The organism is Mycobacterium sp. (assembly GCF_004298145.1).
In the GTDB taxonomy this organism is placed as follows: Bacteria; Actinomycetota; Actinomycetes; order Mycobacteriales; family Mycobacteriaceae; genus Mycobacterium.
On record NZ_SCRH01000067.1, the window covers coordinates 1 to 46,570 of the forward strand.

Genomic DNA, 46,570 nt, shown 5'->3' on the forward strand with positions numbered 1-46,570 from the left:
CCCGGCCGGGGTGCCCCGGGACGGGGCGCCGCCGGACGCGGGATGGGCCGGTCGACGGGTTGCGCCGACGAGAACGGGTTGTTGCCGACGCGCGGGGCGCGGGGTTTGGGCATCGGGCCGGGCCGCGGGCCCGGCGTCATGCCGGGGTGCGGCGCCTGACCGGGAGCGGGCGGCTTCGGCTGCCCGGGCGCGGGCGCCGACGGACGTGCGGGCGCCGGCCCCGGTCGCGCCGGCGCCTCGGTGGGCGCGGCGCCGGAGGCCTGGGTGGCAGCGGTCGTGGCCGTGCCACCGGGTTGGGCGGGCGTCGCCGTCGCTTCGCCGTTGCCAACGGCCTTGTTGATCGCGTTGTCGAGGGCCGTATCGAGCGACTTGTCGGGGGCCTTGGCCGCAGCCTTGGCCTCCCCTTGCGCGGCCTTCGCGGGGGCCTTCCTCTCGGCAGCGGTCTTGCCGCCTCCGAAGGACTCGCGCAGCCGGCGAGCCACCGGCGCTTCTACCGTCGACGATGCGGATTTGACGAATTCGCCCTGTTCATTCAGCCGGGCGAGGACTTCCTTGCTGGTAACACCGAGTTCCTTAGCCAACTCGTGTACGCGGGCCTTACCTGCCACTACATCTCCTGTCTATGAGGCGACAGTCGTGGGGCCGCGCCTCGGGAATTAGCTGTAACGCATAGGGATGGGCGTCATCGGGACTTCACGGTGTGCTCATGTTCTTTGCTACCTGTTCTGTTGCCGGGCGATCGGGCGCACTGAGAAACTCTATGTGCTCGACCACCGCGGATGTGTCCGGTGAACCGGTGATGCGCAGCGCTTTGGTGAAAGTACGCCGCCGGATCGCCTGTTGCGCGCACTGCGGCACGGGATGCAGCCATGCACCCCGCCCCGGCAGGCTACCGCCTGTGTCGACGATCACGGCGAAATCACCGTTCCCGGTCGGCACAGCCACCACTCGAAGCAGTTCGACGGCCAACTCTCGCTTTCGGCACCCGATACACGTCCGCACGGGTCCACCCATGTGTCGGTGCGCCCTTCTGGGTTTCGGAGGCCGAAGGCTCACGCTGGATCACGGCTAGTCTAGCGTCACCGAATCGATGGTCAGAACCACCCGAGGATGTGCGGCCGCGCCCGGTGTGCCGCTAGCGGTCGTGGGCCATTCCGTGGGTGGCACCGTGTTCGGGCTCGCTCTCCGGATGCCCTCCGGGCCCGGCGGGCGAATCCCCGCGGATGTCGATGCGCCAGCCGGTCAGCCGGGCGGCCAGCCGCGCGTTCTGGCCCTCCTTGCCGATGGCCAGTGACAACTGGAAGTCGGGAACCACCACGCGGGCGGCGCGGGCGGCCTGGTCGATGATCGACACCGAAATCACCTTGGCCGGCGACAACGCGTTGGCGACGAAGCGGGCCGGGTCCTCGTCGTAGTCGATGATGTCGATTTTCTCGCCGGAGAGCTCGCTCATCACGTTGCGGACGCGCTGGCCCATCGGACCGATGCAGGCGCCCTTGGCGTTCAGGCCGGGAAGGTTCGACTTCACCGCGATCTTGGAGCGATGGCCGGCCTCCCGCGCCACGGCCACGATCTCGACGGACTCGTCGGCGATCTCGGGCACCTCCAGGGAGAACAGCTTGCGGACCAGGTTGGGGTGGGTGCGCGACAGCGTGATCAGCGGTTCCCGGGACCCGCGGGTCACCCCGATCACATAGCACCGCACACGGTTGCCGTGTTCGTAGCTTTCCCCGGGAACCTGTTCGGCCGCGGGGATCACGCCCTCGGAGGCCTTCGTCTCGCTGCCCATGCGGACCACCACCAGGCCGCGCGCGTTGGCCCGGCTGTCTCGCTGGATCACGCCCGCGACGATCTCGCCCTCGCGGGTGGAGAACTCGCCGTAGGTGCGCTCATTTTCGGCGTCGCGGAATCGCTGCAGCATCACCTGGCGTGCGGTGGTGGCGGCGATGCGCCCGAAGCCCTCGGGGGTGTCGTCCCATTCGCTGATGACGTTGTCGTCTTCATCGGTCTCCCGGGCGATCACCCGGACGACACCGGTTTTGCGGTCGATCTCGATCCGCGCGTCGTTCTGATGGCCCTGGGTGTGCCGGTAGGCGGTGAGCAGCGCGGACTTGATGGTCTCGAGCAGCTCGTTGACCGAGATACCCCGATCCACCTCGATCGCATGCAGGGCGGCCATGTCGATGTTCATCAGTGCCGCTCCTCTCCCCCGCAGGCGGGGGGTACCCCCACACCGCTCTTTTGCTCTGCGTCGTCGCTGGTGCAGTTCATGTTCCGGTCTCCGTCCTCCGGCCCTGACCCATACCCGCCAGTTCCAGTTCCGCTTGGGTAGGGGGCGAAAACTCCACCTGGACAACAGCTTTGACGACATCACCGACCGAGATCTCGCGTATCGCCCAGTCCCGGCCCGCGCGAACCACCAGCGCGACGGCCTCCTCGTTCGTCTCGCCGACGCGGCCGGTCAGCGTGGATCCATCGGACAGGACAACGTCGACCTTGCGGCCACGGGCGCGACGGAAGTGCTTCGCGCTGGTCAGCGGGCGATCCACGCCCGGTGAGGACACCTCGAGCACGTAGTGGTCCCCGATGCTGTCCAGGCCGTCGAGCAGCGCCGACGCCGAGCGCGAAAGAGTGGCCGCCGTGTCCAGATCGAGGCCGTTGTCACCGTCGGCGATCACCGTGATGCGGGGTGGTCGGGTGCGGGCGTCGATGACCACGTCTTCGATCTCATATCCCGCGCGCGCAAACTCCCCATCGAGTAGCTCGATCACCTGCGTCTGCGACGGTAGCCCGGTGGTCACGGCGAGCTCCTCATCTTGAGTTGTCCGGTCATCTGGCGGATGTCGCCGCCGCGATGGCTTCGCGGGCGGCTTCCGGTGTCCCGGCGAAAGAACGTAAAACTGCCCTCCCGCGAGAACCAGCTATCCACGATACGCCAGGAATCACCGATGGCGGCGTGATCGCGTGCTGGCTTCGTGCCCGCTTTCGCACCGGTGGCAGGATGTGCTTGTGCCTAGCGCAGTTCCGTTCGTCAACAGGCGAGACGTCCTCTCCGGCGGTGCGGCCCTGGCCGCGCTGGGCGTCGTGTCCGCGTGCGGCAAGTCCGCGCCCAAGCCCCCGCCCGTCGAACAACTGCTGGGCCCGTTGGACCAGGCCCGCCACGACAGCACGCTGGCGGGTGCCGCCGCCGCGGCCGTCGGGAACCCTCCGCAGGTCGCCGCCGCGCTGACGGTGGTGGCGAGCCAGCGCGCCGCGCACGCCCGCGCGCTCTCCACGGAGATCTCGCGGGCCGCCGGCAAGCTCACCGCGTCGTCGAGCGAAACGACCAGCCCGAGTCAGGCCGAACCGGCCGGGCCGCCGCCGCCCCCGCCGCCGGTGGCCGACGTGATCGACGCGCTGCGCGCCTCGGCCGACAGTGCGGCTCGCCTGGTGGGCACCGAATCCGGGTACCGTGCGGGGCTGCTCGCGTCGATCGCGGCATCGTGCGCGGCGTCCTACACGGTGGCGCTGGTGCCCGGGGGTCCGTCGATATGACCTCGGGGAAGGACGCCGACAACGCGGCGCTGTCCGACGCGCTGGTCATCGAACACTCGACGATCTACGGCTACGGCATCGTCTCGGCGCTGTCGCCCCCCAGCGTGAACGACATGGTGGTGGAGGCCCTCGAGCAGCACCGCCGACGCCGCGACGACGTCATCGCGATGCTGACCGCCCGCAAGGTCACCGCGCCGGTCGCCGCGGCCGGCTACCAGCTGCCCATGGTGGTCGGCAGCCCGGCGGACGCGGCGCGCCTGGCCGCCCGGATGGAGAACGACGGCGCGGGGGCGTGGCGCGTCGTCGCCGAACACGCCGAGACCGCCGAGGATCGGGCGTTTGCCTCGACGGCGCTGATTCAGAGCGCGGTCATGGCCGCCCGGTGGAACCGCGTGTTGGGTGCCTGGCCCATCACGACGAGCTTCCCGGGCGGCAACGACTAAGTGGCGATCGTGAGCGCGGCCGTGGCGATCGCAAGCGCGGCCGTGGCGATCGCAAACGCGGCATAGCCGGGCGCAGCGGGTCGCCACTGCAGGTCGGAGCCGGGCGAAGCGGGTCGCCACTGCAGGTCGAGCCGGGCGAAGCGGGTCGCCACCATCCGAATCAGCGGTTCAGGGCCGCCGCGATGTCGGTGGCCAGCGACGGTCCGGTCACGAGTTCCCGGGTTTGTCCGCCGAAGCGGTCGCGCAGCTCCACCACGCCGCTCGCCCAGCCGCGTCCCACCACCACGATCCAGGGCACGCCCAGCAGCTCGGCATCCTTGAACTTCACGCCGGGTGAGGCCTGACGGTCGTCGAGCAGCACGTCGACGCCCAACCGGTCCAGGTCGGCGGCCAGGTCGGTGGCCCCGGCGCGGGCCTGGTCGTCTTTGTTGGCGATCACCAGATGGACGTCGAACGGGGCGACGGCCGACGGCCAGCGCAGCCCCAGCTCGTCGTGGTGCTGCTCGGCGATCACGGCCACCATCCGCGACACCCCCAGGCCATAGGAGCCCATGGTCAGGCGCACCGGCTTGCCGTCCTCGCCGAGGACGTCGGCGGTGAACGCGTCGGTGTATTTGCGTCCAAGCTGAAAGATGTGCCCGACCTCGATGCCGCGCGCCGACACCAGCGGGCCCGCGCCGTCCGGTGAGGGATCGCCGTCGCGCACCTCGGCGGCCTCGATGGTGCCGTCGGCGGTGAAATCCCGGCCGGCGACCAGCCCGACGACGTGCCGGCCGGGCTCGTCGGCTCCGGTGATCCAGCCGGTGCCGTCGACCACCCGCGGATCGATCAGATAGCGAACACCGTTGTCCTGCAATGCCTTTGGCCCGATATATCCCTTCACCAGAAAGGGATACCTGGCGAAGTCGGCGTCGTCGAGCATGGCGTATTCGGCCGGCTCCAGCGCCGCGCCCAGCCGTTTGTCGTCGACCTCGCGGTCGCCGGGCAGCCCGATGGCCAGCAGCTCCCAGTCCCCGCCGGGTTGGCGCACCTTGAGCAGGACGTTCTTCAACGTGTCGGCCGCGGTGACGGCGCGGCCCAGGTCCGCGGTATTGGCCCAGCCCACGAGGGTGGCGATGGTCGGGGTGTCGCCGGTGTCGTGGACCACCGCCTCGGGCAGCCCATCGATCGGTTGCGCCTCCGGCCGGGCGGTGACGACGGCCTCGACGTTGGCCGCGTAGCCGGACTCCAGGCACCGCACGAAGGTGTCCTCGCCGGCCGGACTTTCGGCCAGGAACTCCTCGGAGGCGCTGCCGCCCATGGCCCCGGAGACCGCGGACACGATGACGTAGCGCACCTGCAGGCGCGCGAAGATGCGCTGATAGGCCTCCCGGTGCGCGTGATACGCGGCGGCCAGGCCGGCCTCGTCGATGTCGAACGAGTACGAGTCCTTCATCAGGAATTCCCGCACGCGCAGAATTCCGGCCCGCGGCCGCGCTTCGTCACGGTATTTGTTCTGGATTTGGTACAGCAGGACCGGAAAGTCTTTGTAGGAGCTGTATTCGCCCTTGACGGTCAGGGTGAACAGCTCTTCGTGTGTCGGTCCCAACAGGTAGTCGTTGCCGCGGCGGTCCTGCAGCCGAAACACCGAGTCGCCGTATTCGGTCCACCGGTTCGTCGCCTCGTACGGTGCGCGGGGCAGCAGGGCGGGGAACAGGATCTCTTGCCCGCCAATGGCGTTCATCTCGTCGCGGACGATGCGCTCGATGCGGCGCAGCACCCGCAATCCCAGCGGCAGCCAGCTGTACAGCCCGGGCGCGATGGGCCGGATGTAGCCGGCCCGGATCAGAAGTTTGTGGCTGGCGACTTCGGCGTCGGCGGGATCATCGCGCAACGTGCGCAAAAACAGCTGGGACATCCGGGTGATCACAGCGGGCCAGCCTAGCGTGCCCTGGAGGCTGCCATTGACGGGCGCAGCGCCCTACGCGGTGAGCTACAGCTCTCCGGCGTCCATCGCTTCCTTGACCTCTTGCGCGTGCGCAACCTGGTCGGGTGTGTAGCCGATGAACAGCGCCGCACCGCCGACGATGACGGCCACACCGGCCACCCACAGCAGGCCGTAGGTATAGCCGTGGTCGAGCGCCTGCAACTGCGCGTCGTTCATGATTTTCACCGGGCCGGTGGTGCCGCCCAAATACAGTGTCCGCGAAGTGATCACAGCCTGGATGACGGCCAGCACCAGCGGCCCGCCCAGGCTTTGCAGCATCAGCGTGACGGCCGATACGGGGCCGATCTGATCGAAACCTACGCCGGCGATGGCCGACAAGGTCAGGGGAACAACGGCCATGCCGATGCCGATCCCGCCGACCACGATGGGCAGCACCAGGTTGGGGAAGTAGGCGACGCCGCGGTGCATGAACGCCGAGCCATACAGCATCGCCCAGAAAAGAAGGATGCCGCCGCCGATGGTCAATACCCGGGGCGAGAACCGCGACACCAGCTGCGAGGAAACGCCGAGGCCGATTCCCATCGCGATGACGAACGGGATGAAGCCGACGCCGGCGTGCAGCGCGCTGTAACCGAGGATGTCCTGCACGTACAGGCCGATGCACACGGTCAGGCTGAACATGAGCCCACCGGCCAAAAAGATTGCGGTGAAGGTGGCCAACCGGTTGCGGTCCCGGAACAGATCGAACGGCACGACGGGGTTTTCGGCGGTGCGCTCCACGATGACGAAGGCGAGGGCGGCGCCCAGCGCCACCACACCCGAGCCGATGGTGGTGATCGAAACCCAGCCCTTTTCCGGCCCCATCGAGAAGGCGAACACGGCGGCGGTGCACGTCAGGGTGGCCAGCATGGCGCCGGTGGCGTCCAGCTTCATCCGCTCGCGGTTGGTCTCGCGCAGCGCGGTGCGGGCCAGGTACATCATCATCAGGCCGATCGGCACGTTCACCAGGAACGCCAGCCGCCACGACACCTCGGTGAGCGCTCCGCCGACCACGAGGCCCATCACCGAGCCGATCGCCGTCATCGCGGCGAACACCGCCGTCGCGAAGTTACGCGCCGGTCCCTTGGGGAACGTGGTCGCCACCAGAGCCAGGCCGGTCGGCGAGGCGATGGCGGACCCGACGCCCTGCGACAGCCGGGCGATGACCATGGTGGCCTCGTCCCAGGCGACCGCGCACAGCACGGAGGAGATGGTGAACAGCGCGACACCGACGATGAAGGTGCGCTTGCGCCCGATGGTGTCGCCGAGCCGGCCGCCCAGCAGCATCAGCCCGCCGAATGTCAGCACGTAGGCGGTGATCACCCAGCTGCGGCCGGCGTCGGAGAGGCTGAGCTCGTTTTGGATCTTGGGGAGCGCGACGATCGCGACGGTGCTGTCCATCGTCGCAAGCAGCTGCATGCCACCGATGGCGACGACGGCCGCGATGAAGCGCCGCGAAGGCAGCCACGCCGGGTAGTACTTGCTGGTGCGATTCGAGGCGGTCTCCGTCGCGGACTTTGAGGCGGTCTCCGCCGGGGGCGTAGTGCGCACCGGGGCCGGACGATCGGGGCGTGCAGACGTCCAGTTTTGGACAGCGCGCTCTGAGTCGCTGAGAGCCGTCATAAAGGGTTACCTTACAGTAATCTTAAGAACTGTTTAAACCCCGAAGGCCGCCACCGCCCCGATCACGATGATCGCGGGAGGTCGGATACCTTCGGCCCGAATCTTTTCGGGCGTGTCGGCCAGGGTGGCCCGCAAAGTGTGTTGAGCGGCGGTCGTTCCATGCTGAACGACCAGCACGGGTGTATCAGCAGGTCGGCCGCCCTTCAAAAGGGCTTCGGCGAAAAGCTCGATACGTTCGACTGCCATCAGCAAAACAATCGTGCCGGACATTGCAGCCAGCGCGTCCCAATTCACTAACGATTCGGGATGACCGGGCGGGAGATGGCCGCTGACCACCACGAATTCGTGGTTTATCGCCCGATGGGTGACAGGCACACCCGCCAAGGCGGGCACACCTATGGCACTTGTCACACCCGGCACCACCGTGACCGGAATCCCGGCGTCGGCGCACGCGAGCACCTCCTCGTAGCCGCGGGCGAACACGAAGGGGTCCCCGCCTTTGAGGCGAACCACAAAGCTTCCGGCCCTGGCGCGTTCGATCATGGCGTCGTTGATCGCGTCCTGGGCCATCGCCCGCCCGTAGGGGATCTTGGCGGCGTCGATGACTTCCACATGCGGGGGCAGTTCGGCGAGCAGTTCGGGTGGTGCGAGGCGATCGGCGACCACGACGTCGGCCTGGGCGAGCAGCCGGCGGCCCCGCACGGTGATCAGTTCGGGGTCACCGGGGCCGCCGCCGATCAGCGCCACGCTGCCCTTGACGACGTCGGAGCTCACCGGGCCTTCCGGGGTGATGACCCCGGTCTGCAGCGCCTCCCGGATGGCCGAACGGATGGTCGCCGAGCGTCGGTGCTCGCCGCCGGCCAGGACCCCGACGGACAACCCCGCATAGCTGAAAGATGCTGGCGTTACTGCGGTCCCCTCGACGGCGATGTCCGCCCGGACGCAAAAGATTCGGCGGCTTTCGGCCTCGGTGACCACGGCCTCGTTCACTTGGGGGTCGTCGGTGGCCGCGATCGCGTACCAGGCTCCGTCGAGGTCGCCGTCGCGGTATTCGCGCAATGCCAGGGTGATTCCGGTCATCGCCTCGACCGATCTGGTGGCGCTGCGGGAGATGACGTGGACGTCGGCGCCGCTGGCGATGAGCAACGGCAGGCGGCGCTGGGCAACGGTGCCGCCACCGACGACGACGACCTTCTTGCCGGTCAGCCGCAGCCCAGCGAGGTAGGCGCTCTCAGTCACCCGGCAAGCTTAGTGGCGATCGCCAGCGCGGCGGTCACGCCGGGCGCAGCGGGTCGCCACCATGAAGACAGTGGCGATCGCCAGCGCGGCGGTCACGCCGGGCGCAGCGGGTCGCCACCATGAAGACAGTGGCGATCGCCAGCGCGGCGGTCACGCCGGGCACAGCGGGTCGCCACCATGAAGACAGTGGCGATCGCCAGCGCGGCGCTCACACCGGGCGCAGCGGGTCGCGAGCGTAACGGCACTGCGAAGTTGAGCCGGATTTTTCGCAGTGGCGTTACATTCGCGAACTGGCGGGGCGCGCTCGCCGGGCGGCGGCGTGTGCGACGAAGCGCGCCACCGCCTCCGGCGCCGCAGCCGGGTGGGTGTGCAGATACGACGCGTGCACACTGCCGTGCACGACACCGTCGCGCACGGCAGCGCCCGCATGGTCGGCGTCGTGGGCCCGGTACATCCATGCTGGCTGATAGCTGTCGCTGAATGTAACTGCGGTGCGGTGGAATTCGTGACCGACCGCCCGCTGGCCGGCGGTATACAGCGGGGAATCGGCTACGGCGACGGCATCGCGATACGCCAGCGTCAGGTGCGGCGTGAACCGCGCCTGCCCGGCCAGCACGCCGCACATCGGGTGGCCGTCGAGTTCGTCGGCCAGATAGATCAGCCCGGCGCACTCGGCGTGGATGGGGGCCCCGGCGGCGGCCAGCTCCTTGATCTGCCGGCGCACGACGTCGTTGGCGGAGAGCTCCGCGGTGAACTGTTCGGGAAAACCGCCGGGCAACAACACCGCATCGGTGCCGTCGGGCAACGCGTCGCTGAGCGGATCGAATTCGACGACGTCCGCTCCGGCGGCCGCCAGCAGTTCCGGGTGCTCGGCGTAGCCGAAGCTGAAGGCCTTCCCGGCCGCCACGGCGACGGTGGCGCGATCGCCGCACCGCCCGGCGGTCTCCCCCACCGCCGTCGCCGGATCCCACGGCTGCTGGGCGGCCGGACCTCGCGCGACCGCGACCACCGCCCCCAGGTCGACGTGACGAGCGACCAAAGCCGTCATCGCGTCGACCGCCAGCCGGGCCCGGCGCCCGTACTCCACCGCGGTGACCAGTCCCAAATACCTTGTGGGAAGCTCTAATTCATCGGCGCGTGGGATGACGCCCAGCACCGGCACACCAGCCTGCTCGCATGCCTGCCGCAGCACCTGCTCATGCCGCGCCGACCCGACCCGGTTCAGGATCACGCCGGCGACCCGGGTTGCGGTGTCGAACGTCGAAAAGCCGTGCAGCAGCGCGGCGATGCTTTGGCTTTGACCGCGTGCGTCGACGACCAGGACGACGGGCGCACCCAGCAGGCCGGCGACGTGGGCGGTCGATCCCGCCGCGGGGGTGGTGGCGGAAGGCCCGATCCGCCCGTCGAAAAGTCCCATCACCCCTTCGATCACGGCGATGCCCGCGCCGGCGGCGCCGTGCGCGTACAGCGGACCGATGAGACCCTCCCCGACCAGTACCGGATCGAGGTTGCGGCCGGGCCGGCCGGCGGCGAGACCGTGATAGCCGGGATCGATGAAGTCCGGGCCCACCTTGAACGGCGCCACGGTGTGGCCCACCTGCCGCAGGGCGCCGATCAAACCCGTTGCCACCGTGGTCTTTCCGCTGCCGGAGGCGGGCGCGGCGATGACCACAGCGGGAACACTCACCACTCGATACCCTTCTGCCCCTTACGCCCGGCGTCCATCGGGTGCTTGACCTTGGTCATCTCGGTGACCAGGTCGGCCGCATCGACCAACCGCTGCGGGGCGTCGCGTCCGGTGATGACGACGTGCTGGTGGCCGGGCCGCGCCGACAACGCCTCGACCACCTCGTCGACGTCCACCCAGCCCCATTTCAGTGGATAGGTGAACTCGTCCAGCACGTAGAAATCGTGACGCTGGGCGGCCAGCCGGTGCGCGACCTCGGCCCAGCCGTCGGCCGCTGCCGCCGCGTGATCGGTTTCGCTGCCCGCCTTGCGCGTCCAGGACCAACCCGCGCCCATCTTGTGCCACTCGACGGGCGCACCGACCCGGTGCTGCTCGTGCGCTTCAGCGAGCGCGGCGAAAGCCGCCTCCTCGCCCACCTTCCACTTGGCGCTCTTGACGAACTGGAACACCGCGACGGAAAGCCCGGCGTTCCAGGCCCGCAACGCCATTCCAAGGGCCGCCGTTGACTTTCCCTTGCCGGCGCCGGTGTGCACCGCCAGCACGGGTGTGCGACGCCGCGCCCGGGTGGTCAGGCCGTCATCAGGAACTTGAAGTGGAACACCTTGCGGCATAACAGGTTACCTTTCTCAAGCCACGTCGCGCACGGCACGCGTCAATGAATCCGCGTGCAACTGCTCGAGCCGGACGGACGGAGCGCCGAGGTGGCGGGCCAGTTGCTCGGCCAAACCCAGCCGCACATACGATGTTTCGCAGTCCACGACCACCGCGGCGGCACCCTCGGCGACCAACCTGGCCGCCGCGGAGCGGGTGCGGCCCAACGGATCCGGCCCGGCGGTGGCCCGGCCGTCGGTGAGCACCACAACCAGGGAGCGGCGCGCGCGGTCACGCGTCTTCTCCCGGACGATCAGCTCGCGCGCGGCCAGCAGCCCTTCGGCCAGCGGGGTCTTGCCGCCGGTGTCGAACCGGGCCAGTCGCCGGCCGGCGATGTGCGCCGACGAGGTCGGCGGCAACAACAGCCGCGCCTCATGCTGCCGGAAGGTGATCACGGCTACCTTGTCGCGACGCTGATAGGCGTCACGCAGCAGCGACAGTGTGGCGCCGCTGACCGCTGCCATGCGGTCCCGTGCGGCCATCGAACCCGAGGCGTCCACGACGAAGATCACGAGATTGCCTTCGCGTCCCTCGCGCACGGCCCGCCGCACATCGTCGGGCTCGGGCCGCAACGGCCCGGCCCCGGCGCGCTCGGCGGCCGACAGCAGGGTGGCGAACAGGTGCAGCCCGTGCCCGCCGCAGCTGGTGTCGTCCCCGTCGGCGGCGGCGATGACGCTGCCGCTGGCGTTGCGCGCCCGTGATCGCCGCCCGGGTGCGCCTTCCCCGACCCCCGGAACCCGCAGCGCGCGGGTGCGGAAGGTTTTCGACGGCGGCGCGCTGGGCTTCGTCCTCGGCGGCTGCGCCGCGGGACTTTCTCCCGAGTTCTGTTGCGGCGCATCCAGTTCAGTCTCCGCCGATTGACCGCCGCCGGGTGGGTCGGGATCGGGTTCCGGGCCGGAGCCGGCTTGCGCCAAGGCCTCGTCCAGCTGGTCGCGGTCGATCCCCGGATCGTCGAAGGGATCGCGGCGGCGCCGATGCGGCAGCGCCAGCTGGGCGGCCACCCGGATGTCCTGTTCCTCGACGGTGTACGCGCCACGCCAGGCCGCATGCGCGACGGCGGTGCGGGCCACCACCAGATCCGCGCGCATGCCGTCGACGTCGAACGCCGCGCACAGCGCCGCGATGCGCCGTAACTCGTTGTCGGGCAACACCACGTCGTCGACGAGCGTGCGGGCCGCGGAGATACGCCGGGCCAGCTCGGCGTCGGCGGCGGCATGACGCTCGGCGAAGCCGTCCGGGTCGGCCTCATAGGCCATCCGCTGCCGGATGACCTGCACCCGCACGTCCACGTCGCGCGAGGCGTGCACGTCGACGGTGAGACCGAACCGGTCCAGCAGCTGTGGACGTAGTTCACCCTCTTCGGGATTCATCGTGCCGATCAGCACGAACCGGGCCTCATGCGAATGCGAGATGCCGTCGCGTTCGATATGCACCCGCCCCATCGCCGCGGCGTCGAGCAGCACATCGACGAGATGATCGTGCAACAGGTTGACCTCGTCGACGTAGAGCACGCCGCCATGCGCGCGGGCCAACAGGCCCGGTGAAAACGCGTGCTCGCCGTCGCGCAGCACCCGCTGCAGATCCAGTGAACCGATCACCCGGTCTTCGGTTGCCCCGAGCGGCATTTCGACCAGGCCGGAGTCGCTTCCGGTCGCCGCGGACAGCAACGCCGCGAGGCCGCGCACGGCCGTCGACTTGGCGGTGCCCTTCTCGCCGCGGATGAGCGCGCCGCCGATCTCCGGGCGCACGGCGCACAACAGCAGGGCAAGCCGCAGCTGGTCGTGCCCGACGATGGCGCTGAACGGGTAGGGCCTCACGGCTTCGCCGCCAGACCCGAGCCGGGACGCACCATGGGCACGTGCGGGACGCCGTCGTCGAGGAAATCGTCGCCGTCGCACACAAATCCGTGCTGGGCGTACATCTCTGCCAAATAGGTCTGCGCGTTGATCCGGCATGGGTAGTCACCCACCTCGGCCAGGGCCGCGCGCAGCAGCCGGGTGGTGTGGCCTTGTCCGCGAGCGCTGCGTTTGGTGCACAGTCGCCCGATCCGGAAAGCCTTCTCGCCTCCCGCATGCTCCTCCATCAACCGCAGCGTACAGATCACCTCGCCCTCGCCGGTTTCCAACCAGAAGTGCCGGGTTTCGGCGAGGAGGTCACGCCCGTCCAGTTCCGGATATGGGATCGCCTGTTCGACGACGAACACCTCCACCCGCAGCTTGAGCAGCTCGTAAAGCGTCTGGGCGTCAAGGTCTTTGGCCCAGATACGTCGCAGTGCTTCCGTCAAGTGCGCCGCTCCTCCTCATCGCTCCGCTCTGCATCGTCATCGCCGCGTGTCAAGTGCGCCGCTCCTCCTCATCGCTCCGCTCTGCATCGTCATCGCCGCGTGTCACGCCCAACCCCAGCACCCTCGTTCCCCACGAAAACACTTCGTCGTAGAGTGCCGGCTCATCCGACAGCGTCGCCCCGAGCGAGGGAACCATCTCTTTGAGCGCGGGCTGCCAGGACTGAAAACGGTTCGCAAAGCACCGTTCCAACACCTCGAGCATGATCGGCACCGCGGTCGACGCTCCCGGCGAGCCGCCCAGCAGTCCCGCGATGCTTCCGTCGGCAGCACCCACGATGGTGGTGTCGAAGTCGAGCACCCCACCTTTGCGCTTGTCGCGCCGGATCACCTGCACTCGCTGGCCGGCCACCGTCAGCTCCCAGTCCGAACCCGCTGCGGTGGGCGCGAATTCGCGCAGCATGCGCAGCCGGTTCGGTTCGGAGAGCCGCAGCTGGCCGAGCAGGTATCCGACGAGCGCCAGCTGGGTGGCGCCGACACCGAGCAGTGAGGCCAGGTTGTGCGGCTTCACCGAGCGGGGCAGGTCGGTGAAGTGCCCGTGTTTCAAGAACTTCGGTGACCAGCCGGCGTAAGGACCGAATACCAGCCACGGCTTGCCGTTGACGTAGCGCAGGTCCAGATGCAGCGCCCCGAGGGGCGGCGCCCCGGGCGCGGGGGCCCCATACACCTTGGCCCGGTGCGCGGTGGTGAGCGCCGGGTTGTCGGCGCGCAGGAACCGCCCGCCGATCGGGAATCCCGCGAAGCCCTTGACCTCGTTGATGCCGGACCTCTGCAGCAGCGGCAGTGCGTCACCACCGGCCCCGACGAAGACGAACTTGGCTTGACACCAGCGCTTTTCGCCGGTACGGCGGTTACGGATCAGCAGCGTCCAGCCGCCGTCGGACATGCGGGTCAGGTTGCGGACCTCGTGGCCGAGCAAAGCCGTCGCGCCGCCCCGCAGGCAATACCCGATCAGCTGTCGCGACAGCGCACCGAAGTCGACGTCGGTGCCGTGGGCGGCCCAGTTGAGCGCGGTCGGCGCGGAGAAGTCGCGGTTGGCGGCCATGAACGGTAACCGGCGGGCGAACTCTTGCGCGTCCTCGATCAGTTCGATGCCGGCGAACAGCGGGTTGGCGGCCAGCGCCCGCTGTCGTCGCCGTAGATAGTCGACGCGCTGCGCCCCGCGCACGAAGCTCGCGTGCGGGATCGGGGTCAGGAAGCGTCGATCGGTCAGGATGCCGTTCTCGACGGCATAGGCCCAAAATTGGCGGGTCACCTGAAACTGCTCGTTGATGCGCACCGCTTTGCTGATGTCGATCGAGCCGTCGGTGCGCTGCGGGGTGTAGTTGAGCTCGCACAGCGCCGAATGCCCGGTGCCGGCGTTGTTCCAGGGGTCGCTGCTTTCGGCGGCTACGGCGTCGAGACGCTCGACGAAGGTCATCGACCAATCCGGCTGCAGCCGGTGCAGCAACGCGCCCAGCGTCGCGCTCATGATGCCCGCGCCCACCAGCACGACGTCCGTGCGCGTGGTTGTGGCTAGCGATGACACCGGCTTGTAGGTCCTTCCCTCGACTGGGCCGATCCCAGGTTATCCCGAGGCGAAGTGGGCGCGAACGACGCGCGGCTCCCCGTGCCCAGCAAAAGCTCTAAGCTTGCTGCGTGACTGGCTGGGTGCCCGATGTCCTACCCGGATATTGGCAGCGCACCATCGCGCTCGGCTCCGATCCCGCCGGTGAGGGCGACATCGTCGCGACCCTGATCCGGCGCGGGCCGGAACCGGGACAGGCCGGCGGCCAGGCAGGCCCGGCCGGGCGGGCGGTGCTGGCGGTCCACGGCTACACCGACTACTTCTTCCACACCGAACTGGCCGACCACTTCGCCACCCGCGGCTTCACCTTCTACGCGCTGGACCTGCACAAGTGCGGCCGGTCGCGGTGCGACGGCCAGACACCGCACTTCATCACCGACCTCGCCAACTACGACACCGAACTCGAGCACGCGCTGGGCGCTGTGCGCGCGCAGGCCCGCGAGGTGCTGGTGTACGGGCATTCCGCCGGTGGACTCATCGTGTCGTTGTGGCTGGATCGGTTGCGCCGCCGCAACCCGGCCGCGCACGCAGGCATTGGCGGCCTGGTGCTCAACAGCCCGTTCCTGGAGTTGCCCGGCCCGGCCATTCTGCGGCATTCCGCGACCGTGGCGCTGATCGCCGGTCTGTCGCGGGTGCGGTCCAAGGGCGTGGCCCGGCCGCCGGTTGAGGGCGGTTACGGCACCACCTTGCACCGCGACTATGACGGGCAATTCGACTACAACCTGCAGTGGAAACCCGTTGGCGGCTTCCCGATCACCTTCGGTTGGCTACACGCCATCCGCCGCGGCCAGGCCCGGCTGCATCGCGGCGTCGACGTCGGCGTGCCGAATCTGATCCTGCGGTCGAACCACAGCGTGCAGGAGACCCCGGACCCGGCATCCATGCGGTGCGGCGACGCGGTCCTCGACGTCACCCAGATCGCCAGGTGGGCCGGCTGTATCGGGAACCGCAGCACCATCGTTCCGGTGGTCGATGCCAAACACGACGTGTTCTTGTCGTTGGAGGGGCCGCGCGAAGTCGCCTATCGGGAACTGGATCTCTGGCTGGACGAATACCTGCCCACCAACAACAACGACGCCTCGGCGTGGTTCGGAAGGGGGTGACGGTGTGGAGACCTACGACGTCGCGATCATCGGAACCGGCTCGGGCAACAGCATTCTCGATGACCGCTTCGCCGACAAGCGGGTGGCGATCTGCGAGCAGGGCACATTCGGCGGCACGTGCCTGAACGTCGGGTGCATCCCGACCAAGATGTTCGTCTACGCCGCCGAGGTCGCGCAGACGATCCGGGAGTCGGCACGTTACGGCGTCGACGCGCGCATCGACGGGGTGCGCTGGGACGACATCGTCTCGCGCGTCTTCGGGCGCATCGATCCGATCGGGGTCAGCGGTGAGGACTATCGGAATTCCGCACCCAATATCGATGTGTACAAGCAGCACACCCGGTTCGGCCCGGTCCGGTCCGACGGGCGCTACCTGCTGCGCACCGACGCCGGCGACGAGTTCACGGCCGACCAGGTGGTGATCGCGGCGGGGTCGCGGGCCGCGGTTCCCCCGGCCATCCTCGAGTCGGGTGCGAAGTACCACACCAGCGACACGATCATGCGAATCCCCGAACTGCCGGAGCATTTGGTGATCATCGGCGGCGGTTTCGTGTCGGCTGAATTCGCGCACATCTTCTCCTGTCTGGGCTCGCGGGTCACCCTGGTGGTCCGGGGCTCCGCCCTGCTGCGGCATTGCGATGACATCCTCTGCGAACGCTTCACCCGTATCGCGGCGAGCAAATGGGAGCTGCACACCCATCGCAACGTCGTGGGCGTCACCGACCGCGGCCCGGGTGTCTCGCTGCGGCTCGACGACGGTCGCACCGTGAACGCCGACGCGCTGCTGGTGGCGACCGGCCGCGTGCCCAACGGCGATCTGCTGGACGCCGAGCAGGCCGGCGTCGCCATCGAGGACGGCCTTGTCGTTGTCGACGAGCACCAGCGGACTACGGCGCGTGGCATTTTCGCCCTCGGCGACGTCTCCTCGCCGTATCAGCTCAAGCACGTCGCCAACCACGAGGCGCGCGTCGTGCAGCGCAATCTGCTGTGCGACTGGGACGACACCGAAGCGATGGCCGTCACCGACCATCGCTACGTGCCGTCCGCGGTGTTCACCGATCCGCAGATCGCCAGCGTCGGACTGACCGAAAACCAGGCCATAGCACAGGGTTTCAATATTTCGATGAAGATCCAGGACTACGGTGACGTCGCCTACGGCTGGGCGTCGGAGGACACCACCGGGATCGTCAAGCTGATCGCCGAGCGCGGCACCGGGCGGCTGCTGGGCGCGCACATCATGGGCCACCAGGCCTCGTCGATCATCCAGCCGTTGATCCAGGCGATGAGCTTCGGGCTCACCGCGCCGCAGATGGCCCGCGGGCAGTACTGGATCCACCCGGCGCTGCCCGAGGTGGTGGAGAACGCGCTACTGGGTCTGCACTGACCTCAGCGGTGGTGCGGCGCAGCCGACGGCTTGGCGTCCTGACACTGGGGACACAGACCGCGCAGCGTCAGCCCGGCCGCCTCCGAGAGCGCGAAGGAGCTGCCCGCGATCGCATGCTCGAGCGCCAGGCTCAGCCGGCGAGCGGGTACCTCGATGATCGTGCCGCACTTCGTGCATACGGCGTGGTGGTGCGGGGCGGTGGCCAGCCCGTAGGTCGTGACGCCGCCGTCGAGGGTCAGCGCGTGCAGCATCCCCTGATCGACCAGGGTGGTCACCGTGCGGTAGACGGTGGCCACGTCCGGCGCCTGGGCCCCCGGGGGAAGGCACGCGCGCATCCGCTTGTCGATCTCGGCCACCGACAGGTGTCCGTTGACCGGTTCGAGCACCGCCAGCACCTGGATCCGGGAAGCCATCCGCCGCAGCCCGCGTGCGCGCAACAGATCGCCGATCCTCTCGGTGACCGACGCATCGAGTGCCGACGGCTTGGGCGTCACCGGTTCAGTGTCGCGCCGCGACGCCGGGATCGCCAGCTTTCGCCGCAATCAAGGCTGCACGATTCTGCGATTCACTTGCATCTGGCGCGACGCGGAACTTACAGTCGTGCCGGTTGTTCTCTGTCCGATACCGCAGGACGCGCCGGAAGGACCCCAGTGGCCAGCACCGAGATCGACCGGCGGCCGTCACGGACGACCAGGCTTCTCGGGGCGCTGACGCCGGCGGAGTGGTGGCGCCTGGCCTCGATGCTGGCGGCCATCGTCGTGCTGCACCTGATCGGCTGGTTCACTCTGGTGTTGTTCGTGGCGCCGGCGCAATACAGCCTGGGCGGCAAAGCTTTTGGCATCGGTATCGGATTGACCGCTTACACCCTGGGCATGCGGCATGCCTTTGACGCCGACCACATCGCCGCCATCGACAACACCACCCGCGCGCTGATGAACGATGGGCAGCGCCCGCTGGCCGTCGGCTTCTTCTTTTCGCTGGGGCACTCCACGGTGGTCTTCGGGTTGGCGGTGTTGCTGGCGTGCGGGGTGAAAACGGTCGTCGGGCCGGTCAAGGACGACTCCTCGACGCTGCACCATTACACCGGGTTGATCGGCACCAGCGTCTCCGGTCTCTTCCTGTATGCGATCGCCCTTCTCAACGTCATCGTCCTGGTCGGCATTCTGCGCGTGTTCGCGCGGCTGCGCCGAGGCGAATACGACCCCGAGACGGACGGGGCCGAACTGGAGCGGCAGCTGCAAAGCCGCGGATGGATGAACCGGCTGCTCGGCCGCCTCACCAAATCGATCAGCAAGTCCTGGCACTGCTATCCGGTCGGGCTGTTGTTCGGGCTGGGTTTCGACACCGCCACCGAGATCGCGCTACTGGTGCTGGCCGGCACCAGCGCCGCCGCCGGGCTGCCGTGGTACGCGATCATGTGCCTGCCGGTGCTGTTCACGGCCGGCATGTGCCTGCTGGACACCATCGACGGATCGTTCATGAACTTCGCCTACGGATGGGCCTTTTCCAATCCGGTGCGCAAGATCTACTACAACATCACCGTCACCGCGCTGTCGGTGGCGGTCGCCCTGCTCATCGGAAGTGTCGAACTCCTCGTCCTTTTCGCCGACCAGTTCGGTTGGCGGGGCACCTTCTGGAACTGGATCGGCGGGCTGGACCTCAACACGGTCGGCTACGTCGTCGTCGGCATCTTCGTCATCACGTGGGCGGTGGCCCTGCTCATCTGGCGCTACGGACGCATCGAAGAGAAGTGGGGCCCCGCGGATCTAGGAGCCGATCTCGGAGCCGAAACCGCGACCTAGCCACCGATCTTGCCGATGAGAGGCTCACCGGTCACGGCCGTTCGGGTGTAGAACAGTGCTCATGGGCCCCTTCGCTTCAGCCCTGCGGTTGGACGGATCCCGGACACCGGTGATCCGCGGTGCATGAGCTGTCGTTGTGCGAAGCGATCGCCGGTGTGGTCAAAGGCCACGCCGACGGCCGGCACGTCGACGTGGTGCGCGTGCGGGTCGGCGCGCTCCGCCAGGTGGTGCCGGAGTCGTTGTCCTTCTGCTGGACACTGGTGCGCGACGCCGAGGACATGCCGGACGCCGAACTGGAACTCGAATGCGTCAGCGCCGAAGTGCAGTGCTGTGCATGCGGCCGGCAGTCCGAGATCGAATCGCCGTGGTCGATCTGGTGTCCGCGCTGCGACAGTTCCGACGTCGAAGTGCTGCGGGGCAACGAATTCTTGGTGACGTCACTGGACGTCTCGTGAAAAGCGGCCCCCGCAGCGTCATCAGCATCGTTAGACACCACATCGAAAGGTGTTGAACATGGGTAGATTTCATCGGCACGACGACGGCACCATCCACACCCACTCCCATGATCACCCGCGCCACGAGCACGACCACGGCGATCACAGTCGCTACCGGACCGGCGGTCAGCGCATCGACGTCCTGGAGGCGATCTTCGCCGAGAACGACCTGCTCGCCGCGGCCAACCGGGCGGCGTTCGAGAGCAACGGGGTCCGCACCCTCAACCTGATGAGCTCGCCCGGATCGGGCAAGACCACCGTCCTGCAGGCGACGCTCGACGAACTCGCCGGCGAGCTCGCGATCGGGGTGATCGAGGGCGATATCGCCACCGATCTGGACGCGGCCAAGCTCAGCGGCCGCGGCGCCCAGGTGTCACTGCTGAATACCAGCAACGGATTTGGCGGCGAATGCCATCTCGACGCTCCCATGGTCAGCCGGGCGCTGCCGGGCCTCGACCTCGCCGTTCTGGACCTCGTCGTCATCGAGAACGTCGGCAATCTGGTCTGCCCGGCCGAGTTCGACGTCGGCGAACACGCCAAGGCCATGGTCTATTCGGTGACCGAGGGCGAGGACAAGCCGCTGAAGTATCCGGTGATGTTCCGGTCGGTGGATGTGGTGCTCCTCAACAAAATCGACCTGGTGCCCCACCTCGACGTGGACGTCGACGCATACATCACCCATATTCGCAAAGTCAATGCGGCAGCGACGATTCTGCCGGTCAGTGCGCGCACCGGCGACGGGATGGGCGCCTGGTTCGGCTGGCTGCGGCACTTCGCCGCAGCCGGCGCGTGAACGGCGCTCGTCGAAAGCGGTTCCGGGCCGCACTCCTGCGAAGTGTTCGCAGGACAATCCATCTCGCGGCGGCTGGCCGGGTTCATCGAATCACCACGGCGCACAACGTCTTTCGACGTTATACAACATGTGACTACTAGTGGGCGAGGCCGAACCGTTGACAACGCACGGTAGCGGGAGTAGACCCAAAAAATAGCGCTGCGCAAGTGGGCCGACGGTCGACTCCGGCGGCGCAGGAGCCGCAGCCCGGCTCCGGAAAGCTGCAGCATGCCAACGGAAGCAGCAGTCAAGGCGGAACAAACATTGATCCATGTTCTATGGATCAACGCGGGCCTCAGTTGTGACGGCGATTCGGTGGCGTTGACTGCTGCCACCCAGCCCAGCGTCGAGGAAATCGCATTGGGGGCCCTGCCCGGACTCCCCCAGGTCGCCGTGCACTGGCCCCTGATCGACTTCGAATGCGGACCCAACGGAGGAGCGGACGACTTCCTCGAGTGGTTCTTCAAGGCCGACCGCGGGGAGTTGGAACCTTTTGTGCTCGTCGTCGAAGGGTCCATCCCGAACGAGAAGATCAAGGACGACGGGTACTGGTGCGGATTCGGCAACAACCCGGCCACCGGCCAGCCGATGACCACCAGCGAGTGGCTGGACCGGCTGGCGCCCAAGGCCACCGCGATCGTGGCGGTCGGGACCTGCGCCACCTACGGGGGCATTCACGCGATGGCCGGCAATCCGACCGGCGCGATGGGAGTGCCCGACTATCTGGGCTGGGATTGGAAGAGCAAGGCGGGCATTCCGATCGTGTGCGTTCCCGGCTGCCCGATCCAGCCGGACAACCTGTCGGAGACCCTGACCTACCTGCTCTACATGGCGACCGGTCAGGCGCCGATGATCCCGCTCGACGACGCGCTGCGCCCCCAGTGGTTGTTCGGCGCGACCGTGCACGAGGGGTGCGATCGGGCCGGATACTACGAGCAGGGCGACTTCGCCACCGAGTACGGTTCGCCGAAATGCATTGTCAAACTTGGCTGTTGGGGGCCGGTCGTGAAGTGCAACGTCCCCAAGCGTGGGTGGATCAACGGTATCGGCGGTTGCCCCAACGTCGGTGGCATCTGCATCGGCTGCACCATGCCGGGGTTCCCCGACAAATTCATGCCGTTCATGGACGAACCGCCGGGCGGCAAGATCTCGAGCACCGCGTCGGGTTTGTACGGAACCGTGATTCGCAGTCTGAGGGGTATCACGGAACGCACCCTCGACAAAGAGCCGCGGTGGCGCCACAACGGCGACAAACTCACCACCGGAGCGCGCCGCACCTGGTAGGTCACCTATCGGGTGGGCGCGCTCCTTCCTCCAGTTCTAGACGAAGAGCCGTCGCCGCATCAGCCAACGCGGACAGCAGCCAAAACGGGAAGAAGTAGCGCGATGACAACCATCATTCCTGAACCCACCCATGCCACACGGGAACCCGGCCAATTGGTCGACATGGCCTGGGATCCCATCACCAGGATCGTGGGCAGCCTGGGCATCTACACCAAGATCGACTTCGAGAACAAAGAGGTCGTCGAGTGCCACAGCACCTCGTCGATCTTCCGGGGCTACTCGATCTTCATGAAGGGCAAGGATCCTCGCGACGCCCACTTCATCACCAGCCGCATCTGCGGCATCTGCGGCGACAACCACGCCACCTGCTCGTGCTACACGCAGAACATGGCCTATGGGGTCAAGCCCCCGCATCTGGGCGAGTGGATCGTCAATCTCGGTGAGGCAGCGGAATACATGTTCGACCACAACATCTTCCAGGAGAACCTGGTCGGCGTGGACTTCTGCGAGAAGATGGTCGCCGAGACCAACCCGAGTGTGCTCTCGCTGGCCGAGAAGACACCGGCACCGCATGCGGACGCGCACGGGTACAAAACGATCGCGGACATCATGCGTTCGCTCAACCCGTTCAGCGGTGAGTTCTATCGCGAAGCGCTCGTGGTCAGCCGGTGGACACGAGAGATGTTCTGCCTCATGGAGGGCCGGCACGTGCACCCCTCGACGCTGTACCCCGGCGGGGTCGGCACCGTCGCGACCATCCAGCTGATGACCGACTACATGACCCGGCTGATGCGCTACGTCGAGTTCATGAAAAAAGTCGTGCCCATGCACGACGACCTGTTCGACTTCTTCTACACCGCGCTGCCGGGTTACGAGAAGGTCGGGCTGCGCCGCACCCTGCTGGGCTGCTGGGGCTCCTTCCAGGACCCCGAAGTGTGCAACTTCGAATACAAGGACATGGAGCGCTGGGGTAACGCGATGTTCGTCACCCCGGGTGTGGTGGTCGACGGCAAACTGCTCACCCACTCGTTGGTGGACATCAACCTCGGCATCCGGATCCTTTTGGGCAGTTCGTATTACGACGACTGGACCGACCAGGAGATGTTCGTCAAGACCGATCCGCTGGGTAACGCGATCGACCGGCGTCACCCATGGAACCAGCACACCAACCCGCACCCGCAGAAGCGCGACCTGGAAGGCGGCAAATACAGCTGGGTGATGTCGCCACGCTGGTTCGACGGCACGGACCACCTGGCGCTGGACACCGGCGGCGGGCCGCTGGCCCGGCTGTGGTCGACCGCCTTGGCCGGCCTGGTCGACATCGGTTACGTCAAAGCGACCGGCAACAGCGTCAAGATCAACCTGCCCAAGACGGCCCTCAAGGGGCCCGTCGAGTTGGAGTGGACGATCCCCAAATACGGCAGCAACACGATCGAACGCGATCGGGCGCGCACCTACTTCCAGGCCTACGCGGCGGCGTGCGCGTTGCACTTCTGCGAGAAGGCGCTCGACGAGATCCGCGCCGGGCGCACCAAGACGTGGGAAAAGTTCGACGTGCCCGACGAGGCCATCGGCTGCGGCTTCACCGAGGCGGTCCGCGGTGTGCTCAGCCACCACATGGTGATCCGGGACGGCAAGATCGCCAACTATCACCCGTACCCGCCCACACCGTGGAATGCCAACCCGCGCGACAGCTACGGCACCCCCGGCCCGTACGAGGATGCGGTGCAGGGCCAGCCGATCTTCGAGGAGAACGGCCGGGACAACTTCAAGGGAATCGACGTCATGCGTACGGTGCGCAGCTTCGACCCGTGCCTGCCGTGCGGTGTGCACATGTACCTGGGAAAGGGCAAGTCCCTGGACAGACTGCACACGCCGACCCAGTCACCCGTCGGGGAGTGACGATCGCAAGCGCGGCGAAGCCGGGCGTAGCGGGTCGGCACATTAACGGAGGACACATGGCGGATCGCCCGGACAGCCCCGAGACCGACACGCAGTGGCGCTCAGCGGGCGATCGGATCCAGACACTGCTGGATTCCTGCGCAGCAAGCGGGACCGCCGCGCACGACCGTGCGCAGCAACTGCTTCGCGAGGTGGTCGGGCTTTACGGCGCCGGGCTGGAGCGGATCATGCGGATGGCCGCCAATCCCGGCCCGGACGGCGGCCTGGCCGAGCGGCTGGCCGCCGACGACCTGGTGGCCAGCCTGCTCTTGGTGCACGGCCTGCATCCGCACGACGTGCACCGCAGGGTCTCCGATGCGCTGGATCGGGTGCGCCCCTATCTGGGTTCGCATGGCGGGGACGTCGACCTGATCGACATCGTTCCCGGCGAGGGGCCGGGAGAAAGCACCGTGCGTTTGGCGTTTACCGGTAGCTGTAAGAGCTGCCCGTCGTCGGCGGTGACGCTGGAGCTGGCCGTACAGGACGCGGTGCGCGCGGCCGCCCCGGAGATCTCCTCGATCGAACTGGTGACCGCGGCGTCCGCCGACGTGTCCGGCGGGGTGATCCCCGCCGAATCGCTACTGGCGCATCTCCATCCGAACGGGCATGGGCCGACGGACTGGCACCCCGTGCCCGAGCTGGCCGAGCTGGTGCCCGGCGAGGTCGGCGGTTTCCTGGTCGACGGCACCACCATCGTGGCGTGCCGGGTCGGCGACCAGACGTTCGCCTACCGGGATCGCTGCCCGGTGTGTGACGACTCCCTGGCCGGCTCGGAACTGCATGGTCCGTTGCTGCGCTGCGCGGGCTGCGGCACGGATTTCGACATGGTCCATGCGGGGGTTCATGCCGGAGCCGACGCCACCGATGGGTCGGCGAACCATCTCGATCCGATTCCGCTGTTGATCCGCGACGGCCTGCCGTCGGTGGCATTGGGGGCCGATGTGATGGGCGCCCCGGCATGAGCACCCCCTACGACGTCCTGACCCGCATCAGAAGCGACCGGCGCGCCCCCGAGCCGGCGGGCGAGCGCTGCGAAATGTGCGCGGAGCTGATCGCCGACGAGCACCAGCACGTCGTCAATGTGGCTGACCGGCAACTGATGTGCGTCTGTCGCGCCTGTTATCTGCTGTTCACCGACTCCCACGCCGAGCTGCACTATCGGGCGGTGCCGGACCGGTATCTGTCGTTTCCCGACTTCGCGCTGGATCGCCTGGTGTGGGAGGCGCTGCAGATCCCGGTCGGGATCGCTTTTTTCTTCACCAACTCGGCGCTGGGGCACACCGTCGCGTTCTATCCGGGGCCGGCCGGGGCAACCGAGTCCGAGCTGGATATGGACGTGTGGGACACCATCCGCGCGGCCGACCCGCGGCTGGGCCTGCTGGTCGACGACGTGGAGGCGCTGCTCGTCCGGGTTGCCGATGGCCCCGAGGATGGCGAATTGTCGCGGCCGGAAAGCTATCTGGTGCCGATCGACGCCTGCTACGAATTCGTCGGGCGATTGCGCATGCTGTGGCGCGGCTTCGACGGCGGCCAGCAGGCACGCGAATACATCGACGGATTCTTCGACCTACTCGCCGCCCGCGCAGTGGAGGCGCCGCGATGAACGGTCCGCCGCCGGATGTGAGCTTCGCGATTCTGGACGTGACGGCCGAACCGTACGCCGTCAGCCCGGTCCTTACCGCCCGCGTCGGCGTCACCAGCAGTGGCCCTGCGGCAGAGGATCCGGTGCACGCCATCGCCCTGCGCTGCCAGGTCAGGATCGAGCCGCTGCGCCGCCCGTACTCCGAGGACGAAGCGACCGGCCTGATGGATTTGTTCGGGGCCCGCGAACGTTGGGCGAGCACCCAACGCACCTTCCTGTGGCAGCACTGCACCGCGATGGTGCCGGGATTCACCGGCAGCACGATCGCGGCCCTGCCCCTGGGCTGCACCTACGACTTCGAGGTCGCCGCCGCCAAATACCTGCACGCGCTGCGCGACGGCACGGTTCCGCTCCAGTTCCTGTTCAGCGGAACGGTTTTCGTAAACTCCGAACGTGGCTTCTCGGTTCAGCAGGTGCCGTGGGACCGTGAGGACCGCTACGACATGCCGGTCGGGGTCTGGCGGGATCTGATCGCGCAGCATTATCCCAACAGCGGCTGGATCCGGCTGAGCCACGAAACCATCACGGAGCTGGCGGGCTACAAATCGGGCCGGGGAATGCTCGACTTCGACCACGCCATCACCTCGTTGCTGGACGCCACCGCCGACCGCGAGGTGACGCGATGACCGCGAGCTGGGATCGGGCCCGCGCCGTCGCCGACGCGGTGCTCTACGAGGGCTATCTCCTCTACCCGTACCGGGGGACGTCGAGCAAGAACCAATCACGGTGGCAGTTCGGCGTTCTGGGGCCGTGCGGTGCGGCCGATAGCGGCCTCGGTGAAGAGACCACCCTTGCCGCGGAGTTCCTGGTCGAAGGTGCGCGCGCGCTCACCTTGGTGGTGCGGTTCCTGCAGCTGCAGCACCGCAGGGCCGAGCGGGAAACGGGTCACGGCTTCGAGCCCGTCGACGAGCTCGACACCCCGGCCGGGTCGTGGCTGACCTGGGACGAAGCCGTGGAGCGCGAAATCTCCTTCGGCCCACTTACGTTCGGTGATCAACCGTGGTCGCTGCCGGTGTCGGCCGACGCGGCGATCGATATCGAACTCCTCGACGGCGGCCGGTTGGTGCGCGAGCGACGTGAGGTGCGCGGCGTGCTGGCCGTCACCAGCCAGTCCGACGGCGACCTGCGGCGGATCTCGGTACGGGTGGACAACACGGGTGCGGCCGCGCGCGACAAGGACGACGCCATCGCACGATCCATGATCGGAACGCATCTCATCGCCGAGGTGGATGGCGGCCAGTTCGTCTCGCTGCTGGAGCCGCCGCAGGCCGCGGCCGATGCGGTGTCCCGGTGCCGCCAGCACCGCTGCTTCCCGGTGCTGGCCGGGCCAACAGGCGCCCGCGACATGCTGCTGATCTCACCGATCATTCTCTACGACCACCCCGAGGTGGCCGAACAGAGCGACACGGCGTTGTACGACTGCACCGAGATCGACGAAATCCTCACCCTGCGCGTGATGACCATGACGGACGAGGAGAAAGCACAGGCCCGGGCTACCGACCCACGGGCGGCGCGAATCATCGACCAGTGTGACGCCATGTCACCCGAGGCGATGGCCCGGTTGCACGGTGTGCTGCGCGATCCGCGGTCGCTGCGTGGACCCACCGATCTGGTGCCCGAGATCCCCGAGGGCGTCGATTGGTGGGATCCCCTGGCGGACAACGCCGTCCGACCCGAGATCGACGCGGTGCTGGTGAACGGGATCCGGGTGGCCAGGGGCAGCAAGGTCCGGTTGCGCCCGCGGCGCAACGCCGACGCCCAGGACATTTTCGTCACCGGCAAGACCGCCCGTGTCACGTCGGTGCATGAGGACGTCGAGGGCAACAAGCACGTCGCCGTCGTCGTCGACGAGGACCCGGCCGCAGACCTGCACGACTGGTATGGCCGCTACCTGTACTTCTCCCCCGACGAAGTCGAACCGCTGCGGTCGCAGCACGACGCAACAATCCCTTGAAAGGAGTTCGACATGGAAGTCGTAGGTTGGGTCTTCATCGCCATCATCGCGCTGGTGGCCGCCGTCGCATTGGTGTTCGGAGTGATCTCCGTGCCCGATGCCCGGCGGTATCTCAGGTTGAGGCGGATGTAGCCGCCAAGGCTGACACCACCATGACAACGCGCATCCTGGTAGCCGGGATCGGCAACATCTTCCTGGGGGACGACGGCTTCGGATCGGAAGTGGTCCGCAACGCCGAACTCCCGCAGGATGATCCGGCGATACAGGTCATCGACTACGGAATCAGGGGCATGCACCTGGCCTATGACCTGCTCGAGGAGTGGGATGCGCTGGTGCTTGTCGACGCTGTACCCAGCCGGGGGCATCCCGGAGCGTTGCACGTCTTTCAGGCTGATCACGAATCGCCCTCGCAGACAACCGGTCTGGACGGTCACAGCATGGACCCGGCCGCCGTCTTCGCCAGCCTGCAGGCCCTGGGCGGCCGTCCGCCCTACACCGTGGTCGTCGGTTGTGAGGCGGGAAGCGTCCAAGAAGGAATCGGCCTGACCGAGCCGGTCGCCCAGGCCGTCCCCCGGGCGGCGCGGGCGGTCGAAGAGATCGTCGCGGCGCTGCACGGCGCGGCGCCGCCCGCGACTGCGCTGCACGCCGCGTCGCCCGCGGCCGAAGGCGGGTGCTGAACCATGTGTCTGGGCATACCGGGACAGGTCATCGCCATGCTGGACGGGTTTGCGGGGCAACTGGCGCTGGTCGACGTGGTCGGCGAACAACGCAAGGTGAACGTCGGCATGCTGCCGGAAGAGACGTTCGCGCCGGGCGATTGGGTGATCATCCACATGGGTTTCGTCGTGGAGAGGACCGATCGCGCCGGAGCCGATCGGGCCATGGCCGGCCTGGAATTGATGGGCCGCGGTGACACCGGCCCGATGGACCCCCCAGCGGAGGCCGGTTGAGATGACCGAAACGGCCGAGGTTTCCCTGCTGTCGCGGTCCGAGGAGGTTCGGCAACGGGTCACGGTGACCGGCGTGGTCCAGGGGGTGGGCTTTCGTCCGTTCGTCCATCGCGTCGCGACCGAACTGGGTCTGTCCGGATTCGTCGGCAACGACTCGGGCGCGGTGTTTCTCGAGGTGCAGGGCCGGCGCGCCCGGGTGGCGGAATTCTGCCGGCGGCTGCGCGCCGACGCCCCGCCGCTGGCACGGATCACCGAGGTGCGGGCGGTCGAACTTGACGCCGATCCCGCGTCTGCACCCGAATTCCGGATCGTGACAAGCCAATTGACCGCCGGTACGACCAGCCCGATTCCACCGGACATCGCGGTGTGTGACGACTGCGTCGCCGAGCTGTTCGACCCGCTCGATCGCCGATACCGGCACCCGTTCGTGACGTGTACCAACTGCGGGCCGCGGTTCACCATCATCGAAGCATTGCCGTACGACCGCCCGGCCACCACGATGGCGGTGTTCGCCATGTGTGCGCGGTGCACCACCGAATACCACGAGCCGGCGAATCGTCGATTCCACGCGCAACCGATCGCCTGCCCGGACTGCGGGCCGGCGCTGCGGTTCCGCTCGACGGCCGGTGAAGTACGCGGATCGGATGCGGCCTTGGCCGCCACCCAGAGCGCACTGGCCGCGGGCGCCGTGGTGGGCATCAAAGGAATCGGCGGCTACCACCTGGCCTGCAACGTCGACGATGCGGCGGCGGTCGCCGCGATACGGGCGCACAAAGCGCGCGGTGCCAAGCCCTTTGCGATGCTGGTTCGCGATCTCGACGTCGCGCGCCGCTACGCCCACGTCGACGATGCCGAAGCCGCCGTGCTGTGCGGCCCGGCCCGGCCGATCGTGTTACTCCGGCGGCTCGACACCGCGCCGGTCGCCGAGGCCGTGGCACCCGGCAGCCCGCTGCTCGGGTTGATGCTGCCGTATTCCCCCCTTCATCACCTGCTGCTGGCACCGGTGCCGGGCATCGCCGGGCCGGTGCCCGATGCGCTGGTGCTGACCAGTGCCAACCGCTCCGACGAGCCGATCTGCTTCACCGATGACGATGCCGCGCAAAGGCTTCCGGCACTCTGCGACGCGATCCTCGACCATGACCGGCGGATCCAGGTGCCGTGCGACGACTCGGTGGTGCGCGTCGTCCGAGACCAGGACGGGGCCCACGAGCTTCCGATCCGCCGATCCCGCGGGTATGCGCCGTTGCCGGTCGACCTGGGGCTCGACGGACCGGCCGTGCTGGCCGTGGGCGGCGAACTGAAGAACACCTGCTGCCTCACCGACGGCTCGCGGGCCTACCTGTCCGGCCACATCGGTGACATGGCCACCTGGGAGACACTGCGCGCGTTCGAGCGTGCGGTGGGCCAACTCAGCGAAATACGAGGCACGCCCGCACGTTTGGCCGCCGACCTGCATCCCGGATACCACACGCGAAGCTGGGCGGAGCGCCACGCGGGGAATCGCCCGGTGGATCTGGTTCAGCATCACCATGCTCACGTGGTGTCGCTGCTGGCCGAACACGGGCGCATCGGCGAACCCATCGTCGGGATCTCCTTCGACGGCACCGGTTATGGCTGTGACGAGACGATCTGGGGCGGCGAGATTCTGGCGCTCGGACGTCGCAGCCACCATTTCGAACGGGTCGGCCACCTGTTGCCGGTGCCGCTGCCCGGCGGCGATGCGGCGGTGCGCAATCCGTGGCGGATGGCGCTGTCGCAGTTGTGGATGGCCGACATCGACTGGACGCCGGATCTGGCTCCGGTCGCCGCCGCGACCGAAGACGAACTACGCCTTACCCGTTCGCAACTGGAATCCGGGGCGGGGTGTGTGCCGTGTTCGAGCATGGGCCGTCTGTTCGACGCGGTCGCTTCCCTGCTCGGGGTGCGGCACCGCATCGACTACGAGGGGCAAGCCGCCATCGAGCTCGAGGCGCTGGCGGAGTCGGCCGACTCCGATCCCGAGCAGCCCGCGCCGTCGTTGCCGCTCGCGGTGCGCCCCGACGGGGTGATCGATCCGGTCCCGATGGTGCAAACGATGGTCGCGGCGCTCTATGCCGGGACACCGCGCGCGGCGCTGGCCGCCGCGTTCCATGAGGCGGTCGCCGTCGCCGTCGCCGACGCGGTCGCCAGGGTCGCCGGCGCCACCCGGTTGGTGGGCCTCACCGGCGGGGTGTTCCAGAACGTCCTGCTGTTGCGTACTTGTCGTACCTTACTGCGGCGCAATGGATTTGAGGTACTCTCCCATCACACCGTTCCGCCGAACGACGGTGGACTGGCGCTGGGCCAGGCCGCGGTCTCGGTGCTGATCGCGCAGGAGGAGGGGATGACGCGATGACCACCACCGCCATCGACCGTGGGCTGAGCTCCGAGTTGGCCGAAGACCTTGCCGCCACGGCGTTGACGCTCGCCAAGCGATTCGCCGCCGGTGCCACCATGTGGTGCATCGCGCCGTCGTGGGAACCGCACGCGATGCACATCGCCGTCGAATTCGTGCACCCGGTGATCATGGGCAAACGGGCCTTGCCAGCGGTGGCGCTCACCGGCCCCGACCTGCTGGATCTGGTGCGGGTATCGGTGCGGCCCGGCGACATCGTGGTCGCGGTGTCCGGTGCTGAGGACGCGCAGGTGCGCTCGGTGATGCGCCGCGGCCCGGCCTGGGGCGCCACCACGATTTGGATCGGCAGCGGCGATCCACCCGGGGCCGCCGTGGCCGATCACGTGCTCTGGCTCGACGATCCCGATCCGCGGGTGCCCGCCACCGGCGGCTTCGTGCTGTTCTACCACCTGTTGTGGGAGCTGACCCATGTGTGTTTCGAGCACTCGGGGTTGCTCAAACCCAAGGACGGCGACGACGAGGCGGTCTGCGTGACCTGTAGCGACGAGGGCCGGCTGGGCGAAGTGGTGAGCGCGTCGGTGGACGGTCAGGCACCGGTGCGCACCGCCCGGGGTATCGAGGACGTGATCACCACACTCGTCGATCCGGTCGCGGCCGGTGAGCTGGTGCTGGTGCACGCCGGCACGGCCATCAGCCGCGTCGGCGACGAGGATGCCGGCGTGGCCGGGATCCGAGGAGCAGCGCCATCGGATCCCGTCGGCGACGAGGATGCCGGCGTGGCCGGCATCCGAGGAACAGCGCCCTCGGGTCACGGCGGCGAAGACGAAGAGCGAGAGGGTGTTTCATGAGTCCCGCCGACGAACCCACCAACTTCTTGTACCCGTTCATCGACGCCGAAGAAGACGATCCCTCCTCGCTGCTCGCCGATTTGGCCGCGTCGGCACAAGCCAAGGCGTCGGAAAGCCGGGCGCTGCGGCACTCCACGCTGGAAGCCAACGCCGATCTGTTGTCGCAGGCCGCCGCCGAGCTGGCGCGGCGGTTCGCCGCCGGCGGCAGGTTGTTCACCTTCGGAAACGGCGGCAGCTGCACCGATTCCACCACGCTGGCGGCCTTGTTCGCGCGCCCGCCGCTCGGCAACTCCCTGCCGGCCTGGTCGCTGACCGCCGATCAGGCGATCCTGACCGCACTGGGTAACGACGTCGGATTCGAGCTGGTGTTCGCCCGCCAGCTGATCGCCCGCGCGAAGAGCGGCGACATCGCGATCGCGATGTCGACCAGCGGCAACTCCCCCAACCTGCTGACCGCGCTGGCCGAGGCGCGCCGGCGCGGCCTGTACACCATCGGATTCTCCGGCTACGACGGTGGCGCCTTCGCGAACAATCCAAATGTGGATGCCTGCTTCGTCGTTCGTTCGCAAAGCGTGCACCGGATTCAGGAATCCCAGGCGCTGGTGGGCTATCAGTTGTGGTTGGCGGTCCACGAACGTCTCGGGAGCGATCACGGTTTGGGGGCCGCATGAATCCGTCAGCGGGTGACTATCTTTCGTCGGGGCCGCGGTTCGCCGAAGGCGACGTGATCGAGCGGATCGAGTCGTTCCGCCGGCGCCGCCCCCGGTTGCTCGACGACCATGTGACCCTGGCGCACGGTGCCGGCGGCAAGGCATCGGCCGCGCTGGTGGACGCGGTATTCATGGAGGCGTTTCGGAACCCGCTGCTCGAGTCGCTGGGCGACGGCGCGGTCCTCACGTTACCCAGCGGAGAGCGCGTGGCGATGTCCACGGATTCCTTTGTGGTGCAGCCCAGGCGTTTTCCCGGTGGCTCGATCGGCGAACTCGCCGTGCACGGCACCTGCAACGACCTCGCGGTCGCCGGCGCCGTGCCGTCGTGGATCTCGGCGGCGTTCGTGCTCGAAGAGGGTTTCGGAATCGCCGAGTTGAAGGAGATCGTCGCCGACATGGCCGCGGCGGCCGCGGCCGCCGGTGTGCAGATCGTCACCGGCGACACCAAGGTGGTGCCCAAGGGTGCGGCCGACGGGCTGTTCATCACCACCACCGGGGCCGGCGTCATCCCCGCGGGCCGCACGCTGTCGGCGCAGTCGGTGCGCGCCGGCGACAAGGTGCTGCTGTCGGGGTCGATGGGCGATCACGGCATGGCGGTCATGCTCGCCCGCGGCGATCTGGCCATCGAGGCCGATATCGCCTCCGACACCGCGTCGGTGAGCCCATTGGTCGAGTTGCTGATGGCGGCCGCCCCGTCCACCCGGTGGCTGCGCGATGCGACGCGGGGCGGAGTGGGCACCGTGTGCAACGAGCTGGCCCAGGCCTGCGGCCTCGGGGTGCTGCTCGAAGAGGAGCGACTCCCCGTGACCCCGATGGTCAACGGCGCCTGCGAGTTACTCGGCATCGATCCGCTCTACGTCGCCAACGAGGGCAAGTTCGTCGCCGTCGTCGCACCCGAAGAGGCACGGGCGGGGCTGGACGCGTTGCGATCCCACCCGCTGGGTGCCGATGCGGCCGAAGTCGGGGAAATCGTCACCGAGCCCGCCGAGAGCGTGGTACTGCGCACCGGGTTCGGCGGCACCCGGATCGTCGACATGCTGGTCGGGGACCCGCTACCGAGGATCTGCTGAAGACGTGGCGATCGCAAGCGCGGCGAAGCCGGGCGCAGCGGGTCGCCACAAGAAAGGATAACCGCTTATGTGCCTTGGAATTCCGGGTCGGATCGTCGAGATCACCGATCCCGCAAACTATCTGGCGAAGGTCGACGTCAGCGGCGTGCAACGCGCGATCAGCGTGCGGCTGCTGGAAGGCGACATGCCCGGGCCCGACGATTGGGTCCTGGTCCACGTCGGGTTCGCCATGGCCAAGATCGACGAGACCGAGGCGCTGCTCACGCTGGCGGCCATCAAGAAACTCGGCGACACCTACACCACTGAAATGCAGGCCTTCGACTCGTCGGCCATTATTTAACCCTGGGAGCGGCAATGAAATTCGTTGACGAATTCCGCGACCCCGCCGCGGCGCGGAAGCTACTGGTCGCGATCGAGCACCTGGCCGGGACCGGCGGCGAGGAGTTCAAGTTCATGGAGGTGTGCGGCGGGCACACGCACACCATCTATCGGCACGGCATCGAACACCTGCTGCCCGACAATGTCGAGCTGGTGCACGGCCCGGGCTGCCCGGTCTGCGTGATCCCGATGGGACGCATCGACGACGCGATGTGGCTGGCCGGCCAGCCCGACGTGGTCTTCACCTGCTTCGGCGACATGATGCGGGTGCCCGGGTCGGCCGGCAGCCTGCTGGACGCCAAGGCGCGGGGCGCCGACGTGCGGTTCGTCTACTCCCCGCTGGACGCGCTGAAGATCGCCGTCGCCAACCCCGACAAACAGGTGGTGTTCTTCGCCATCGGCTTCGAGACAACCGCGCCCTCGACCGCGGTGACACTGGTGCGCGCCCGGGACATGGGCCTGCCCAATTTCAGCGTCTTCTGCAACCACGTCACGATCGTGCCGCCGATCAGGGCCATCCTCGAATCACCGGATCTGCGGCTGTCGGGGTTCATCGGCCCCGGGCACGTGTCGACGGTGGTGGGCAACCGCCCCTACCGGTTCGTGCCGGAGATATACCAAAAGCCCTTGGTGGTAGCCGGTTTCGAGCCGCTAGACATCCTGGCCGCGGTCGCGATGCTGCTGACCCAGATCCGCGAAGGCCGCTGCGAAGTGGAAAACCAGTACAAGCGCGTGGTGCCCGAGCACGGCAACCCCGCCGCGCTGGCGCTGATGGGCAAGGTGTTCGCGCTGCGCCCCCACTTCGAATGGCGCGGTTTGGGATTCATCTCGCAAAGCGCGCTGCGGCTGCACGACGATTTCGCGGAATTCGACGCCGAGCTGCGGTTCGCGATGCCCGGCGTGCGGGTCGCCGACCCCAAGGCCTGCCAGTGCGGTGAGGTGCTCAAGGGAGTGCTCAAGCCTTGGGAATGCAAGGTCTTCGGCACCGCGTGCACGCCCGAGACACCGATCGGAACGTGCATGGTGTCACCCGAGGGGGCGTGCGCGGCCTACTACAACTTCGGCCGCATGCACCGCGATGCGGTCAAGCTGGTGAGGCGGGCTTGACCGGCACCCGCAACGTTCACCAGGGCGCCGAGATGTTCGCCCGCTACGCTTATGCGCCCAACGCGCTGGGCTATTGCGGTCCCCCGCTGGGGGCCACCCTGCGTGACGGGTCGGTTGCCGACGTGCGCAGGGCGGCGACCAAGTTCTCCGGGGCCTGGCCGTATCTTCGGGTGCTGTCGAAGCTGACCGGCATCGCCGACCCGCTGGATTATCGGCTGGTGGAGTCGTATTGGCTCGGCGGCGGCGCCGCGGCCGGCCTGGACCCGCAGGAGTTCTTCGACGCGTTGCTGGCGATGCTCGGTCCGCAGGCGGGCCATTACTGGTCGCATCTCACGCCGGATCTGGCATGCGAGGCCGCCGGGAATCACTGCTTCCACGTGTTCGGGGTTTATCCGTGGACGCGGTTCCTGGGCCGAAACATGGACGAGCAGCCGCTGCGTGTGCTGGACAACTGCCGAATCAGTTCCGGGACAGTGCTTTCCCGCGACGGAGACCGGGTCGAGGTGTTGTGCCGGAGACTGGCCTGGAACGGTCAGGCACTCACGCTGTCGAAACCCTCGGCGCGGGTGTTCGAGGTGTGGGCTGACGGATACAGCGCGGTGCCCGACGCGGCCGCCGGTGACGTGGTCGCGATGCACTGGGGCCGGTTGTGCGGCCGGCTCTCGCCGGAGCAGCTTTGCGCGCTGACCGACAGCACGAACCGGCAGCTGCTGGTGACCGACCATCGACTGGCGCGCGTCTAGCTTCGACGTCAGACTGGCCCCGTGCCCGGTTCTCTCTGCGACGTGCTGCCCGCCGCGGCCGCCCTGCTCGGGGTTCCGGGCTCCCCGGACGAGCTGGACAAGCTCGCGGTCACGGACTGGGCGGGCTCCGATCGGATTGATCGGGTGCTCGTCGTGCTCGTGGACGGGTTGGGCTGGCACCTGCTTCCGCAGCTGGCCGGAAGTGCGCCGCTGCTCGCCTCCGTGCTGGCCGGTGCCACCGGACGGCTGACCCGGCTGGAATGCACCTTTCCGTCGACGACGCCGACCAGCCTGGTGTCCCTGGGCACCGGCGCGCCTCCCGGCGAGCACGGCATTCTGGGCTTCACCCTCAGGGTGCCCGGCACCGACAGGGTGCTCAACCACATCCGGTGGCGAGACGACCCGTCACCCGCCGTCTGGCAGCCGGTGCCGACCTGGTTCCAACGGCTCAAGGAGGCAGGTGTCAGCGCCCGCGCCGTGCTGCCGGCGCCGTTCATCGGCAGCGGACTGACCGAGGCCGCATATCGCGGCGCGGAATTCCGCCCCGCCGGCCGGGCCGACGACTACGCGCGGCTGGTGATGGACGACCTGGGCTCGGCGCCCGGGCTGGTCTACGGCTATACCGCCAAGCTCGACACCGCGGCCCATGTCTTCGGCGTCGGCTCGGAGCAGTGGCATGCGGCGGCGACGAGCGTCGACACCCTGCTATCGCGCCTGCTCGAGGCGCTGCCGCCGAACGCGGCGCTGCTGGTGACCGCCGACCACGGCGGCCTCAATGTCCCACCCGAGGCCCGCATCGACCTCGACGCCGACCCGCGGCTGGCCCAGGGAGTGCGGGTGGTGGCCGGCGAGCCCCGGGTCCGGTATCTGCACACCGAGCCTGGTGCCGGACCCGCTGTGCAGGCCGTGTGGACCGAGGTGCTCGACGGCCGGGCCACCGTCTACAGCCGCGAGCAGGCGGTGGCCACCGGGATGTTCGGGCCGGTCGCGCCGCAGCACCTGGAGCGGCTCGGCGACGTGGTGGTCATCTGTTCGGGCGACGCGGCGGTGCTGGCCAGCGCGCACGAGCCCCCGGAAACGTCCCGCCTGGTCGGTTTCCACGGCGGAGCCAGCGTGGTCGAGATGGCGATTCCGTTCATCGTTTTCCGGCCGTAGCGCAGGAAAACAACCGGACGCGAATCGAGTTCACCTCGTTCTGACCGTTCCTCGGGGTTTCACGTTGTACATTCGGCACAAGGTGTTGTTCCGGGGGTGCGGCGAAACTCGGCGGTGGCAGCCGGCCACCGCGATTGTCGCAGCGCTCGGTGTTTTCGTCGCCCTCGTCGCGGGTTCGTCGTTGCAGCCCCCGTTTGCCGCGTCCACATTGCCGGAGCCGGCTGCGTGGTCCGGCGCCACCCCGGACGTCGATGCGCCCGCCGGCGTGATGCACCCGGATGGCCATTTCTCGGCCATCAGCCGGCCCGCCCTGGCCGCGTCGCGGTCTTCGACACCGGCGCACAAGACCAACACGAAGCCGTTCCACTACATGTGGATGACGAAGGAACGGCCCCTGACCTGGAATCGCCTGTCGCCCCACTCGGCTCTGCCACCGACGCCGGTAGCGCTCGGCCCGTCGGGGTCAGCGCCCTACGATGCCCAATCCCGGGCACCCGCAGGCATTCCCGCCGACCGAGACATCCTGACCCGGCTCTGCATAGCCCGCGTCTGATCGCTGCACGCCGCGCACTACCGCGACACGTACGCGCCCAAGGCTTGTAACCCCCGTCTCTATCTTGTAAGGACGCCCCATGTTTTCGGGTACCACTCATACCGCCGTCGTCAGGCAGAGGCTGTAATGGATTTCGCGACGCTGCCCCCGGAGATCAACTCCGGGCTGATGTATTCGGGTCCCGGCGCGGGATCGATGGTCCAGGCCGCCGCGGCGTGGCACAAATTAGCCGCGCGGCTCCGCACCGCGGCGGCGGACTACCGGGCGGTGACCGCCAAGTTGGCGGCGGAATGGAAGGGCCCGGCGCCGTCGGCGATGAACGCGGCCGCCGCACACTACGTCGACTGGCTCGACGCCAGCGCCGCACGGAGTCGGCACGCGGCCACGCAGCTCGGGGCGGCGGCCGGCGCGCACGAGTCCGCTTTCGCGGCGATGGTGGCCCCACCGGTGATCGCCCGTAACCGTACGCGCCGCATGGCGCTGGCGTCGGCGAACTGTCTGGGCCAGCACAGCGCGGCGATCGCGCAGGTCGACACCGAATACGACGGGATGTGGGCACAGAACGCCGGGGCCATGTACGCCTACGCCGACGCCGCGGCCGGCGCGGCGGCGGTCACACCGTTCACCTTTCCGCCCGCCGATGCCGGTGCGCCGGCATGCACCTGGGCGCTGCAGGCCGCGCCCGACGTCATGTCGGCCGCCTGCCAACTGATGTCGGCCATTCTCGACGCTCTCAAACACCTGTCGGCACCATCGCCGTCCACGTTCGCATCGCCCCTTTCTACGGTCACACCGTCGCTGTCGAAATTGAATTCGCTGACCGCGCCGTCGGATTTCGCTATCGGCCACCTGAATTCGATGAACAAGGCGGCGGCGCTGCGCACACTTTTCCCCAAGCCGGCCGCCGTCAACGGCGTCAGCGCGCGCTCGGGTCGCGGGGTGTCGCTCGGCGTGCTGTCGGTGCCGCGTATCTGGATGGTGGCCGCGCCCGCGGCGCAGCGGCTCGGCGGGGACCACATCCGCCTGGTCGCGGCCAGCGAGGCACCCGGCCAGTGAGTACGCCGGCTAGAGCGGAGTCACGTAGGCCGAGCTGATGCCGCCGTCGACCAAGAACGTCGACGCCGTGATGAATGACGCGTCATCGCTCGCCAGAAATGCGACCGCAGCGGCGATTTCGCCGGGGTCGGCGAAGCGGCCCACCGGCACGTGCACCAGCCGGCGCGCGGCCCGTTCGGGGTCCTTGGCGAAAAGCTCTTGCAGCAGCGGCGTGTTGACCGGCCCCGGGCACAGCGCGTTCACCCGGATGCCCTGCCGGGCGAACTGCACGCCCAGCTCCCGCGACATGGCCAGCACCCCTCCCTTGGAGGCGGTGTAGGAGATCTGCGACGTCGCCGACCCCAGGACGGCGACGAACGACGCCGTGTTGATGATCGAACCCCGCTGCGCGGGAACCATGTGCCGCAACGCCGCCCGGCAGCAGAGGTACACCGACTTCAGGTTGACGTCCTGGACGCGTTGCCACGCGGGCAGTTCGGTGTTTTCGATGAGATCGTCGTCGGGTGGCGAGATGCCGGCGTTGTTGAACGCGATGTCGATGCGGCCGTAGGCCTGTGCCGCGGTGTCGAACAGCGCGTTGACCGCGTCCTCGTCGGCGACGTCGGTGGGCACGAACAGACCGGACAGTTCGTCGGCCGCCGCGGCGCCCGCGTCACCGTCGATGTCGGCCACCACGATGGTGGCGCCCTCGGCGTGCATGCGCCGTGCCGACGCCAACCCGATGCCGCCGCCGGCACCGGTGATGACGGCGACGCGGCCCGCCAACCGTTGGGTGAGATCGACCGCCACCACCTAATCCTCTCCGATCGCGATGAACACGTTCTTGGTCTCGGTGAAGTGCAACGGCGCGTCCGGGCCCAGCTCGCGGCCCAGGCCCGACTGCTTGAAACCGCCGAACGGGGTGTTGTACCGAACCGAAGAGTGCGAATTCACCGACAGGTTCCCGGCTTCGACCGCCCGGGACACGCGCAGGGCGCGGGACAGATCGTCCGTCCAGATCGATCCGGACAGGCCGTAGGTGGTGTCGTTGGCCAGCGTGATGGCGTCCTGTTCGTCGTCGAAGGCCAGCACCGTGACCACCGGACCGAAGATCTCCTCGGTGACGCAGCGGTCGGTGCGCCGCGGGGTCAGAACCGTTGGCGGGAACCAGAATCCGCGGCCGGTCGGCGCGCTGCCGCGAAACGCGACCGGGGCGCCGTCGGGCACGTAGGACGCCACCTTGGCGCGGTGCGCGGCCGACACCAGCGGACCCATCTCGGTGTCCCGGGACGCGGGATCTCCGACGACGACACCTTTGACCGCGGGCTCGAACAACTCCATGAAACGGTCATAAACGCTGCGCTGCACCAGGATCCGGCTACGGGCGCAGCAGTCCTGCCCTGCGTTGTCGAACACCCCGGCCGGCGCGGTCGCGGCGGCCCGCTCGAGATCGCAGTCGGCGAAGACGATGTTGGCGCTCTTGCCGCCCAGCTCCAGGGTCACCCGCTTCACCCGGGCGGCCGCGCCGCTCATCACCTTTTTGCCGACTTCGGTCGAGCCGGTGAACACGATCTTGGCAATGCCGGGATGCGTGACCAACCGCTCCCCGACCACCGCGCCCGGACCGGGCAGCACCTGGAGCAAGTCCTCGTCCAGCCCGGCCTGCACCGCCAGCTCACCCAGCCGGATCGTGGTCAGTGGCGTCGCCTCGGCGGGTTTGACAAGCACGGCATTGCCCGCGGCCAGGGCGGGTGCGAAGCCCCAGGACGCGATGGTCATCGGGAAGTTCCACGGGGTGATCACGCCGACCACGCCCAGCGGTTCGTTGAACGTGACATCCAGGCCGCCGGTCACCGGAATCTGCTTGCCGGACAGTCGTTCCGGGCTGGCGGCGTAGTAGGTCAGCACGTCCCGGACGTGGCCCGCCTCAAACTCCGCCGACGCGACGGGATGCCCGGAGTTGGCGACCTCGAGTGCCGCCAGCTCGTCGAGGTGCGCGTCGACGGCGGCGGCGAAAGCCCTTAGGCCGGAGGCTCGTTCGGACGGGGACAGCCGCACCCAGCGCCGCTGCGCCGCCCGTGCCCGGACCACCGCGTCGTCGACGGCCGCCGCGTCGGCGTGCTCCACCGAGCGCAGCACCTCCTCGGTCGCCGGGTTGATCAGCTCTACGGTGCTCACGTCACACGTCCCGCATAGGATCGGGCCGCGTCCACGATCGCGGCGAACAACCGCAAATCCTCCAGGGACTGTTCCGGATGCCATTGCACGGCAAGCACAAACCTGTCCCCCGGTAACTCGAGCCCCTCGACGACGCCATCGGGATCGGTCGCGCTGACCACCAGGCCGTCCCCGACCCTGTCGATGGCCTGATGGTGATAGCTCGGCGCGTCGGCGGACTCCCCGACCAGCGCGGCCAGCCGGGTGCCCGCCACGGTACGGACCTCTAACCTGGTGAACACCCCGTTGCCCGCCCGATGCCCGGTGTGGCCGAGCACGTCGGGCAGGTGCTGGTGCAGCGTGCCGCCGAGCGCGACGTTGAGAACCTGTGCGCCGCGGCAGATCCCGAGCACCGGCAGTCCCCGCTCCAGCGCGCCGCGCAACAGCGCGAACTCCCAGGCGTCGCGGTCGGTGCGGGGTTCGTCGGTCGTCGGATGCGGCTGCTGGCCGTAGCTGGCGGGGTCGACGTCATACCCCCCGGTGATCACCAGCGCGTGCAGGCCGTCGAGCACCGAGCCGACGATCTCGGCGTCCGCCGGCTGCGGGGGCAGCAGCACGGCGATCCCGCCGGCCAGGATGACGCCCTCGAAGTAGTCGGCCGGCAGATATCCGGCGGGGATGTCCCAGATGCCGGTCCGCACGCGCTCGAGATACGTTGTCAGGCCCACCACCGGGCGCTTGGATCTCCGTGGCGATGGCAAGCGCGGCGCAGCCGGGCGCAGCGGGTCGCCATCATCAGATCTAGAGGCGTTCAAAACCGCGCATCCTCTCCCAGTCGGTGACCGCCGCGTTGAACGCCGCCAGCTCCACGCGGGCGTTGTTCAGGTAGTGGGCGACAACGTCGTCGCCGAACACCTCCCGCGCGAGCGTCGAGCGCTCGAAGACCCCGGCCGCCTCGGCCAGGGTGGCGGGCAGCCGCCCGACGCCGGGGGCTTGGTAGGCATTTCCCACGTAGGGCTCCGGTGGCTCGAGGCCCCGTTCGATACCGTACAGCCCGCCGGCGACGATCGCCGCCATCGCCAGATACGGGTTGACGTCGCCGCCGGGCACCCGGCACTCGACCCGGATGTTGGGCCCGTGGCCGACCACCCGCAGCGCGCAGGTGCGGTTGTCCAAGCCCCAGGCCAGCGCGGTGGGCGCGAAACTGCCGTCGGTGAATCGCTTGTAGGAGTTGATGTTTGGTGCGTAGAACAACGTGAATTCGCGCAGGGTGGCCAGCAGGCCGGCCAGGAAACCGCAGAACGTCGACGACATGCCGTGCGGACGGCTGGGTTCGTTGAACACCGCGTCACCCCGCGGGTCGCGCAGCGACAGGTGAATGTGGCAGCTGTTGCCTTCGCGCTCATCGTATTTCGCCATGAACGTCAGGCTTTTTCCGTGCTGGTCGGCGATTTCCTTGGCCCCGTTCTTGTAGATGACGTGGTTGTCGCAGGTGACCAACGCCTCGTCGTAACGGAAACCGATTTCCTGCTGGCCCCTGTTGCACTCGCCTTTGACGGCCTCGAATTGCATTCCCGCGCCGGCCATCCCGCGCCGGATGTCGCCCAGCAGCGGCTCCATGCGCGACGACGCCGCGATCGCATAGTCGATGTTGTAGTCACTGGACGGGGTCAGCCCGCGGTACCCGCCGGCCCACGCCTGGCGATACGGCTCGTCGAACACCATGAATTCCAGCTCGGTCGCGGCATCGGCGATCAGCCCGCGCTGGGCCAGCCGGTCGAGCTGGCGGCGCAGGATGGCCCGCGGCGACACGGCGACCGGGCTGCCGTCGGCCCAGCCCACGTCGGCGATCACCAACGCCGTCCCGGGCAGCCAGGGAACGCGCCGCAGGGTGGACAGATCGGGCCTCATTACCGTGTCGCCGTATCCGGTGTCCCAGCTCGACATCGCATAGCCGCTCACGGTGTTCATGTCGACGTCGACCGCAAGCAGATAGCCACAGCACTCGGCGCCGTGGGCGGCCACGTCGTCGACGAACAGTTGCGCGGCCACCCGCTTGCCGACCAGGCGTCCCTGCATGTCGGCGAACGCCACGATGACCGTGTCCACCGCGCCACCGCCCACCAACTCTCGCAGCGAGGTCAGCGACAGCATCGCGTCATTCGGGTCAACCAGGCGCTACCAGGTACTAGTGCGCAAAATGATCTCGGCGGCCAATTGCGCCGTCGACTCTTGCACGGTGCGCCGTCCCAGGTGCACCACGCGGTAGTCGGCGTAGACGTACCGCTGGCTGGCCTGGGCGACCGACCGGGCGGCCGGCGAGCTGACCAACACCGTCGTGCCGATCTCCACCGGCGGGCAGTGTCCGTCGCGAATGGCGCCGTCGCGATCGCCGGCCCGCGGATGCCCGCGGTCGATCACCACCAGCCCGACGAACCGGCCCAGCCGGGTTGCCGTGAGTTCCCAGGCGAGGTCGCCGCCGGCGCGGTCGCCCATGACGACGGCCCAGCCGATTCCCAGCGCGTCGAGAATGCCGATCACCGACTTGCAGGTGAGGCGCGGATCAAATCCGATGACGACCGTGCGAAGCGATGCGGTGTGCAGGCGCTCGCAGACCGCGTCATACGCCGCGGGGGTGCGTTCCTCGTCGCCCAATATGACGACGACGACGCCCGTCTCCGTACCGGCCACAACCACCGGGACCGGGAATCCCTCCAGGGTGGTCATCATCGAGGACACCCCAGCACGCTACAGCCAAACGGTGTGGGTGTGCGACGATTCTGGACATGTGATATGAGGACACAGTTTCCATGGGCATCGTATGACGGATTTTTGACTGCGGCGTCAAAAGTGACGTTCACGTCACGATGTCAGCGAATACCCTACGGGCGCAACCGACTTGCGAGATACGGTCGCGGCGGCGGCGTGCCGTCGAGCAGGCCGAGGACGGCGTCGACGTCGAGATGGGCGGCCAGCAGATCGGCGGCGAGATCGAGTTGGGCGTCGCGCCGCGCGGCGACGTTCGTGTCGCCGACCACGAAGCCGCGTCGGCCGGCCGCGTCGGCGACCCGAGTGAGCCACGCACGCCGGAAGTCGTCGTTGTCGAGCAAGCCGTGCCAATGCGTCCCGAAGACCGCGCCGCGCACCACACCTTGCGGGTGCGGATCGTCGCCCGATTCGAACCAGCTCTGCTCGGCGCAGCGGGCGACCCGCCCGTGGTGGATCTCGTATCCGCTCAGGGGGCCGTCGATCCGACCTTGCCAGCGGCGCAAGGTCTTGGCCGGAGCGAAGGCGATGTCGGCGTCCAGCAACCCCAGCCCCGGCACGTCGCCGGTGCCGGATTCCACCGGGTCATCGATGCGACGGCACAGCATCTGGAATCCCCCGCAGATCCCCAGCACCGGCTTGCCGGCCCGCGCGTGCGCGATGATCGCCTCGGCCAGGCCGTGTTCGCGCAACCAGGACAAGTCGGCGACGGTGGCTTTGCTGCCGGGGATGACGATCAGGTCGGTGTCGGAAACGTCGGCGGGGCCGGTGACCCAGCGGACCAACACGCCCGGTTCACATGCCAGCGCCTCGACGTCGGTGGAGTTGGAAATCCGGGGCAGCCGCACCGCGGCCACCCGCAACCACTCGTCGCCGCACGGCGGGGCGGGCGTGCCGATGACGCGGTGCGCGACCACCGACAGCGAGTCCTCGGCGTCCAGCCACAGCTCGTCGGCATACGGCAGCACCCCGTAGGTGGGCCGGCCCGTCATGGCGTGCAGCTGGCGCAACCCCGGCTCGAGCAGCGCGGGATCACCCCGGAATTTGTTGACGATGAAACCGGCGATCAGCGCTTGGTCGTCTGGATCGAGCACCGCGACCGTGCCGAACAGGTGCGCGAGCAGCCCGCCGCGGTCGATGTCACCGACCAGGACCACCGGCAGATTCGCGGCGCGGGCCAATCCCATGTTGGCCAAATCCGTGGCACGCAGGTTGATTTCGGCGGGAGAGCCGGCCCCCTCACAGATCACTATATCGAATTCGTCTCGCAGACAGGTTAATTCGTTGAGAACGATGGAGGCTAGCCGGTCGCGGTGCCGCACATAGCTTTCCGCGCTGACCGAGTCGGCGACCCGTCCCTTGATCACAAGTTGCGAGGTGCGGTCACTGCCCGGTTTGAGCAGAATCGGGTTGAACCGCACGCTGGGTTCCAGCCCCGCCGCGCGGGCCTGAATCGCCTGGGCGCGGCCGATTTCACCGCCTTCGACGGTGACCACGGAGTTGTTGGACATGTTCTGCGCCTTGAACGGGGCGACCCGGGTCCCGCCGCGGGCCAGCAACCGGCACAGGGCCGCCACCACCACCGATTTCCCGGCGTCGGAGCTGGTGCCGGCGACCAGCAGGGCCCCGCTCACCTCTGTAGGGCGAGCGCCGAAAACGTCATGGCAGCGTGAGGATTTCGACGCCGGTGTCGGTGACCAGCAGCGTGTGCTCGAACTGCGCGGTCCACTTGCGATCCTTGGTGACCACCGTCCAGCCGTCGTCCCAGATCTCGTAGTCCAGGCCGCCGAGGTTGATCATCGGTTCGATGGTGAACGTCATGCCCGGCTGCATGATGGTCGACACGGAGGGCTGGTCGTAGTGCAGGACCACCAGGCCATTGTGAAACGTGGTGCCGATGCCGTGACCGGTGAAGTCGCGAACGACGTTGTAGCCGAACCGATTCGCATACGACTCGATGACGCGGCCGACGACCGACAGGGCACGCCCGGGTTTGACGGCGTTGATGGCGCGCATCGTCGCCTCCCGGGTTCGCTCCACGAGCAGCCGGTGTTCTTGCGCGACGTCGCCCGCCAGGAACGTGGCGTTAGTGTCGCCGTGCACCCCGTCGATGTAGGCGGTGACGTCGATGTTGACGATGTCACCGTCGGCGATCACCGTCGAGTCCGGGATGCCGTGGCAGATGACCTCGTTGAGCGACGTGCAGCACGATTTCGGGAAGCCCTTGTAGCCCAGCGTCGAAGGGTAGGCGCCGTGGTCGACCATATACTCGTGGGCGATCCGGTCGAGCTCGTCGGTGGTCACCCCGGGCGCGACCGCCCTGCCCGCCTCCACCAGCGCGCGCGCCGCGATACGGCCGGCGACCCGCATCTTCTCGATCACCTCGGGCGTCTGCACCCACGGCTCGCTGCCCTCCTGGGCTGTGGACTTGCCAACGTATTCCGGGCGCGGGACGCGGCCGGGCACCGGCAGAGTCGGGGACAACTCTCCGGGGGAAAGCGCGGTGCGAGCGGGCATGCGACCAGCTTAACTGCGGCCCCTGGCCCGTTCAGAGTCGCTGGCGGCGCAGCAGTGAGCGGCGCGGTCCCCGAATGATCACCGAGCCGCACACCACCCGCCCGGTCAACACGACGTGCGGCCTGCCCTCACCGGGTGGGTCTTTGCGGCGGTCGCTGGCGCTGCCCACGTAGACCTCGACGTCGTCGATCGACGCGCTGGCGCCCTCGGGCAATCGGATCTCCACCGAGCCGAATCGCATGTCCAGTTCGACCACCACCACCGGCCCGGCGAACCGGGCCTTGGTGAGGTCGAGGTCCACCGAGCCCAGCCGGCGGACCAGCGCCAGGCGGGAGGGCACCGTCCATTCGCCGTGCCGCTTCAGCGAGCCCGCCCAGCCGCGCAGTTCCACCCGGTCGGCCGCGGAGGTGACGATGGCGCCCGGTCCCGGCAGATCGCCGACCAGACCGTCCAGCTCACCGCGCGTGCGCGCGTAGGACACTTGCGCCGAGCGCTGTTCGAACTCGTCGATATCGATCAGCCCGAGCGCGACGGCGTTGTGCAGTCGCCGCATCGTGCCGTTTCGGTCGGCGTCGGAGACACGCAACGCCACCATCTCTCCACCGGTCTCGCTCATGGCCTTTCCTGACGCTCGAACACCTTCGGCCTACCCTCGCAACTTACCGCCGTGGGGAGCCGGGATACCGCCACCATCGGCGCAGCGGGTCGCCACCATCGGAC

The 46,570-nt window shown here is 68.3% G+C and carries 44 protein-coding genes and 3 pseudogenes; 25 read left to right on the forward strand and 22 right to left on the reverse strand.

Annotation, left to right across the window (positions count from 1 at the left end; translation table 11 throughout):
* The 4 genes from EPN51_RS26585 to rimP all read right to left on the reverse strand — a co-directional run.
* Positions 1–608, reverse strand: a 608-nt coding sequence (locus EPN51_RS26585; RefSeq protein WP_293048865.1) for a translation initiation factor IF-2 N-terminal domain-containing protein, incomplete at its 3' end; no start/stop codon positions are given.
* 85 nt (positions 609–693) lie between these two features.
* Positions 694–969: a YlxR family protein gene (locus EPN51_RS26590; protein ID WP_293048866.1), complete on the reverse strand. Its 276-nt coding sequence runs from the start codon at positions 967–969 to the stop codon at positions 694–696.
* 166 nt (positions 970–1,135) lie between these two features.
* Positions 1,136–2,191, reverse strand: coding sequence for a transcription termination factor NusA (gene nusA, locus EPN51_RS26595; RefSeq protein WP_293048867.1), 1,056 nt, complete (start codon positions 2,189–2,191; stop codon positions 1,136–1,138).
* 76 nt (positions 2,192–2,267) lie between these two features.
* Positions 2,268–2,801: a ribosome maturation factor RimP gene (gene rimP, locus EPN51_RS26600; protein ID WP_293048868.1), complete on the reverse strand. Its 534-nt coding sequence runs from the start codon at positions 2,799–2,801 to the stop codon at positions 2,268–2,270.
* 208 nt (positions 2,802–3,009) lie between these two features.
* Between rimP and EPN51_RS26605 the strand changes: the two genes are divergently transcribed.
* Together EPN51_RS26605 and EPN51_RS26610 are read left to right on the forward strand one after the other, a co-directional pair.
* Entirely contained in the window at positions 3,010–3,534 is a 525-nt protein-coding gene (locus EPN51_RS26605) for a hypothetical protein (RefSeq protein WP_293048869.1), read from the forward strand.
* Complete coding sequence (locus EPN51_RS26610) at positions 3,531–3,977, forward strand: ferritin-like domain-containing protein (protein ID WP_293048870.1); 447 nt, start codon at positions 3,531–3,533, stop codon at positions 3,975–3,977. Before EPN51_RS26605 ends, EPN51_RS26610 begins: the two co-directional genes overlap by 4 nt.
* Here the strand turns inward: EPN51_RS26610 and EPN51_RS26615 are convergent.
* The 9 genes and pseudogenes from EPN51_RS26615 to mqo form a co-directional block, all read right to left on the reverse strand.
* Positions 3,974–4,132, reverse strand: coding sequence for a hypothetical protein (locus EPN51_RS26615; protein ID WP_293048871.1), 159 nt, complete (start codon positions 4,130–4,132; stop codon positions 3,974–3,976). The genes EPN51_RS26610 and EPN51_RS26615 overlap by 4 nt on opposite strands.
* A gap of 5 nt (positions 4,133–4,137) precedes the next feature.
* Positions 4,138–5,886, reverse strand: a complete 1,749-nt coding sequence (locus EPN51_RS26620) for a proline--tRNA ligase (RefSeq protein ID WP_293048872.1) — start codon at positions 5,884–5,886, stop codon at positions 4,138–4,140.
* 63 nt (positions 5,887–5,949) lie between these two features.
* Positions 5,950–7,566: an MFS transporter gene (locus tag EPN51_RS26625; protein ID WP_293048873.1), complete on the reverse strand. Its 1,617-nt coding sequence runs from the start codon at positions 7,564–7,566 to the stop codon at positions 5,950–5,952.
* Positions 7,567–7,588: 22 nt separating this feature from the next.
* Positions 7,589–8,805 (reverse strand): annotated as a pseudogene (cobA, locus tag EPN51_RS26630) (uroporphyrinogen-III C-methyltransferase).
* 277 nt (positions 8,806–9,082) lie between these two features.
* Positions 9,083–10,492, reverse strand: a complete 1,410-nt coding sequence (locus EPN51_RS26635) for a cobyrinate a,c-diamide synthase (RefSeq protein ID WP_293048874.1) — start codon at positions 10,490–10,492, stop codon at positions 9,083–9,085.
* Complete coding sequence (gene cobO, locus EPN51_RS26640) at positions 10,489–11,103, reverse strand: cob(I)yrinic acid a,c-diamide adenosyltransferase (protein ID WP_293048875.1); 615 nt, start codon at positions 11,101–11,103, stop codon at positions 10,489–10,491. Before cobO ends, EPN51_RS26635 begins: the two co-directional genes overlap by 4 nt.
* Positions 11,104–11,118: 15 nt before the next feature.
* A complete protein-coding gene (locus tag EPN51_RS26645; protein WP_293048876.1) occupies positions 11,119–12,960 on the reverse strand; it encodes a magnesium chelatase subunit D family protein in 1,842 nt (613 codons plus the stop codon).
* On the reverse strand, positions 12,957–13,427 hold the full coding sequence (locus tag EPN51_RS26650) for a GNAT family N-acetyltransferase (protein WP_293048877.1): 471 nt from the start codon (positions 13,425–13,427) through the stop codon (positions 12,957–12,959). Before EPN51_RS26650 ends, EPN51_RS26645 begins: the two co-directional genes overlap by 4 nt.
* 49 nt (positions 13,428–13,476) lie before the next feature.
* Complete coding sequence (gene mqo / locus EPN51_RS26655) at positions 13,477–15,012, reverse strand: malate dehydrogenase (quinone) (RefSeq protein WP_293048878.1); 1,536 nt, start codon at positions 15,010–15,012, stop codon at positions 13,477–13,479.
* Positions 15,013–15,122: 110 nt separating this feature from the next.
* Between mqo and EPN51_RS26660 the strand changes: the two genes are divergently transcribed.
* Both EPN51_RS26660 and mtr read left to right on the forward strand, forming a co-directional pair.
* Positions 15,123–16,154 carry an alpha/beta hydrolase gene (locus tag EPN51_RS26660; RefSeq protein ID WP_293048879.1) on the forward strand — a complete coding sequence of 344 codons (1,032 nt, stop codon included), beginning with the start codon at positions 15,123–15,125 and terminating at the stop codon, positions 16,152–16,154.
* A gap of 4 nt (positions 16,155–16,158) precedes the next feature.
* The gene (mtr, locus tag EPN51_RS26665; RefSeq protein WP_293048880.1) at positions 16,159–17,538 is read left to right on the forward strand and encodes a mycothione reductase; all 1,380 of its coding nucleotides are present in this window, start codon (positions 16,159–16,161) and stop codon (positions 17,536–17,538) included.
* Positions 17,539–17,540: 2 nt separating this feature from the next.
* On the opposite strand, the gene EPN51_RS26670 is transcribed toward mtr, so the two are convergent.
* Positions 17,541–18,032, reverse strand: coding sequence for a Fur family transcriptional regulator (locus EPN51_RS26670; protein ID WP_293048881.1), 492 nt, complete (start codon positions 18,030–18,032; stop codon positions 17,541–17,543).
* A gap of 156 nt (positions 18,033–18,188) precedes the next feature.
* Between EPN51_RS26670 and EPN51_RS26675 the strand changes: the two genes are divergently transcribed.
* From EPN51_RS26675 to EPN51_RS26775, 21 genes and pseudogenes are all read left to right on the forward strand, one after another.
* The gene (locus tag EPN51_RS26675; protein WP_293048882.1) at positions 18,189–19,340 is read left to right on the forward strand and encodes a HoxN/HupN/NixA family nickel/cobalt transporter; all 1,152 of its coding nucleotides are present in this window, start codon (positions 18,189–18,191) and stop codon (positions 19,338–19,340) included.
* A 119-nt stretch (positions 19,341–19,459) separates the two neighbouring features.
* Entirely contained in the window at positions 19,460–19,795 is a 336-nt protein-coding gene (locus tag EPN51_RS26680) for a hydrogenase maturation nickel metallochaperone HypA (protein WP_293048883.1), read from the forward strand.
* 58 nt (positions 19,796–19,853) lie between these two features.
* Entirely contained in the window at positions 19,854–20,627 is a 774-nt protein-coding gene (gene hypB, locus EPN51_RS26685; protein ID WP_293048884.1) for a hydrogenase nickel incorporation protein HypB, read from the forward strand.
* A gap of 267 nt (positions 20,628–20,894) precedes the next feature.
* Positions 20,895–21,950 (forward strand): hydrogenase expression protein HypE, encoded by a 1,056-nt coding sequence (locus EPN51_RS26690; RefSeq protein ID WP_293048885.1) that lies wholly within the window; start codon positions 20,895–20,897, stop codon positions 21,948–21,950.
* A 102-nt stretch (positions 21,951–22,052) separates the two neighbouring features.
* Positions 22,053–23,852, forward strand: a complete 1,800-nt coding sequence (locus EPN51_RS26695; RefSeq protein ID WP_293048886.1) for a nickel-dependent hydrogenase large subunit — start codon at positions 22,053–22,055, stop codon at positions 23,850–23,852.
* 56 nt (positions 23,853–23,908) lie between these two features.
* Positions 23,909–24,853, forward strand: a complete 945-nt coding sequence (locus EPN51_RS26700; RefSeq protein ID WP_293048887.1) for a NifU family protein — start codon at positions 23,909–23,911, stop codon at positions 24,851–24,853.
* The gene (locus tag EPN51_RS26705) at positions 24,850–25,494 is read left to right on the forward strand and encodes a DUF5947 family protein (RefSeq protein ID WP_293048888.1); all 645 of its coding nucleotides are present in this window, start codon (positions 24,850–24,852) and stop codon (positions 25,492–25,494) included. The genes EPN51_RS26700 and EPN51_RS26705 overlap by 4 nt, the downstream gene beginning before the upstream one ends.
* A complete protein-coding gene (locus tag EPN51_RS26710) occupies positions 25,491–26,159 on the forward strand; it encodes a DUF6084 family protein (RefSeq protein ID WP_293048889.1) in 669 nt (222 codons plus the stop codon). The genes EPN51_RS26705 and EPN51_RS26710 overlap by 4 nt, the downstream gene beginning before the upstream one ends.
* Positions 26,156–27,512 (forward strand): annotated as a pseudogene (locus EPN51_RS26715) (hypothetical protein). The gene EPN51_RS26710 and the pseudogene EPN51_RS26715 overlap by 4 nt, the downstream one beginning before the upstream one ends.
* Positions 27,513–27,639: 127 nt before the next feature.
* Positions 27,640–28,164 carry a hydrogenase maturation protease gene (locus EPN51_RS26720; RefSeq protein WP_293048891.1) on the forward strand — a complete coding sequence of 175 codons (525 nt, stop codon included), beginning with the start codon at positions 27,640–27,642 and terminating at the stop codon, positions 28,162–28,164.
* Between the two features lie 3 nt (positions 28,165–28,167).
* Complete coding sequence (locus tag EPN51_RS26725) at positions 28,168–28,437, forward strand: HypC/HybG/HupF family hydrogenase formation chaperone (RefSeq protein WP_293048892.1); 270 nt, start codon at positions 28,168–28,170, stop codon at positions 28,435–28,437.
* Between the two features lies 1 nt (position 28,438).
* Complete coding sequence (gene hypF, locus EPN51_RS26730; RefSeq protein ID WP_293048893.1) at positions 28,439–30,811, forward strand: carbamoyltransferase HypF; 2,373 nt, start codon at positions 28,439–28,441, stop codon at positions 30,809–30,811.
* Positions 30,808–31,527: pseudogene (locus tag EPN51_RS26735) on the forward strand (hydrogenase assembly protein HupF); the annotation flags it as partial. The gene hypF and the pseudogene EPN51_RS26735, both read left to right, overlap by 4 nt.
* 128 nt (positions 31,528–31,655) lie before the next feature.
* Entirely contained in the window at positions 31,656–32,330 is a 675-nt protein-coding gene (locus EPN51_RS26740; RefSeq protein WP_293048894.1) for an SIS domain-containing protein, read from the forward strand.
* Entirely contained in the window at positions 32,327–33,439 is a 1,113-nt protein-coding gene (gene hypE, locus EPN51_RS26745; protein WP_293048895.1) for a hydrogenase expression/formation protein HypE, read from the forward strand. The genes EPN51_RS26740 and hypE overlap by 4 nt, the downstream gene beginning before the upstream one ends.
* Before the next feature lie 67 nt (positions 33,440–33,506).
* The gene (locus tag EPN51_RS26750) at positions 33,507–33,779 is read left to right on the forward strand and encodes a HypC/HybG/HupF family hydrogenase formation chaperone (protein WP_293048896.1); all 273 of its coding nucleotides are present in this window, start codon (positions 33,507–33,509) and stop codon (positions 33,777–33,779) included.
* A gap of 14 nt (positions 33,780–33,793) precedes the next feature.
* Positions 33,794–34,924 carry a hydrogenase formation protein HypD gene (gene hypD / locus EPN51_RS26755; RefSeq protein ID WP_293048897.1) on the forward strand — a complete coding sequence of 377 codons (1,131 nt, stop codon included), beginning with the start codon at positions 33,794–33,796 and terminating at the stop codon, positions 34,922–34,924.
* Positions 34,921–35,667, forward strand: a complete 747-nt coding sequence (locus EPN51_RS26760; RefSeq protein ID WP_293048898.1) for a DUF6390 family protein — start codon at positions 34,921–34,923, stop codon at positions 35,665–35,667. Before hypD ends, EPN51_RS26760 begins: the two co-directional genes overlap by 4 nt.
* Positions 35,668–35,688: 21 nt before the next feature.
* The gene (locus EPN51_RS26765) at positions 35,689–36,822 is read left to right on the forward strand and encodes a nucleotide pyrophosphatase/phosphodiesterase family protein (protein ID WP_293048899.1); all 1,134 of its coding nucleotides are present in this window, start codon (positions 35,689–35,691) and stop codon (positions 36,820–36,822) included.
* 64 nt (positions 36,823–36,886) lie between these two features.
* Positions 36,887–37,375, forward strand: coding sequence for a hypothetical protein (locus EPN51_RS26770; RefSeq protein ID WP_293048900.1), 489 nt, complete (start codon positions 36,887–36,889; stop codon positions 37,373–37,375).
* A 126-nt stretch (positions 37,376–37,501) separates the two neighbouring features.
* Positions 37,502–38,431: a PPE family protein gene (locus EPN51_RS26775; protein ID WP_293048901.1), complete on the forward strand. Its 930-nt coding sequence runs from the start codon at positions 37,502–37,504 to the stop codon at positions 38,429–38,431.
* Positions 38,432–38,440: 9 nt separating this feature from the next.
* Here the strand turns inward: EPN51_RS26775 and EPN51_RS26780 are convergent, their stop codons facing one another.
* The 8 genes from EPN51_RS26780 to EPN51_RS26815 all read right to left on the reverse strand — a co-directional run bounded on the left by EPN51_RS26780 (position 38,441) and on the right by EPN51_RS26815 (position 46,466).
* Positions 38,441–39,220 carry a 3-oxoacyl-ACP reductase gene (locus EPN51_RS26780; protein ID WP_293048902.1) on the reverse strand — a complete coding sequence of 260 codons (780 nt, stop codon included), beginning with the start codon at positions 39,218–39,220 and terminating at the stop codon, positions 38,441–38,443.
* 3 nt (positions 39,221–39,223) lie between these two features.
* Positions 39,224–40,588, reverse strand: coding sequence for an aldehyde dehydrogenase family protein (locus EPN51_RS26785; protein ID WP_293048903.1), 1,365 nt, complete (start codon positions 40,586–40,588; stop codon positions 39,224–39,226).
* Positions 40,585–41,382, reverse strand: a complete 798-nt coding sequence (locus EPN51_RS26790) for a gamma-glutamyl-gamma-aminobutyrate hydrolase family protein (protein WP_293048904.1) — start codon at positions 41,380–41,382, stop codon at positions 40,585–40,587. The genes EPN51_RS26785 and EPN51_RS26790 overlap by 4 nt, the downstream gene beginning before the upstream one ends.
* Positions 41,369–42,721 carry a glutamine synthetase family protein gene (locus EPN51_RS26795; RefSeq protein WP_293048905.1) on the reverse strand — a complete coding sequence of 451 codons (1,353 nt, stop codon included), beginning with the start codon at positions 42,719–42,721 and terminating at the stop codon, positions 41,369–41,371. Before EPN51_RS26795 ends, EPN51_RS26790 begins: the two co-directional genes overlap by 14 nt.
* Positions 42,722–42,745: 24 nt before the next feature.
* Positions 42,746–43,297, reverse strand: coding sequence for an alpha/beta hydrolase (locus tag EPN51_RS26800; RefSeq protein ID WP_293048909.1), 552 nt, complete (start codon positions 43,295–43,297; stop codon positions 42,746–42,748).
* 152 nt (positions 43,298–43,449) lie between these two features.
* Positions 43,450–44,967 carry a cobyric acid synthase gene (locus tag EPN51_RS26805; RefSeq protein WP_293048906.1) on the reverse strand — a complete coding sequence of 506 codons (1,518 nt, stop codon included), beginning with the start codon at positions 44,965–44,967 and terminating at the stop codon, positions 43,450–43,452.
* A gap of 25 nt (positions 44,968–44,992) precedes the next feature.
* Positions 44,993–45,850, reverse strand: coding sequence for a type I methionyl aminopeptidase (gene map / locus EPN51_RS26810; RefSeq protein WP_293048907.1), 858 nt, complete (start codon positions 45,848–45,850; stop codon positions 44,993–44,995).
* A 31-nt stretch (positions 45,851–45,881) separates the two neighbouring features.
* Positions 45,882–46,466 carry a DUF1707 domain-containing protein gene (locus EPN51_RS26815; protein WP_293048908.1) on the reverse strand — a complete coding sequence of 195 codons (585 nt, stop codon included), beginning with the start codon at positions 46,464–46,466 and terminating at the stop codon, positions 45,882–45,884.
* Positions 46,467–46,570: the final 104 nt, after the last annotated feature.

Excerpts from the sequence above, each read along its gene's own strand:
- nusA (WP_293048867.1), bottom strand. The coding sequence starts at position 2,191 with ATGAACATCGACATGGCCGCCCTGCATGCGATCGAGGTGGATCGGGGT.
- EPN51_RS26610 (WP_293048870.1), top strand. The coding sequence starts at position 3,531 with ATGACCTCGGGGAAGGACGCCGACAACGCGGCGCTGTCCGACGCGCTG.
- EPN51_RS26615 (WP_293048871.1), bottom strand. The coding sequence starts at position 4,132 with ATGGTGGCGACCCGCTTCGCCCGGCTCGACCTGCAGTGGCGACCCGCT.
- EPN51_RS26625 (WP_293048873.1), bottom strand. The coding sequence starts at position 7,566 with ATGACGGCTCTCAGCGACTCAGAGCGCGCTGTCCAAAACTGGACGTCT.
- cobO (WP_293048875.1), bottom strand. The coding sequence starts at position 11,103 with ATGCCGCAAGGTGTTCCACTTCAAGTTCCTGATGACGGCCTGACCACC.
- hypB (WP_293048884.1), top strand. The coding sequence starts at position 19,854 with ATGGGTAGATTTCATCGGCACGACGACGGCACCATCCACACCCACTCC.
- EPN51_RS26690 (WP_293048885.1), top strand. The coding sequence starts at position 20,895 with ATGCCAACGGAAGCAGCAGTCAAGGCGGAACAAACATTGATCCATGTT.
- EPN51_RS26695 (WP_293048886.1), top strand. The coding sequence starts at position 22,053 with ATGACAACCATCATTCCTGAACCCACCCATGCCACACGGGAACCCGGC.
- EPN51_RS26700 (WP_293048887.1), top strand. The coding sequence starts at position 23,909 with ATGGCGGATCGCCCGGACAGCCCCGAGACCGACACGCAGTGGCGCTCA.
- EPN51_RS26705 (WP_293048888.1), top strand. The coding sequence starts at position 24,850 with ATGAGCACCCCCTACGACGTCCTGACCCGCATCAGAAGCGACCGGCGC.
- EPN51_RS26710 (WP_293048889.1), top strand. The coding sequence starts at position 25,491 with ATGAACGGTCCGCCGCCGGATGTGAGCTTCGCGATTCTGGACGTGACG.
- EPN51_RS26720 (WP_293048891.1), top strand. The coding sequence starts at position 27,640 with ATGACAACGCGCATCCTGGTAGCCGGGATCGGCAACATCTTCCTGGGG.
- EPN51_RS26725 (WP_293048892.1), top strand. The coding sequence starts at position 28,168 with ATGTGTCTGGGCATACCGGGACAGGTCATCGCCATGCTGGACGGGTTT.
- hypF (WP_293048893.1), top strand. The coding sequence starts at position 28,439 with ATGACCGAAACGGCCGAGGTTTCCCTGCTGTCGCGGTCCGAGGAGGTT.
- EPN51_RS26740 (WP_293048894.1), top strand. The coding sequence starts at position 31,656 with ATGAGTCCCGCCGACGAACCCACCAACTTCTTGTACCCGTTCATCGAC.
- hypE (WP_293048895.1), top strand. The coding sequence starts at position 32,327 with ATGAATCCGTCAGCGGGTGACTATCTTTCGTCGGGGCCGCGGTTCGCC.
- EPN51_RS26750 (WP_293048896.1), top strand. The coding sequence starts at position 33,507 with ATGTGCCTTGGAATTCCGGGTCGGATCGTCGAGATCACCGATCCCGCA.
- hypD (WP_293048897.1), top strand. The coding sequence starts at position 33,794 with ATGAAATTCGTTGACGAATTCCGCGACCCCGCCGCGGCGCGGAAGCTA.
- EPN51_RS26775 (WP_293048901.1), top strand. The coding sequence starts at position 37,502 with ATGGATTTCGCGACGCTGCCCCCGGAGATCAACTCCGGGCTGATGTAT.
- EPN51_RS26795 (WP_293048905.1), bottom strand. The coding sequence starts at position 42,721 with ATGCTGTCGCTGACCTCGCTGCGAGAGTTGGTGGGCGGTGGCGCGGTG.
- EPN51_RS26800 (WP_293048909.1), bottom strand. The coding sequence starts at position 43,297 with ATGATGACCACCCTGGAGGGATTCCCGGTCCCGGTGGTTGTGGCCGGT.
- map (WP_293048907.1), bottom strand. The coding sequence starts at position 45,850 with ATGCCCGCTCGCACCGCGCTTTCCCCCGGAGAGTTGTCCCCGACTCTG.
- EPN51_RS26815 (WP_293048908.1), bottom strand. The coding sequence starts at position 46,466 with ATGAGCGAGACCGGTGGAGAGATGGTGGCGTTGCGTGTCTCCGACGCC.